34 protein-coding genes are annotated in these 42880 nt (G+C 65.3%); 13 read left to right on the plus strand and 21 right to left on the minus strand.

The window, feature by feature from the left end; translation table 11 throughout:
• Window positions 1-654 precede the first annotated feature (654 nt).
• Window positions 655-1413 (plus strand): TlyA family RNA methyltransferase, encoded by a 759-nt coding sequence (locus tag NH448_RS00800; protein WP_045993306.1) that lies wholly within the window; start codon window positions 655-657, stop codon window positions 1411-1413.
• A gap of 129 nt (window positions 1414-1542) precedes the next feature.
• Here the strand turns inward: NH448_RS00800 and mscK are convergent, their stop codons facing one another.
• Complete coding sequence (gene mscK / locus NH448_RS00805) at window positions 1543-4977, minus strand: mechanosensitive channel MscK (protein WP_253028339.1); 3435 nt, start codon at window positions 4975-4977, stop codon at window positions 1543-1545.
• A 151-nt stretch (window positions 4978-5128) separates the two neighbouring features.
• Between mscK and NH448_RS00810 the strand changes: the two genes are divergently transcribed.
• From NH448_RS00810 to NH448_RS00830, 5 genes are all read left to right on the plus strand, one after another.
• Window positions 5129-6253 (plus strand): phospholipase A, encoded by a 1125-nt coding sequence (locus NH448_RS00810; protein WP_045993308.1) that lies wholly within the window; start codon window positions 5129-5131, stop codon window positions 6251-6253.
• Window positions 6254-6389: 136 nt separating this feature from the next.
• The gene (locus tag NH448_RS00815) at window positions 6390-6779 is read left to right on the plus strand and encodes a YqjD family protein (protein ID WP_045993309.1); all 390 of its coding nucleotides are present in this window, start codon (window positions 6390-6392) and stop codon (window positions 6777-6779) included.
• A complete protein-coding gene (locus tag NH448_RS00820; RefSeq protein ID WP_045993310.1) occupies window positions 6779-7195 on the plus strand; it encodes a phage holin family protein in 417 nt (138 codons plus the stop codon). The genes NH448_RS00815 and NH448_RS00820 overlap by 1 nt, the downstream gene beginning before the upstream one ends.
• A gap of 38 nt (window positions 7196-7233) precedes the next feature.
• On the plus strand, window positions 7234-7533 hold the full coding sequence (locus NH448_RS00825; RefSeq protein ID WP_045993311.1) for a YqjK-like family protein: 300 nt from the start codon (window positions 7234-7236) through the stop codon (window positions 7531-7533).
• A 219-nt stretch (window positions 7534-7752) separates the two neighbouring features.
• Complete coding sequence (locus NH448_RS00830; RefSeq protein WP_045993312.1) at window positions 7753-8487, plus strand: ParA family protein; 735 nt, start codon at window positions 7753-7755, stop codon at window positions 8485-8487.
• Between the two features lie 62 nt (window positions 8488-8549).
• Here the strand turns inward: NH448_RS00830 and NH448_RS00835 are convergent, their stop codons facing one another.
• The 6 genes from NH448_RS00835 to NH448_RS00860 all read right to left on the minus strand — a co-directional run bounded on the left by NH448_RS00835 (window position 8550) and on the right by NH448_RS00860 (window position 17134).
• Entirely contained in the window at window positions 8550-9584 is a 1035-nt protein-coding gene (locus tag NH448_RS00835; protein WP_052704386.1) for a CHAD domain-containing protein, read from the minus strand.
• Between the two features lie 53 nt (window positions 9585-9637).
• On the minus strand, window positions 9638-11782 hold the full coding sequence (locus tag NH448_RS00840; RefSeq protein ID WP_045993313.1) for a VWA domain-containing protein: 2145 nt from the start codon (window positions 11780-11782) through the stop codon (window positions 9638-9640).
• On the minus strand, window positions 11779-12342 hold the full coding sequence (locus NH448_RS00845) for an RNA polymerase sigma factor (protein WP_197037111.1): 564 nt from the start codon (window positions 12340-12342) through the stop codon (window positions 11779-11781). Before NH448_RS00845 ends, NH448_RS00840 begins: the two co-directional genes overlap by 4 nt.
• A gap of 277 nt (window positions 12343-12619) precedes the next feature.
• On the minus strand, window positions 12620-14674 hold the full coding sequence (locus tag NH448_RS00850) for a TRAP transporter fused permease subunit (RefSeq protein WP_157033064.1): 2055 nt from the start codon (window positions 14672-14674) through the stop codon (window positions 12620-12622).
• A gap of 229 nt (window positions 14675-14903) precedes the next feature.
• Window positions 14904-15881 carry a TAXI family TRAP transporter solute-binding subunit gene (locus tag NH448_RS00855; RefSeq protein WP_045993315.1) on the minus strand — a complete coding sequence of 326 codons (978 nt, stop codon included), beginning with the start codon at window positions 15879-15881 and terminating at the stop codon, window positions 14904-14906.
• A 188-nt stretch (window positions 15882-16069) separates the two neighbouring features.
• Entirely contained in the window at window positions 16070-17134 is a 1065-nt protein-coding gene (locus tag NH448_RS00860) for a tartrate dehydrogenase (protein ID WP_045993316.1), read from the minus strand.
• A 124-nt stretch (window positions 17135-17258) separates the two neighbouring features.
• Here NH448_RS00860 and NH448_RS00865 point away from each other — a divergent pair, with 124 nt between their 5' ends.
• The gene (locus tag NH448_RS00865) at window positions 17259-18161 is read left to right on the plus strand and encodes a LysR family transcriptional regulator (RefSeq protein ID WP_045993317.1); all 903 of its coding nucleotides are present in this window, start codon (window positions 17259-17261) and stop codon (window positions 18159-18161) included.
• A gap of 19 nt (window positions 18162-18180) precedes the next feature.
• On the opposite strand, the gene NH448_RS00870 is transcribed toward NH448_RS00865, so the two are convergent.
• Window positions 18181-19356 carry an NAD(P)/FAD-dependent oxidoreductase gene (locus NH448_RS00870; RefSeq protein ID WP_045993318.1) on the minus strand — a complete coding sequence of 392 codons (1176 nt, stop codon included), beginning with the start codon at window positions 19354-19356 and terminating at the stop codon, window positions 18181-18183.
• Window positions 19357-19791: 435 nt separating this feature from the next.
• Between NH448_RS00870 and NH448_RS00875 the strand changes: the two genes are divergently transcribed.
• Both NH448_RS00875 and NH448_RS00880 read left to right on the plus strand, forming a co-directional pair.
• Window positions 19792-20916 (plus strand): efflux RND transporter periplasmic adaptor subunit, encoded by a 1125-nt coding sequence (locus tag NH448_RS00875; protein ID WP_045993319.1) that lies wholly within the window; start codon window positions 19792-19794, stop codon window positions 20914-20916.
• Entirely contained in the window at window positions 20916-24029 is a 3114-nt protein-coding gene (locus NH448_RS00880; protein ID WP_045993320.1) for an efflux RND transporter permease subunit, read from the plus strand. Before NH448_RS00875 ends, NH448_RS00880 begins: the two co-directional genes overlap by 1 nt.
• A 24-nt stretch (window positions 24030-24053) precedes the next feature.
• Here NH448_RS00880 and NH448_RS00885 read toward each other — a convergent pair whose 3' ends face one another.
• The 5 genes from NH448_RS00885 to NH448_RS00905 form a co-directional block, all read right to left on the minus strand.
• Complete coding sequence (locus tag NH448_RS00885; protein WP_045993321.1) at window positions 24054-25061, minus strand: ArsA family ATPase; 1008 nt, start codon at window positions 25059-25061, stop codon at window positions 24054-24056.
• Window positions 25062-25226: 165 nt separating this feature from the next.
• Complete coding sequence (locus NH448_RS00890) at window positions 25227-25493, minus strand: cory-CC-star protein (RefSeq protein WP_045993347.1); 267 nt, start codon at window positions 25491-25493, stop codon at window positions 25227-25229.
• A gap of 17 nt (window positions 25494-25510) precedes the next feature.
• Entirely contained in the window at window positions 25511-27184 is a 1674-nt protein-coding gene (locus NH448_RS00895) for a carbon starvation protein A (RefSeq protein ID WP_045993322.1), read from the minus strand.
• A gap of 173 nt (window positions 27185-27357) precedes the next feature.
• Window positions 27358-27849 (minus strand): VOC family protein, encoded by a 492-nt coding sequence (locus NH448_RS00900; protein ID WP_045993323.1) that lies wholly within the window; start codon window positions 27847-27849, stop codon window positions 27358-27360.
• A gap of 338 nt (window positions 27850-28187) precedes the next feature.
• Window positions 28188-28718 (minus strand): hypothetical protein, encoded by a 531-nt coding sequence (locus NH448_RS00905; RefSeq protein WP_204248959.1) that lies wholly within the window; start codon window positions 28716-28718, stop codon window positions 28188-28190.
• Between the two features lie 281 nt (window positions 28719-28999).
• Between NH448_RS00905 and NH448_RS00910 the strand changes: the two genes are divergently transcribed.
• Entirely contained in the window at window positions 29000-29431 is a 432-nt protein-coding gene (locus tag NH448_RS00910; protein WP_045993324.1) for an STAS/SEC14 domain-containing protein, read from the plus strand.
• A 21-nt stretch (window positions 29432-29452) separates the two neighbouring features.
• On the opposite strand, the gene NH448_RS00915 is transcribed toward NH448_RS00910, so the two are convergent.
• The 7 genes from NH448_RS00915 to NH448_RS00945 form a co-directional block, all read right to left on the minus strand.
• A complete protein-coding gene (locus tag NH448_RS00915; protein WP_045993325.1) occupies window positions 29453-30691 on the minus strand; it encodes an alpha-hydroxy acid oxidase in 1239 nt (412 codons plus the stop codon).
• Window positions 30688-31710, minus strand: coding sequence for a D-glycerate dehydrogenase (locus NH448_RS00920; RefSeq protein ID WP_045993326.1), 1023 nt, complete (start codon window positions 31708-31710; stop codon window positions 30688-30690). Before NH448_RS00920 ends, NH448_RS00915 begins: the two co-directional genes overlap by 4 nt.
• Window positions 31703-32644 (minus strand): dihydrodipicolinate synthase family protein, encoded by a 942-nt coding sequence (locus NH448_RS00925; protein WP_045993327.1) that lies wholly within the window; start codon window positions 32642-32644, stop codon window positions 31703-31705. Before NH448_RS00925 ends, NH448_RS00920 begins: the two co-directional genes overlap by 8 nt.
• A 76-nt stretch (window positions 32645-32720) precedes the next feature.
• Entirely contained in the window at window positions 32721-33842 is a 1122-nt protein-coding gene (locus NH448_RS00930) for a mandelate racemase/muconate lactonizing enzyme family protein (protein ID WP_045993328.1), read from the minus strand.
• Between the two features lie 99 nt (window positions 33843-33941).
• Window positions 33942-35450: a tripartite tricarboxylate transporter permease gene (locus NH448_RS00935; RefSeq protein ID WP_045993329.1), complete on the minus strand. Its 1509-nt coding sequence runs from the start codon at window positions 35448-35450 to the stop codon at window positions 33942-33944.
• Between the two features lie 79 nt (window positions 35451-35529).
• Window positions 35530-36039, minus strand: coding sequence for a tripartite tricarboxylate transporter TctB family protein (locus NH448_RS00940; RefSeq protein WP_045993330.1), 510 nt, complete (start codon window positions 36037-36039; stop codon window positions 35530-35532).
• Window positions 36040-36096: 57 nt separating this feature from the next.
• Entirely contained in the window at window positions 36097-37068 is a 972-nt protein-coding gene (locus tag NH448_RS00945; protein ID WP_045993331.1) for a tripartite tricarboxylate transporter substrate binding protein, read from the minus strand.
• 331 nt (window positions 37069-37399) lie between these two features.
• On the opposite strand from NH448_RS00945, the gene NH448_RS00950 reads away from it, so the two are divergent.
• Both NH448_RS00950 and NH448_RS00955 read left to right on the plus strand, forming a co-directional pair.
• A complete protein-coding gene (locus tag NH448_RS00950; RefSeq protein WP_045993332.1) occupies window positions 37400-39154 on the plus strand; it encodes an IlvD/Edd family dehydratase in 1755 nt (584 codons plus the stop codon).
• A 107-nt stretch (window positions 39155-39261) separates the two neighbouring features.
• Window positions 39262-39954 carry a GntR family transcriptional regulator gene (locus tag NH448_RS00955; protein WP_083970460.1) on the plus strand — a complete coding sequence of 231 codons (693 nt, stop codon included), beginning with the start codon at window positions 39262-39264 and terminating at the stop codon, window positions 39952-39954.
• A gap of 122 nt (window positions 39955-40076) precedes the next feature.
• Here the strand turns inward: NH448_RS00955 and NH448_RS00960 are convergent, their stop codons facing one another.
• Entirely contained in the window at window positions 40077-40754 is a 678-nt protein-coding gene (locus tag NH448_RS00960; RefSeq protein WP_045993333.1) for an FCD domain-containing protein, read from the minus strand.
• Between the two features lie 257 nt (window positions 40755-41011).
• Here NH448_RS00960 and NH448_RS00965 point away from each other — a divergent pair, with 257 nt between their 5' ends.
• Window positions 41012-42466, plus strand: a complete 1455-nt coding sequence (locus NH448_RS00965) for a Na+/H+ antiporter NhaC family protein (RefSeq protein WP_045993334.1) — start codon at window positions 41012-41014, stop codon at window positions 42464-42466.
• The last annotated feature ends 414 nt before the right edge of the window (window positions 42467-42880 follow it).

Below are 42880 nucleotides of genomic sequence, written 5' to 3' on the forward strand. Positions count from 1 at the left end.
CCCCACAGGGCAATCAGTCGTTGTAAATCAGGTGGCGGAGAGATAGCGGTGGAAAGCGGCGAGACAAACCGTTCGGGCACCCTACCGGGAGGACATGCCACCCGTGCAAGTCCCTTCCCTGAACATCACGGTGGCGACGTCATCGCTCTCTGGCGGGGAAATATTACAAGTTGGGTAGGCTGGGACTGGGTGCTGCGCGTGGTGTGACATGACGTATTAGCAGCCAAGGTTGTGGCTTTGGCTTGTCACCTGATTCCGTCGTTCGATCAGCATTCCCTCGCCGTACTGCTTGTCACGCCGCCACTTGTCGCAACTCCGCACAGAACCTGACGCCTTGTGCAATCCTAAGTAAGCTTGTTGGTTTTTAGCATAGCCTGCGATCCTGGCCATTTCGACCGGAAGGTGGCGCTAAAACTGGATAGTCTCCCTACGGTGTGAGAGCCCAGGCGATGTTGAAAGGGGACGAGCGCTTACCATCGGCAAACGACAGGTTAGCGAGTAGTAACTGACGGGATGTGATGAAGGGTGGTGATAGCCGGCTCAAAGCGGTGGAGGCTGGTGTGCGCCCCCACAGGGGCCTCGCCGTGGCATAATGCGCCGGCATTTTCTGCTTGAACTCCAGACGGCCCGACCAAGGCGCCACAGGAACACCCCATGCCACGTCTCGACCAACTCCTCGTCAGCCAGGGCCTGGTTCGCTCTCGCACCCGCGCCCAGCGGTTGATCCGCCACGGCCGCGTCTCCCGCCGGGATGACGGCAAGGTTTTGACACGCCCCGGGGAGAAGTGCCCCGACGACCTCGCTCTGGTGGTCGCCGAGGACCCGGAGGAGCGTTACATTTCCCGCGCCGGACTCAAGCTGGAAGCAGTGCTCTCGGCGCTGGAACTGTCACTGGACGGCCGCCTGGTGCTGGACGTGGGCCAATCCACCGGGGGCTTTACCGACTGCGCCCTGGCCGGCGGTGCGCGCCACGTCATCGGCATCGAGGTAGGCCACGGACAGCTCGACGATAGCCTGCGGGGCGACGCCCGCGTCAGTTGTCTGGAGGGGCTCAACGCCCGCCACCTTAGCGAAAGCCGCGAACTGGCGACGCTGATGGAGAAAATCGGTCGGCCGGAGGTGGCGGTGATGGACGTGTCCTTTATCTCGCAGACGCTGATCCTGCCGGAGCTGGCGACGCTGCTGGCACGGGACGCCCTGCTGCTGTCTCTGGTGAAGCCCCAGTTTGAGCTGGGGCCTGGTGCGGTGGATCAGCGAGGCGTGGTCAGCGACCCACGCCGCTACGCCGAGGTCGAGCAGCGCATCCGCGACTGCTGCGCCTCGGTCGGCTTCGAGATCCTGCACTGGCAGGAAAGTCCGATCCTTGGTGGCGACGGCAATCGCGAGTTTCTGCTACAGGCCCGCCGGCGCTAGCGATAGGCTGTGCGACGTGTCATGCGACGGGCTATGCGACATGCCATGCAACGGGCTGTGCGACATGCCATGCAGCAGGCCTTACAGCAGACCATGTAGCCTTTCGCCAGCGACCGCGGTCGGTCGCCCTCAGCGCCCGCCGGCGTCTCCGCCCCCATCGCTGCCGCCGCCATCCCCGATACCGACGTCACCCGGGTCACCCTTGGCCCCGGGGGGCGGATGGCCTTCCTGAGGGTCGCCCTTGACCCGATGCACGCCCTTCCACACGTCGCGCTGCCCCGAGCGTCGAATGTGTACATCGAGCTGGTCGAAGGCGATACGGATGCCATGCTCGGAGAACATGTCGCCGATGCGGCCGTTGAGCTCGTCGGTGGCCAGCAGTCGATCCCCCAGGGCATTCACGTAGATGCGCAGTTCGTACTCCATGGTGCTGGCGGTGTAGGCCATGAAGTAGATCTCGGGGGGCGGGTCGGACAGCACCCGCTCGTTCTCCTCGGCGGCCTGCTCGAGCAGGCGATGCACCAGGCTGCGATCGGCGTCGTGGCTGACCCCATACTTCAACGTCACCCGCGTCACACTGTCCGACAGTGACCAGTTGATCAGCTGGTCGGTGACGAAGGTCTTGTTGGGGATGATGATCTCCTTGCGATCGAAGTCGGTGACCGTGGTCGCGCGGATACGAATCCGGCTCACCGTACCGGTAAGGTTGCCCAGGGTAATGGTGTCGCCGATGCGTACAGGCCGCTCGAACAGGATGATCAGACCCGAGATGAAGTTGGCAAAGATCTCCTGAAGACCGAAACCGAGACCCACACCAAGAGCCGCTACCAGCCACTGCAACTTGGCCCATGACACCCCGAGTGCGCCCAGGGTCATCACCGTACCGGTGCCGACGATGGTGTAGGACAACAGCGAACTGATGGCGTAGGCGCTGCCCTGCTTGAGCTCCAGGCGCGACAGCACCATCACCTCGAGCAGACCCGGCAGGTTGCGCGCCAGCATCATGGTCACCCCGGCGATGAACAAGGCCACCAGCACGTCGCCGACACTCAGGTTGTCCTCCAGCGCCTCGCCACCCTCTCCGGTGGCGCCTTCCACCAGGGTGACGTTGTCGAGGTAGCCGATGACCCCGAGGAAATCGGTCCAGACCAGATACAGCAAGGCGGCGAAGCCGATGGTCAGCAGCAGCTTGGACAGCCTCAGCGACTGCTGGTTGACCTGCTCCATATCCAGCGGCGGCTCTTCGACGATATCGAGGCCACGGTCGTTGTCGTCCTGGGCCAGGGCTCGCCGGCGAGCCAGCGCACGACGATAGGCCAGGCGTCGGGCAGCCACCGCCAATCCGCGGACCACCGCTGCCTCGACCAGGATCCACACGCCCAGCAGGTACAACGAGATCACGAAGCGGCTGACCAGACTCAACGCCGAGTAGACGTAGCCATAAAGCACGGCACCACCCAGCACCACCGGCACCATCGCCAGCGCCAGCCCCAGCACCAGACGAAAGAGCTTCACCCCGAAGAAGGGGGTGTGGGCCATGATCAGCTTGCTGAGCGCCACGCTCATCCCAATCAGCCCCAGCAGCAACAGTCCGAGCCCCAGCGGGCGCTGGTTGAAGGTCACCGCAGCGTCCCTGGCAAGCGGCGCGATCAGCAGCACCGGCGCCATGCTGACGCCAAGCCACAAGAGCCACCAGCGCAGTTTGCCCACGTACTTGACCGGCCAGTGGAAATGACGTGTCGCCACGCCGTCGCTGACCAGCAGGCGACGCGACCAGGCGACCACGCCCCAGGCCAGTGAAAGCTGCAGTACCGAGTAGCCGACATCCGCTGCCACCTCGGAGCCACCGAGGGTCAACAGCAGGCCGAAGGCCACCAGGCACAGCGGTCCCGGTGCGGCCACCAGGGCGTTCAATGCCACCGCCTTGGGCGTATGCAGCTGAGAATCGTAGCGAAGTCGACCGATCTGGTCGTGCAGGGTGACCAGGCGACGCATGATCGCGCGCCTGAGCGCCAGCAGCAGCAACACCACCAGCAGTACCGGGACCGCTACCCAGGCACCAGGCCCCGGCCAGCGCCAGTTGTGAGGCAGGATCTGGCGCCACTCGCCTTCCCGCCACTCCATCATCAGGTTCTGGGGGATCTTCATCAGCCAGCCGAGATCGATGGGCCTGGCGTTAGCCACCCAGAACAGCTGTTCGTCGATGCTGGTGCGCAACTGCGCACTGATGTCGAGCAACTGCTGCTGGTTGAGCTGCATATCGATGGCAGCCGTGAGGATCTGACCGTAGGTGGGCTCTAGCTGGCTGATCAGCTCACGCCGAGAATTGAACAGCTGCACCAGCGGCTCCACCAGGGGCTCGGGCTCGTCCACCTCGGCCTGCGCCAACACCTCCCTTGCCAGTGCCTCCGGGGAGCGCAAGGCGTCGCGTTCGCTGTCGAGTTCGAACTGCGCCAGGCGTACATCGGCGATCTCGTCACGCAGGCCCGGCCGTGGCTGCACTTCGGGCAGCGATCCTCGCTGCTCACGCAGGATGCGCGACAACAGTACACTGCCGCGCACCGCCTCGATGTTCTGGGTCAGCCCCTGCTGCAGGCGACGCACCCGTTCGAGCTGGCGACGCACTTCGAGTCCGTCACGCACCAGATCGTTGGCTCGCGAGGTGGCGTTGAGCAAGTCCTTGGAGAGCTGACGGTTGGTGGTCTGGGCCGCCTGAATCACCGGATGCCGTGAGATGGCCTCTGGCTCATCGCGTACTGCCTCGGCGATGGCCCGCTCGGTCTGCTCGCGGCGCAGTCGATCGAGCCGACCCTGCAGCGCGGAGACCCAGGCCTCCTCGCTTGCCGCCTCCAGTTTCAACAGCGCGAGGCGCTGCTGCAGCACCTCACGCATACGTGTATTGGTATTGAGCTGACGCTGGTGCAGCTCGAGCTGAGCCTCGGCCAGAGCCTGGCGCGCCCGCGCCGCCACCCGCAAGGGGGCATCTTCCGGCACGTCACGACGATTGAGGTCTTCGAGCTTGACCCTCGCCTCATCCATCTCCCGATTGGCCTCGGTGATGGCCTGTTGCGCCCGCTCCGGCAGCGTCTGGGCCCCCAGCAACTGGCTCTGCACACTGGTCAGGGTATCCTGGGTCGACTGCAGCACTCGGGTGGCGTCGCTCAGGCGCTGCTCGACGGCCGGCATCTTCAGCCCCTCGAGCTCAGCTAGATTGTGCGACTCGCCTTCTTCACTCTGGCGCAGCGCTTCCTCAAGCGCCGCCAGCCGTTCGGGTGCCCCCTCGATACGCCGCTCTAGACTCTCCAGGTCACGCTCGACCTCGGCCAATTTCTCCACCGCATCGATCGCCTCTGACAGCGCATCGATCTCTTCCTGCGCCGTGGCGCTTGGCGGATCGCTGGCATTGGCGACGCGCTCGTCAAGGCGCGACTGCAGCTCTTGCTTGTCCGGCAGCCTCTTCTCGGGCGCTTCCTGGGCCACCACCGCAGATACCGACAGCAGAGACAGCAGCAACACCAGCAAGAGGGGGAGTATTCGGAACAACGAAGAAGGCGAGCTGGGCATCTTAAGAGAACTTCCTGTCGCAGCGTGGAGGAGGCGAGATTCTCAACCCAGTGTGTCAGTATGGCAATCCAGTGCAAGATTCTTCCACGAAGTTGACTCGCTGCGCCGCCATGGTAGAACAACGCCTCCACCTGTCGAATGGATTCACCCTATGACCCGCCCCGCCGTCCGTTCCTCCCTGTTCCCTTCCCTGCTGGCGCTTGCCATCAGTGGACAGGCCGTCGCCGACGGCGGCCTGACCGACGCCGAGCGCGCGGCCAAGGAGGCGCGTATCGAGGCCCTGAAGGCTGAGCTCGCCAAGCTGGAAAATGAACTCGACGATGACGAGGCCCAGCGCGAGGGTGCACAGGCCGTGGCCGTCAGTAGCGCCGGCACTTCATCGACGGTCAACGCCGAAGCCCCCGACACCACCGGTCTGCCCGCCTCCGAGGAGATCGTTGCACGTGCCTCGGGCAAGCCCATCGAGGAGACCGTCGAGGAGCGTCGTCAGCTGGAGCAGGAGTCCGAGAGCAACCCGTTCTCGATCACCACCCACCGGCGCAACTACATCCTGCCGATCAGCTACAACACCAACCCGAATTCCGGCGCCTTTCGTGCCGGTGAAGACGATGCTGACATGGACAACACCGAACTCAAGTTTCAGTTCAGTGCCAAGTTCAACATCGCCGAGGACGTGCTATTCGACAACGCAGACCTCTACTTCGCCTACACCCAGAAGAGCTGGTGGCAGGCCTACAACAGCGACGAGTCCTCGCCGTTTCGCGAGACCAACTACGAGCCTGAGTTCTTCATCGACTTCCAGAACGACACCAACCTGTGGGGCTGGACCAACGTCAACAACCGCATCTCGCTCAATCACCAGTCCAACGGCCGCTCGGACCCGCTGTCTCGCAGCTGGAACCGGGTCATCGGCACCACTTCCTGGATCAACGACGAGTGGGCGCTGGCAGTCTCGCCGTTCTGGCGCATCCCGGAAGACGATAGTGATGACGACAACCCCGACATCGAGGACTACGTGGGTTATGCCGACGTCACCGTGGCCCGGCAGATGTTCGACACCCACGAAGCCAGCCTGCTGATGCGCGGCAACCCCGACGAAGGCAACTACGGCACCCAACTCGACTACTCCTGGCCGCTGTTCGGCAAGGTGCGTGGCCACGTGCAGTACTACTATGGCTACGGCGAGAGCCTTATCGACTACGACGAGCGCGTCAATCGCCTGGGTATCGGCTTCAGCATGAACCCGCTGTTCTCGGCGGGCGGCTTCAATCCGTGATGCCGGCGGCGGCCAATTGTGCTTCTTTGCACGGTCGGCCGCCGGCCATTGCCGTGACTGCTATTCTGATGCGAGCATGAACGGGTAAAGATTCATTTTTGGTACCGTTAATCCACCTGCGTCAAAGGAAGACACGATGGCTACACGAAGCTCCAGCACCACCGCCAGCAAGTCCAACGCCAAGAGCGCGGCAAGCGACGCGGACACCAGCAGCTCCAGCGCCTCCACCGAGCAACTCAGGGACGACCTCAAGCAGCTGTCGAGCACCCTCGAAGACCTGCTGAGCGCCACCGCCGACGACTCCAGCGAGACCGTCAAGGAATGGCGCAGCAAGGCAGAGGCACGACTGAAGGATACCCGTGCTCGCCTCGAAGCCACTGGAGAGCGCGTCTACCGTCAGACCCGCGACAGCGTCACCGACCAGGTCGATGCCTGTGATCGCTACGTCCACGACAACCCCTGGAAGAGCATCGGCATCGGTGCTGCCGTCGGCTGCATCGTCGGTATGCTGATCGGGCGGCGCTGATGGCAGACAGCCAAGGACCGGCACAACGGCTATTCGGGGCGGGCAAGCGGGTCCTCTCGACCCTGATCGCCACCGGCGAGACGCGCCTGCGTCTCGCCGTTCTGGAACTCGAGGAAGAACGCGCTCGACTGGTAACCCTGGCCCTGTTGCTGGGGCTGAGCATGGTGCTGCTGATGCTCGGCATCGCCACCCTGACGGCCTTCGTCGTGGTGCTGTTCTGGAACTCCTTCCGGCTTACCGCCATCGCCGTATGCGCGGCGGTACTTCTGGCAGGAGGCGTGGGGCTGGCCCTGGCGGCGATGCGCCTGGCACGTCGTCGCACGCTGCTGGTCAGCACCTTGAAGCACCTGGCCCTGGATCGAGAGCTTGCCGAAGAATCGATGCGGCCGGACGTCGATGAGCCACATCGTCGATGAGCCGCCATCTTTCTGCCGACACGTCAGGGAGCAATGCCATGAGCCGCGATGACCGCCGTGCGAGCCCCTCTCGCGCCGAGCGCAAGGCCGAACTCGAGGCCACCATCGAACAGCAGCGGCTGGACATCCTGCTGGCCTCGCGCCGTTTCCATCTTGCCGGAGAGCGCATCGACGCCGGCTGGCAGGCCCTCAGTCGCTATCGCACGCCGGCCCTGCTTGCCGCCGGCACGGCGCTGATTCCCGTGCTGCGCCACCCCGGCCGACTGGCTCGCTGGGGTCGCAAGCTGGTGGTGACCGGTCTCGCCATCCAGCGCGTCAGGCGCCTGGTCAAGCGCTGACAGGACACCGCCCCCTCACTATCCGGCCCTACAGCACCCAGCCCCTCTGCGCCCAACCTTCAGCGCCCAGAACTTCAATCAAGAAAGGTTGTTGTTGCAGCGACTACCAAGACCGTATACAAAACAACGTCAATATCCCCTGGCGAACAACGCCATTCACTGCACAAAGCTGTGCTAAAGTCGTTGTTCTAGTTCATCAAATTCACGGGGCGAATTGCGATGCGGATGTTGTCGCTTTACAGCATCAAGGGGGGCGTGGGCAAGACGGCGTCGGCGGTCAATCTAGCCTGCGAAGCCGCCGCCTGTGGCCACAGGGTGCTGCTGTGGGACCTGGATCCCCAGGCGGCAACGACGTTCTATCTGAAGATCAAGCCCAAGATCCGCGGTGGCGTCGAGAAGCTGGTGAAAGGCAAGGCGGCCTTCAACAAGGTCATCCGCTCGACCAACGTGGATGGCCTTGATGTGCTGCCGGCCTCGCTGGACTCCCGCGAGATGGACCAGCTGCTCGAGCATCATGGCTCCAGTCATCTGCGTCAGATCCTCGGCAAGGTACGCGACGAGTACGATCTGGTCATCCTGGACTGCCCACCGACGCTGTCCCACATGTCCGAGAACATGTTCACCAGCGTCGACGCCCTGCTGGTGCCGGTGGTGCCTTCCACCCTTTCGCTACGCACCCTGGAGCAACTCGAGACCTTCCTCGACGACCAGGATCTGGTCTGCCCGCTGTGGCCCTTCATCACCCTGGCCGATCGGCGCCGCACCATGCATCGCGAGGTGATGGAAAGCTTCGGCAAGCGCTGGCCGCTGCGGCTGTCCAGCGTCATCCCGGCGGCCAGTGCGGTCGAGCGCATGGGGCTTGAGCGCGCCCCAGTACGCCACTTTGCCCCCTATACCCCAGCGTGCCGCGCCTACACCAGCCTGTGGAAGGAGATCGAACAGCGCCTGGCCTGATTGAACGGCCCGAGGCTTGTTCTCGGGCGCGCCCTCAGGGCCGCCCTGGGTCTTTTTCAGCGCTATTGCGGAGCCTTCATCAGTGTCACGGCCTCATTGATCCTGGCCTCGAGACGCTCCAGGCGCGGCTTGCGACATAGCGCCTGCACCCGTTTGAGGTTCTGCTCTGTCTGCGCCTCGTGATGCGCATGCAGCAGCATGAAACCGCGCAGGTGGCGAGGCGCGGTGGCCCTGGGTGAGGCCTGCTCGAGTGCTGCCTCCAGACGATCCAGGGTTTCTTCTTCGGTGTGCAAGAGCGCCGCCGTGGTCAGCACGTCGCCCCTCACCAGGTCGTCGTGGAGATCGCCAAAGGCATCCTGAAAGGTCTTCAGCTCTTCCTCGAGCTCGGCGAAGACCTCGCCCTGTTCCCGCCAGGGACGCAGCAGATAGCGCAGTCGCTTGCCGGTGATACGCGGCCGGTGCAGCGTCTCTTCTTCCTCGCGCCCTTTTACCGCTGCGAGCTCCTCAAGCCAGCCCTCACCAAGCCGGGCCAGCACCTGGGCCGAGGCGTCACCAAACCGAGGCTCCTTGCCGGCCTTGTTGCTGCCTTTTTTCTTGTCCTTGTTCTTGTCCTTCTTCTTGCTGTCCTTGTCTTTGCCCTTGTCCTTGAGAGCGGCCTTGCCGGCAGCCTCGCGCAGGCGGGTGTCGAGCAGCGGAAACCCCGCCACACTGGCGTCGATGGAGGCGTACTCCTGTTCCACCTGAGCCGCCAGGCGTTCCCGCCACCAGCCGATGGCACCCCGCTCCGGCGCTCCCGTCGACTCGGCCACGCTATCGAGCCAGGCCAGCATCACCTCACCGTCGCGAGCGTCGTTGGTGGCTCGCGCCAGCGCCGTCAACTGGCGCAACAGCGCCTTGTCGATCGCAAACCCCGGCTGATCGCCAAACTCCTTGATGGTGCTGCGCAGGCGCCTCAAGGCCACCCGAAAGTCGTGCAGCCCTTCGCTGTCCTCGGGGTCCTGGATGCGCGGATAGGCCTGACGAGCGTCATCGAGCATCTCAAGGATGACGGCTTCAAGCACCGTCCCCAGCCGCCGTTGTCCCAGCGCCTTGGCCATACACTCTCTCCTGAACAAGAAATAGATGATGCATTCAAGCGTAGCGCAGAAACTCAGCGATCCGACAGTCCGCCGGCCAGGCGCATCAGGCGTACCGCCTCGGCGCGATAGCCGTAGCGGTCCTTGCCCTTGCTGGCCTCTGCCAGCGCGATAGCCTCATCCCAACCCCAGTCGCCCAGGTAGCGATCGTCACCCAGCAGCTGGCCGAAGCCTGCGATGACGGCGGCGAAGGACGCCTCGCTGTCGGCTGTCGTCACGCCTGGCGAGATCGGCGTCTCGATCAGGCGGCTTTGCGACTCCCCCGGCACCTTGTAGCGCAGCGCCACATGCCCCAGCTCGTCATGCTGGCCCCCCGTCACTTGCTGTCCCTGCTGATAGCGAGATGGCCGGGTCAGGGCAGCGCTCGAGCCCACCGGAGCAATCTCGTAGAGCGCCGTCACCTGATGACCCGCGCCGATATCGCCGGCATCGACGCGGTCGTTGCGGAAGTCTTCTCGCCTGAGCGCGCGGGTCTCGTAGCCGATCAAGCGGTACTCCTGCACCCGCGCCGGATTGAATTCGACCTGCACCTTGACGTCGTTGGCGATGGGCTCGAGCGACGCCGCCAGTTGGTCCACCAGCACCTTCTGCGCCTCGGCCAGACTGTCGATATAGGCGGCCTGACCATTGCCATGCTGGGCCAGCGACTGCATCACGGCGTCGTCGAGATTACCTCGGCCAAAGCCCAGCACCGACAGATACACGCCGCCCTCACGCCGGCCGGCGATAAATCGCTCTAGCGCCTCGGGATCACTCAGGCCAAGATTGAAATCGCCGTCGGTGGCCAGCAGCACCCGGGTCGTCTCGTCCTCGCCGTTCATCTGCCCCGCCAGCCGATAGGCCTGGCTCAGGCCGGCTTCGCCGGCGGTACCACCGCTGGGCGCCAGGCTCTCGAGCGCTTGCATGATCTCCTCTGTGTTCGATGCCGCAGTCGGTGCCAGTGCCACCCCGGCGCTGCCGGCGTAGGTGACGATGGCGACCTCGTCGTCGTCATTCAGCTCACCCAGCAACAGCGACATGGAGCGCTTGAGCAAGGGCAGCTTGTCTGGCGAGCGCATCGAGCCGGAGGTGTCGATCAGCAGCACCAGGTTGACCGGCGAGCGGGGCCCAGGCGTGGCCGCCCTGCCCTGCAGCGCCACCCGCACCAGCTGACGCTCGGGATTCCACGGCGAGGCAAAGACGTCGACCATCGGGCGAAACGCCTCGGCGTCCGGCTGGGGGTAGTCGTAGCCGAAGTAGTTGATCATCTCCTCGATGCGCACCGCCTGGGGCGGCGGCAACTGCCCCTGCATCAGCGAAGAACGCACCACCGCGTAGCTTGCCGTGTCCACGTCCACCGAGAAGGTCGACACCGGCGTCTCGGCGGTCACCCTGACACTCGAGGCGTCGAACTCGGGATAGGCTTCCGAGGAGGCGGTGGGCATCTGGACCGAAGGTTCCGGGCTCGGCAAGGGCGCTATCCGTGCGACCTCCTGACTCGGCATCAGGCCGCGCATCTCCATCGATGTCGAAGGAGAGAGCGACGTCGATGGTGAAGAAGAGAGCGCGGGAGATCGCGACACAGAGAGCCTGGGAGCCTCGGCCAACTGAGTGACCTGCCCAGCAGACTTGCTTTCCGTCTCGACAGCCGTCACGACGGCCGTATCAAGGGGCATGTCACCGGCCATCTGGTCTGCCACCGGTCCTGTCTTGCTCGCCACAATCGCCAGACGTTCGCTCTCATTCGCTTCAGGGGCAGACTCGGGCTTGCCGGCAGTTCGAGGTGGCGAGACGGCCATCTCGGCATCCTGGCTCGGCTCGGGCCCTGTCATGGCGTCGAAGTCCTGGCCCTGGGGCCACAGCAGGTAAAGCCCCAGTGACAGCGCCGCCAGCGAGGCGGCGGCAGCCACTGATGGTCGACGATGCAATGGGCGACGGTGTGACGGGCTGTGGCTAAGCGATCGGTTCATGCTGGCATCCCTCCGGGGTGAACGCGGCCGCGACCTGATGTCATCGCGACCTTCCCCCGAGAGACGTGGCTCGGCGTTGGACTCTTGGTCGGCGGCCTGACGTTGATCGAACCGGTCAAGCGCCGCCTTTAGATGCCCGGACTTCACCTCCGCCTCCGGCGCGGGTGCCGATGACAAGGCCCGTTCGAGGCGCTTCAGCTCATCACTCATCTTTCCTCCTCCGCCTGGGCCAGCGCGCTCAATTGTCGTTTCACCTCGCTCATGCGCCAGGCCACGGTACCTTCTGAAACCTCCAGCACCTCGGCCACCTGCGCCTGGGTCATGCCTTCGCCCAGGGACAGCGCCACGGTGTCACGCAGGTCAGTCGATAGCGTCGCCATCGCCCTGGCGAGCCAGCGCTGTTCATCGTCGCGCTGTCGATTGCGCTGGTGTCGGCCACGCTCCCAGGCCTCCCAGCCCTCGGCAGCCTTGCGCCGCGTGGCTTGCTGCCGGCGACGATCGTGGGCGGCGTTGACCGCGACCCGATAGAGCCAGGTGGTAAAGGCGGCGCGCCCATCGAAGCGGATTAGCTTGTCGGGCAACGCAAGACAGATGTCCTGGGTCAGATCCTCGGCCTCGGCGCGGCTGCCAGTCAGCCGCCAGGCCAGCGCATAAAGCCGGTCGTAGTGGCGAGACAGCAGGCACGCAAAGGCCTCACGCTCGCCTCCGGCGGCGCCCTTCACCAGTTCTACATCCGTTGGCGCCCGGGTTTCGGGCTCTTGAATCGACAAGTGGCCGCTCCTCGCGGTCGGGCTCTCGGAAATACACATCAGCCCACAGGGGGGCATCTACATGTAAAGACGTCGCTGGTAGCCGATTCCTTGGGCGGCTGAGAAAAAAAGTGGCGAACAGGCATCGCTTGAACAGGAAGCCTCCACGTCTGCAAACGGTAGTAGCACAAAAAGAGGCGGCCCGTAGGCCGCCTCCCCCGCGATTTACCACCTGGGCTTGCGCTCAGGTCCAGGACGCCAGGTACCGCGGCGTCCTGGCTTTGCTGCCTTGCGCTCCTCAGGAGGGCAGCGTACCGGCGCTCTTGTGGCGCCAGCGTTGCACGCCCCAGATCGCCGCGCCCAGTCCCAGGCCGATCAAGTCGGTGACGAGGCCACCGGAGATCATCGCCAGGGCGGCTGCCCCAAGCACCACACGCTGGAGCAGATTCGCCGGAGCCGCCAGGAAATAGCCCTGAAGCGCCGCCGCCAGCAGATAGATGCCGATACCGGCGGTGATCGCCACCCTCAGGATCGCCCACCAGGTCCCCTGCATCAGAAGCTCGGGGCTGTAGAAGAACATGAAGGGCACGATGAACGCCGCCAGGCCGAACTTGAACGAAGTGGCCGCGGTCTTCAGCGCATTGGTGTTGGAGATCGCCGCCGCCGCGTAGCCGGCCAGCGCCACTGGTGGCGTGATCGCGGACAGAACCGCGTAGTAGAACACGAAGAAGTGTGACACCAGCGGCGAGATACCGATCTGCTGAAGCCCCGGCGCCACCACCGACGCCGCCACCGCGTAGGCCGCCGTGGTCGGCATGCCCATGCCAAGCAGAATCGAGATGCACATGGCGAAGAACAGCGCCAGGAAGTGGCTGGTGTCGGCCAGCCCCAGCAGCATGGAGGCAAAGCGCGCACCGACGCCGGTCAGCGAGATCACGCCGACGATGATGCCGGCACAGGCGCACACTGCGATCAAGGGCACCGACATTCGGGCCCCCAGTTCCAGCGCCCGCAGCAAGGCCTTGGGCCCCATCCAGTGCGGCGTCAGCCAGGACACCACGGCGGCGCTGGCCATCGCCAGGGTACCGGCACGGATCACCGAATAGCCCATGAACAGGGTGGTGATCAGGATGATGATCGGCAGGAACAGATAGACCCGCTTGAGCATCTCGGTGACCAGCGGCAACTGGTCCTTGGGCAGACCCTGCATGCCGTCGCGTCGGGCTTCCAGGTCCACCATCAGATAGATGGCGAGGAAGTACAGCGCCGCCGGAATCAGCGCGGCGAAGGCGATCTCGGTATAGGGGATGCCGGTGATCTCGGCCATGATAAAGGCGCCGGCGCCCATGATCGGTGGCACGATCTGGCCACCGGTGGAGGCTGCCGCTTCGATGCCGCCCGCGCTGAGCGGATGGTAGCCCACCCGCTTCATCAACGGGATGGTCAGCGAGCCGGTGGCCACCACATTGCCCGCCGAGGTGCCGTTGATCATGCCCATCAGCCCCGAGGCGAATACCGCCACCTTGGCCGGGCCACCGCGCGAACGCCCGGCCACGGCGAAGGCGAAGTTGACGAAGTAGTCCCCGACCTTGGAGGCCTGCAGAAAGGCGGCGAAGGTGATGAACAGGATGATGTAGGTGGACGACACCGCGGTGGTCGGCCCCAGCACCCCGCTGTCGGTGTACAGGTAGGTGAAGAAGCGCTTGGCCGTGTAGCCGTCATGTTCGAGGATGCCCGGCAGGTAGGGCCCGGCAAAGGCGTAGAGCAGGAAGACACTGGTGATGGCGATCAGCGCCAGACCGGCGATACGCCGGGTCAGCTCCATGATCAACAGCACCCCACTGGCCGAGACCAGCAGCTCAGGCGTGCCCACCAGCGGAGTGCCCGCCGCCATGCGCCAGCGTCCCAGTACGAAGATCAGAAAGGCCGCCACCACCAGCGCCGATACCATCAGCGCCAGATCCGGCCAGTGAATGCGATCACCACGACTGGGAAAGCACCAGCTCGATACCACCCCCGCCACGCTGGCGATCGCCAGCGCCACCGCCAGATGCAGCGGCAGCCAGTTGGTCACCGCCACACCAGGGCCTTCACTCAGCCCCCACAGGGCCAGCGCGCAGGCACCCGCGTAGCCACTGGCGAGTGCCGTGATCAGCGCAGCGAGACGTTCGAGTCCTGCTGGCCTTGAGCCCTTGCCGGCCCCGCCTTCAGGGTCCACCGACATCGCTGCGGTGATGGCGAAGCCGACCATCAGTCCACCGGCGATGTGCAGAATGCGAAAGGTCCAGGTCTCGATCGGCGCGATATTCAGCGCGTAGAGGTGCATCGCGGTAAACAGCACGCAGCCGAGCATCACTGTCCTGCCGACCAGCCCGCCGAGGACGCGCTCGTTGTGGGCACGGGGCAGCTCGTCGGCGCCATCCGCCACCACCGTCTGAAGCGGAGCCACCTCGTCGGCGGGCTCCGGTTGTCTTGTCGTTGTCATCTCGCTGTACCTCAGGTCACGAGGGCCGAGGCCCTGGCGGACCCCGGCTCACGAGCTTCAAGGGCCGACCGTCTCAGACGGCCGGCGCCATAGCACTTCAGCCTTCCAGATCGTCCGGGATGTCGTAGCCGTTCTCCTCGAACCAGCGCACGGCGCCCGGATGCCAGGGCATGAAGCTGTTCTGGGAGAAGTTTTCCGGCAGCGTCTCCTTGGCCGAGCCATGGACCTTGAGCATGCGCTCATGCTCTTCCATCACGGCCTTGGTGACCTCGTAGACCAGTCCCTCCGGCATGTCCTTGTGGGTGATGGCGAAGTTCCAGATCGACACCGCCGGTGTCGGCTCGTCCAGCGACTGATAGGCGCTGGCCGGGATCGACGAGGCGCTGAGTGCCGGGAAGTCCTCGAGGAACTGCTCACTCTCCTCCGGCGAGAACGAGAAGATGTTGACGTCGGCCTGGGCTTCCAGCTGACTGAACGCCGATACCGGAATCCCCGAGGCGAAGGCGAACGCATCGAGCAGGCCATCCTGGACCTGACCGGCCTGGTCGGCAGCGCCGCCGTTGCGGGTATCTGCCTCGATCCCGAGCTTGTCGAAGATCTGCGGGAAATACAGATCGCCGGTACCACCGGCCGGCCCGATACCGACGGTCTTGCCGTCGAGGTCATCGATGGAGTCGATGCCCGAGTCCTCGAGCGCGATCACCTGCAGCGCCGTCTGGTACATCGGGAAGACTGCGCGCACGTCGGTGTGCTCGACCCCCGGAGCCAGCTTGCTGTTGCCCTGCCAGGCCTGGTAGGCCGGTCCCATGGTGACCATGCCGAACTCGTGCTCGCCCATCTGCACCATGGTGACGTTCTGTACCGGGCCACCGGTGACCTCGGCGCCGAACGAGATGCCGGTGCGCTCACCGACCAGGTTGCCCCAGCCGCTGCCGTAGATGTAGTAGGTAGCGCCCTGGCTACCGGTGCCGATGGTGACACTCTGGGGCCAGTCACTCTGGTCGTCGGCGGCCATGCTCGGACTCGCCGCCACCGCGGCGATCACTGCACTGAAAAGAAGGGTTTGGGATTTCATGGCGTTGCTCCTTGGCGTTGTGATTGTTACTGCCAAGCCTCTCGATGGGCTCGTGGAGCGGGGAGTCTCTGCTCGAAAGCCGAGCCTCCCCGAATCCCGCGTCGGTGTTTCGGCATCGATGCCATCCGACGGGGACAAGGTCATCGCCTCCTGCCCGCAGGGGGCAGGAAACGACGGGGATCTCAGACTCAGCCCTGGGCCTCGATGTCGGCGCAGATGGCCGCCGTCACGTCGCGGGTCATGGCGTCGCCGCCCAGGTCCTTGGTCTGCATGCCGGACTCGGTCAGGCGCTCGATGGCTGCCATCAGGCGCTCGGCGGCGGTGTTCTCGCCGAGGTATTCGAGCATCATCGCCGCGGTCCAGAACGAGCCCACCGGATTGGCGATCCCCTGGCCCGCGATATCGAAGGCAGAGCCATGGATCGGCTCGAACATGGAGGGGAAGCTGCGCTCGGGGTTGAGGTTGGCGGTAGGCGCAATACCCAGGCTGCCGGAAAGCGCTGCCGCAAGATCCGAGAGGATGTCGGCGTGCAGGTTGGTGGCGACCACCACATCCAGGGTCTCGGGCTTGAGCACCATGCGGGTGGTCACCGCATCGACCAGCTCACGATCGATCTCGACCTCGGGGAAGTCCTTGGCCACCTCGAAGAACACCTCGTCCCACAGCACCATGCCGTGACGCTGGGCATTGGACTTGGTCACCAGGGTCAGCTTCTTGCGCGGGCGGCTCTGGGCCATCTCGAAGGCAAAGCGATGGATCCGCTCGATGCCCTTGCGCGAGAAGATGGAAAGCTCGGTGCCGATCTCGTCGGGCAGCCCCTGGTGCACGCGCCCGCCGTTGCCGGAGTACTCACCCTCGCTGTTCTCGCGGATGATCACCCAGTCGATCTTGTCGGCGCCCTCGAGACGACTCTTCACGCCCGGCAGCACCCGCGCCGGGCGCACATTGGCGTACTGATCGAAGCCCTGGCAGATGGCCAGGCGCAGATCCCACAGCGACACGTGGTCGGGCACGTCCTGGCTGCCCACGGCGCCAAAGTAGATGGCGTCGAACTTCGCGAGCTTCGCGAGGCCACCCTCGGGGATGTACTCGCCCTGTTCCAGATAGCGCTTCGAGCTCCAGTCGAAGTCCTCGAATTCGAAGTTGAAGTCGCCGCTCTTCTTGGCCAGCGCCTCGATGACCTGCTTGCCTGCCTCGATGACCTCAAGGCCGATACCGTCACCGGGAATCACCGCCACCTTATGCGTTCTCATCTGCTGTCACCTCACTGAAGATTCTGTAAACCGGAGGTCTTGCCGGGTTCACGAAGGCTAGGTGACAGGGACAATTGGCGGCAATAGACTGGCGGTTGAAGCTACCATGACGCCTGGGTTAACCATGAAATCGCTTGCCGACCTCGAATTCTTTGTCATCCTGTGTGAAGCGGGCAGCCTGTCGCGCACCGCAAAGGATCTCGACATCACCCCGGCTGCTGCCAGCAAGCGCTTGGCAAATCTGGAAAAATCCCTGGACACCCAGCTTTTTTACCGCACCCCGAGAGCCATGAGTCTGACCCCGGACGGGGTCGTCATGTTGCGCTACGCGAAGCGCATGCTGGCCGACATGGAAGCGCTTCACCATGCACTAAAGGTGAACGCCGACGAAGCCTCGGGACAGATAAGAATCAACGCCCCCTTCGGATTCGGTCGACGTCATATTGCTCCTTTCGTCGCATCTTTCGTCGAACAATTCCCCGATATCGACTGTCAGCTTCACCTCTCGGATCACCCGCTTAATCTGGTGGCAAATGCCTTCGATATCGGTATCCGATTCGGCACCCTTCCCGACTCGGGACTGCATGCCAGAAAGATCGCCTCCCACCGACGTCTGCTTTGTGCATCACCCGAATATCTGAAGAACCACGGGCATCCCGACACCCCGGAAGCATTGAGCGAACACAACTGCATCGTGCTCAGACAGAACGAGGACACCTACGGCAACTGGCGCTTCACCCGGGGAGAGCGTCACCATCAGGTCAAGGTCCGTGGCAACCTGTCGGCCAACGACGGCGAGAGCGTGCTGACCTGGGCCATTCGCGGCCACGGCATCGCCGTGCGCGCCGAGTGGGACGTGCACGAACATCTGGAGCAGGGACGCCTGGTACGGGTGCTGCCGGACTACCAGCTACCCAACGCCGACATCTACGCGGTCTACCCCTACGCCGATCACCTGCCGATCCGCATCCGCCGCTTTATCGACCATCTGGTCAGCGAGATGGAGGCCTTGCCGTCGCACGAGTAGGCAGGGGGGGACGAAGCGTCTACACCGACTGGCCGCAGGCCACGGCCGACGCCCAGGCCCACTGGAAGTTGTAGCCGCCGAGTTCGCCGGTGACATCGAGCACCTCGCCGATAAAGCGAAGCTGGGGCAGGCCCTGGACTTCGAAGGTCTTCGACGAGATGGCGTCGACGCAGACGCCGCCCATGGTCACCTCGGCGGTGCGCCAGCCTTCGGTGCCGGAGGGCTTGATGCGAAAGCGGTTGAGGAAGTCCGCCCAGGCCGCAAGGCTTGCGTTGGAGCGCTCGGCGAGTACGCCGTCATCGCCCTGCCACTCCACCAGGGACTGCGCCACGCGCTTGGGGTAGTGCTCGGACAGCCAGGTGGACAGGCGACGCTTGGGGGTATCGCGGCGGGCCTGACACAGCGCCTCGAAGGCGTCCTTGCCGGGCATCAGGTCGATCTCGAGGTCGTCGCCGGGCTGCCAGTAGCTGGAGATCTGCAGCATGGCGGGACCGGACAGCCCACGGTGGGTAAACAGCAAGGGTTCACGATACTCGCCCCCGCGACAGCGGGCGACGACGTCGGTGGACACCCCGGCAAGCGCCGCCGCCCGCTCCTTCCACTGCGAAGTGAGGGTAAAGGGCACTAGCGCCGCCCGGGTATCGGTGACCTCCAGGCCGAACTGACGGGCGATATCGTAGCCAAAGCCGGTGGCGCCCATGCTGGGGATCGACAGCCCACCGGTGGCGACGACCACTGCACCGGCATCGATGCGCCCGGCGGAGGTGGCCAGGCGCATGCCCTCGCCCTGGCGTTCGATGCGCTCGACACTGGTCTTCAGGCGTAGCTCGACGCCGGCCCAGTCGCATTCGGTCAGCAGCACCTGGAGCAGGTCCTTGGCGGAGTCGGCGCAGAACAACTGTCCCGGCGCCTTCTCGACGTACTCGAGGCCGTGGCGTTCGACCAGCTCGACGAAGTGCTCCGGGCGATAGCGCTTGAGCGCCGAGATGCAGAAGTGGGGATTGGCGGAGAAGAAGTTGGCCGGGGTCGTCGCCATATTGGTGAAGTTGCAGCGCCCGCCGCCGGACATCAGGATCTTCTTGCCCGGCTTGTTGGCGTGATCGATCACCAGCACCGAGCGTCCGGCGTAGCCCGCCGTCAGCGCACACATCAGACCGGCGGCTCCGGCACCAATCACTACCACGTCAACCTTCATGGATCATTCCCCTCACCGCCCGTTGTTCGCATCACGCCCTGGCGCCCTCGTCGGCCGCGCCTCACCCTGGGCTGGTCGCCATGTGCAAGCGCGCTGCCGAAACCCTTGGCGCAACAAAAGCCCGCCATACTAGCAGAGCCGTCCACTCGATTCGCCCTGAAACACCGTGGCATGCAACGGCCTGTTGTTACTCGGCGAACGACTTGCGAAAAGATTGTGCAACCCGCACCTTGCTCAAGCCAGCGAGGCCATGTCTCAGGCATGCTGTCGCTATCCTCGGACACTTGTGTACGACCATCGTATCCGATCGTTTACGCTGTGCGTCGGCCACGCCTCGAGCGCCGTCCACCGTAGAATGCCCAACGCAGGAAGCTTGCCATGCCGTCAGTTCGTTGCCCCAGGACCCTATCGCATCGCACGTCGAGACCAGGGAGGATGGGGGTTCGCCTGGCCCTGGCTCTGGTGTTGGCCCCGGTGCTGGCGGGTGTGGTGTCGCCCAGCCTGGCGCAGCAGCGCGGTGCCGGCACCCAGGGGCCTCCCCCCACCCCGGTGATCGCCGCCGAGGTGACCCAGGAGGCCTGGTCCGATCCGCTGGAGTCGCTGGGGACGCTGTCGGCCAACGAGAGCGTGACCCTGTCGGCCACGGTGACCGACACCGTCTCGGCGCTCAACTTCGAGGGCGGGGAAGAGGTCAGCCAAGGCGATGTGCTGGTGGAGCTGTCCGACATCGAGGAACGCGCCGCCCTGCGCGAGGCCCAGGCACTGCGCACCGAGCGACAAAACGCGGTCAATCGCTTCGCCCAACTCGAAAGCCGCAATCTGGCGCCCCGCGCCGACGTCGAGGACAGTCGTGCCCAGCTTCAGCAGGTGGACGCGACCATCGCCGGGCTCGAGGCGATGCTCGAGAACTACCGGGTCAAGGCGCCCTTCGACGGCGTGGTCGGGGTACGCGATATCAGCGTCGGCACCCTGGTCACCCCGGGCACCGAGCTGACCACCCTGGACGACGTCTCCCACATGAAGCTCGACTTCGACGTGCCGGAGGTCCAGCTCGGTTCGCTGTCACGGGGGCTCACGCTTACCGCCACCACCGCGGCCTACCCGGACCGGGTGTTCGAGGGCGAGATCGCCACCATCGACTCGCGCATCGACCCGATCAGCCGCAGCATCTCGGTGCGTGCCCTGCTCGACAACGAAGAAAGGCTGCTGCGTCCCGGCATGCTGATGCGGGTGACCATCGCCAGAAGCCCGCGTCAGGCGCTGGTGATTCCCGAGTCCGCGCTGGTCCCGGAAGGCCAGCGCCAGCGGGTCTGGGTACTGACCACGCGTGAGCCGACGTCGACCGAGGCCGGAGAGGTGGTCCGCCGGGATATCGAGGTGGGCTCGCGGCGCGAAGGCGACGTGGAAGTCGTCAAGGGGCTCGAGGCCGGCGAGCTGGTGGTCACCCACGGCAATGACCGCCTGCATGAAGCCTCCCGGATCACGCTGATCGGCATCGAGGACGAGACCACCAGCGTCAGCGACATCCTGCTCGAGCAGCGCCAGGGAGACGACACCTGATGCGCCTGTCCGACGTTTCCGTCCAGCGCCCGGTGCTGGCCACCGTGCTCGCCGCCCTGATCGTCGCCTTCGGCCTGCTGGCGCTGACCCGTCTGCCGCTGCAGGAATACCCGACCATAGATCCGCCCATCGTCAGCATCCGCACCGCTTACCCCGGGGCGTCCGCCGACGTGGTCGAGACCCGTATCACCCAGGTACTCGAAGAGCGCATCGCCGGCATCGCCGGCATCGAGGTGATCTCCTCCACCTCCACCGACGGCAGCTCCAATATCAACGTCGAGTTCAGCCTGTCCACCGACATCGACGCCGCCGCCAATGACATGCGCGACCGTATTTCCGGCGCCGCCGACAATCTGCCGGACGAAGCCGACCCGCCGGAGGTGCGCAAGGAGGACACCAGCTCCGAGGTGGTGATGTGGCTGATGCTGTCCGGTGAGGGCTATACCACGGCGGAGCTGACCGACTACGCCGAGCGCTACCTGGTGGACAGCTTCTCGGTGCAGGAAGGCGTTTCCGGGGTGTTCGTCGGCGGCGCCAAGGAATACGCCATGCGGGTGTGGCTCGACAATGACGCCCTGGCCGCCCGTGGGCTGACCGTCAGCGACGTGGAGTCCGCGCTCAGGGCTGAAAACGTCGAGCTACCCGGCGGCGCGGTGGAGTCACAGGATCGTCAGTTCATGGTGCGCCTGCCACGAAGCTTCTCGACCCCGGAGGACTTCCGCGCCCTGGTGCTCGATCGCGGCGACGGCGGCTATCTGGTGCGGCTGGCCGACGTGGCCCGGGTGGAACTCGGCACCGTGGAGGAGCGCTCGCTGTTTCGCGGCAACGGCCAGACGGTGGTGGGCCTTGGCATGGTCAAGCAGTCCACCGCCAACGTCATGGCGCTGTCCAAGGCGGTGCGCGCCGAAATGCAACGGCTGTCCCCTCGCCTGCCGGACGGCATGAGCCTGTCACTCAACTACGACGCCTCCACCTTCGTCTCCGGCGCCATTCGCGAGGTGGTCAGCACCCTGTTGATCGCCATCGGCCTGGTGGTGGTGGCGATCTTCGTGTTCCTCGGTAACCTGCGCACCACCCTGGTGCCGGCGGTCACCGTGCCGGTCACCCTGATCGGCACCTTCGCCGCCCTGGCGGCCATGGGCTTCACCATCAACCTGCTGACCCTGCTGGCGCTGGTGCTGGCCATCGGCCTGGTGGTGGACGACGCCATCGTGGTGCTAGAAAACATCCATCGACGCATGCACCTGTACGGCGAGACGCCGCTGGTGGCGGCCTTCCGCGGTGCCCGCCAGCTGGCCTTTGCGGTTATCGCCACCAGCCTTGTGCTGATCGCGGTGTTCGTGCCCCTGAGCTTTATCCAGGGCGACGTCGGCAAGCTGTTCACCGAGTTTGCCCTGACCCTGTCGGCGGCGGTGGCCATCTCCACCCTGCTGGCGCTGACCCTGACCCCGATGATGGCCTCCAAGATCCTGTCGCCAAGCCTTCACGAGGGGCGCCTGGCCCACTGGGTCGACGAGGGGCTGAACTGGGCCCAGGGGGTCTACCGGGCTTGCCTGGAGGTCGTGCTCAAGGCGCGCTGGCTGGTGGTAGCCTGCTTTGTGGCGATGCTGGCCGGGATCGCCTGGCTGTATCCTCAACTGCCGGCCGAGTACACCCCGCGGGAAGACCGCGGCACCTTCTTCGTCATCATCAGCGGCCCGCCCGGCGCCACCTTCTCCTATATGGAGGACTACATGGACGAGGTCGAGGCGCGGCTGTTGCCCCTGCGCGAGACCGGCGAGGTCGAACGGGTGCTGATCATCGCGCCCCAGGGGCGCGGCAACACCGAGAACTTCAACTCCGGTTTCGCCATCGTCGGCCTGTCGGACTGGGCCGAGCGCCGGCCCGCCTGGCCGATCATGAACGAGGTGCGCCAGTCACTGGCCGACCTGCCCGGCATCCGTGCCTTCCCGGTGATGCGCCAGGGCTTCGGCGGCGGCACCGAACAGGGCGTGCAGTTCGTGCTTGGCGGGGGCAGCTACGAGCAGCTGGTGACCTGGCGCGACGCCCTGATGGACCATATTCGCCAGACCAATCCGAGACTGTTGAACCTCGAGAGCGACTACGAGGAAAACCAGCCCCAGCTCAACGTCAATATCGACTACACCCGCGCCGCGGATCTCGGCGTCACCGTCAGCGAGATCGGCCGCACCCTGGAGACACTGCTGGGTGGCCGCACCGTGACCCGCTTCACCGACCAGGGCGAAGAATACGACGTCATCCTCGAAGGCGAGCGCGGCTCCACCCCCACGCCGAGTTCCCTGGACAACGTGCGGGTGCGCTCGGACCGCACCGGTGAGCTGATCCCGCTGTCTAGCCTGGTCACCGTCGAGGCCTTCGCCGGTCCCAGCCAGCTCAACCGCTACAACCGCCTGCGCGCGATCACCCTGCAGGCCGACCTTGCCGACGGCTACTCCATGGGCGAAGCGCTGGACTACCTCGAGAACGCCGTCAGTGAGGTGCTGCCGGCGGGCGTGCAGACCGACGTCAAGGGCGCGGCCCGGGACTATCGCGAGTCCACCGGCGCCACCACCTTCCTGCTGGTACTCGGCACCCTGGTGGTCTTCCTGGTGCTGGCGGCCCAGTTCGAGAGCTTCGTCCATCCGCTGGTGATCATGCTGACGGTACCCCTGGCCATCGGCGGGGCCCTGCTCGGCCTGTGGCTGACCGGTCAGTCGCTGAATATCTATAGCCAGGTGGGCCTGGTCATGCTGGTGGGGCTCGCCGCCAAGAACGGCATTCTGATCGTCGAGTTCGCCAACCAGCTCAGGGACGAAGGCACCGAGTTCCGCGAGGCGCTGATGCGTGCAGCCATGACCCGCCTGCGTCCCATCGTGATGACCTCGGTCACCACCATCGCCGGCAGCGTGCCCTTGATCCTGTCCAGCGGCGCCGGCGCCGAGACGCGCATCGTCATCGGCACCGTGATCTTCACCGGCGTCGCCGCCGCCACCTTCTTTACGCTGTTCGTGGTACCGGTGGCCTACGATCTGATGGCCCGGCGCACCGGCTCGCCCGGCGACGTGGCGCGCAAGCTGGAGCGAGAGATGGAACAGTCGCCGGACGCCCACTGAACCGTTGTCCTGGAAACCAGCGTTCTAAAAACCTGCGTTCTCCAGGCAGTCGGCCAGGGTCTCCAGCGCCGGGACACCCTGGACGTCGGTGGCGAGCCAGGGCACCCGCGGACGCGGCAGGTGGGCGAAGGTCGCATCGATACGCGCAAGGTAGGTCTCTTCCTGCACGCGACGGGCGGCAAGAAAGTCGCCGTCCGCCTCTACCGGCAGTACGCGGTTGACCAGGGTGGCGGCAACGGGAACCCCCGCCTCCTCCAGCGACGCCACGGCACGGGCGGTCTCGAGGATCGGCAGGCGCTCCGGCGTCAGCACGAATAGGAAGCCATTGTGACTTGCGTCCTGGATGCGCCGGCGGGCCTGGTGAAACAGCCGCCGTCGCGCCAGCAGGGTCTCGGCGATATCCCGGATGCGCGGGTCCTGATCCCGGGACGCTGCCTCGTCGTCCGACTCGAACGGCGAGGCCACGTCGCGCCGAGAGCCAGGCGTCAGATGGGCCAGCACCTTGCCCAGATGCTCGGACTTGCGGCTGTGGGCGAGCAAGCCGTCGGTCCAGGCGGCCATGGCCTCGGGCAGGCTCAACAAGCGCAGCGTATGACCGGTGGGCGCGGTGTCGAACAGCACCAGATCGTAGGGCAGGCTGTCGTCGGTCATCAGCCGCGACAGCCGCTCCAGCAGCGCCGCCTCCTGGGTCCCCGGCGACTGCCGCGACAGGCGCATCTGACGTTCCAGCTCATCCATCATGGCAGGCGCCGCATAGCGCCGCATCTGGGCGGTCACCCGCGCCAGATGCGCCTCGACCTCGCGATCAGGATCGATCTCCATGGCGTCCAGCCCGGGTAATAGCCGCCGCGGGGTATCCCCGAGTTCACTGGCAAAGACGTCGCCCAGGCTATGGGCGGGGTCGGTGGAGGCCACCAGCACGCGCTTGCCTCGGCGTGCCGCCAGCACGCCCAGCGCCGCCGACATCGAGGTCTTGCCGACGCCGCCCTTGCCACCGACCCACAGCCGGCGACGATCCAGCAGTTCCTTCATGGTCTTCCCTTGTCCATTCTGGCCCCTTGTCAGCCCTGCCCTTGTCAACCCAACCCTTGTCAGCCCTGCCCTTGTCAGCCCGGCACAGCGTTACCTCTTGTCCTGGGCACACACTGTCCCGGCGATTGTTGCTAAAGGGTGTCGTGATGGTCCTCCGCCGCCGGTTCAGCAGCAGCGGAAGTCGTCCAGCGGTGAGCGCTCCATGCCCATGCGCTGATGCCAGTCGTGGAACCGTTCCATCAACAGCGGCTGCAGCTCCAGGGTGTAGTAGCCCACCGGGTTGGGCATGCCCATCAGCTCCGAGAACACCAGCAGCATGAACAGGTCATCCTCGTCGCGCCGGGCGCGGGCGATGGCACCGCGATACGGCGCCGAGTAGGACTCCTCGGCGAAGTGGCGCGCCGACGACAACCAGCGACGCCACTTGGCCAGACCCTCGTCGTGATCGCTCACGGCGCCTCCCCGCGCACTTCATGACGCAGCCGCTTGAGCGCCGAGGCGCACTCCATCGCCACCAGCACCGAGGCGATCAGCACCACGATATCGAGCGCCAGCAGGAAGTAGTTGCCTGCGACGAAGAAGCTCTTGAGCTGGGCCAGCAGCGCCAGCACCGTGACGATCAGCAGGAACACCAGGGGAATCAGGGTGTAATAGACCGGGCGATGGTTGCGCATCAGCATCACCGTGACCACCAGCAGGGTCAGGCCGGCCAGCAGCTGGTTGGTGGTGCCGAACAGCGGCCAGATGATCAGGCCACCGGAACCGTCTGCCCCGGCGCCGAAGGCCAGCACCAGGCACGACAGCACCGCCAGCAGGGTCGCCACCGCCGGCTTCTTCATCCACGGCTGGTCGTAGATCTCACCCCACTCCTGGAAGATGTAGCGCTGCAGGCGCAGGCCGGTATCCATGGTGGTGCCGGCGAACAGTGCCGCCATCACCGTGAGCAGGGTCGCGGCGGTGGCCTGGGGCAGGCCGATGCCGTTGTGGATGATGAAGGCACCGCCCTCGACGAAGGCGTTGACCCCACCCTTGCCGAAGGCGTCGTACATGGCCTGCCAGTCGCCGAGGGTGGCGAAGCCTGCGGTGGCCGCCAGGATCGACCCCAGCGCCAGCATGCCCTCGCCCACCGCGCCGAAGTAGCCGACGAAGCGCACGTCGGTCTCGCGATCCAGCTGCTTGGAGGTGGTGCCGGAAGACACCAGACCATGGAAACCGGAAATCGCGCCGCAGGCGATGGTCACGAACAACAGCGGGAACAGCGACGGCGTGCCCTCGGGTACATCGCTGTTGAAGCCAGGCGCAACAATGTCCGGGTTCAACAGCGCCAGGGCGCCGTAAAGGATGATCAGGCCGATGAACAGCTGCAGGCCGTTGATGTAGTCGCGCGGCTGCAGCAGCATCCACACCGGCAGCAGCGAGGCGATGGCGGCATAGCCGAACAGCAGGAGGATCCAGACCGCCTGACCGGACAGCACGCCGACCTCGGTGGGCATCTGGATCGGCACCGTCGGCCCGATGCCGATCAGGGCGTAGAGCGCCACCACACCGATCACCGATACCAGGCCGAGGCCGATGATCCGGCGATAGATCAACTGACCGATGACCAGCGCCACCAGGATGGCGCCCCATACCGGGATGACCGCCGAGGGGAACTTCATCATCAGGCCGGCGATGACCACGGCAAAGACCGCGTTGACCATCAGCAGCAGCAGGAAGATCACGATCATGAAGATGCTGCGGGCGCGGGTGCCGACCACTTCCCCGGTGAGCGCGCCCACCGACTTGGCCTTGTTGCGCACGCTGGCCCAGATCGCGCCGGCGTCATGAACCCCGGCGAAGAAGATGGTGCCGAAGATGACCCACAAGAAGGCCGGTACCCAGCCCCAGATGACCGCGATGGCCGGGCCGACGATGGGTGCCGCTCCAGCCACCGAGGTGAAGTGGTGGCCCCACAGCACGTAGCGGTTGGTCGGCACGAAGTCGACGCCATCTTCGAACTCGTGGGCGGGGGTGACGAAGTCCCTGGACAGCTTCAAGATCTTCTCGGCGATGAACTTCGAGTAGATGAAGTACCCGAGGGCCATGGCGGCCAACCCCAGGACCAACACGATGACTGCACTCATGAGCGACTCCCTTGCGGCAGGTTATTGGTAACGGCCTTGCGTCGAGGATCCCTTCCTGAAAGCACAGCACCCGTAGCCACCAGGCTCTCCTCGACGTCCTACCCCCCTGCTTAACAGCTTTGTTTTTATTGGAAAAACAGCATCCTGGATATCCGCCAGAATGTGGACCGAGATCAACTATCGTTGCTGGATCTGTCGTTGCTGGGCCTGGCGCTGCTGGACCTGGCCTGGGGCTCGCCCGGCCCTGGCCAGAAGAAGGGATTGTGGGCCACCTCCCAGAGGTGCCCGTCTGGGTCGGCAAAGTAGCCTGAGTAGCCGCCCCAGAAGGCCTTCTGCCCCGGCTTGAGCAGGTTCCCGCCCGCTCGCCTGGCCTGGATCAGCACCGCATCCACCTCATCGGGGTCCTCGGCCATGTAGGCCAGGGTCACGCCACGAAAGCCCTCGCCTCCGGCGTTGACCATCAGGTCATCGGCCAGATCGTGCCAGCCATACAAGGCAAGCCAGGTCCCCTGCAGCGAGAAAAAAGCGATCCTGGGGGCGCTGTCCTCCAGACGCGGCCAGCCAAGTCCCTGTTGATAGAAGTCGATGGCCCGTTCGAGCGAGTGAACACCGAGGGTGATCATTCCGATACGCGGCTTGGGCGCGCGGGGTTCGACCTTTGCCATCTGGCCCTCCTGACGCTTTGGCGTACGACAGCTATTGCTGAGAGCCTAGACGGGAAAACTCTGATGCTGGAGATACAAAAAACCCGCCGTGTCGAAACGACACAGCGGGTATCAAGGTGGTTAAGCTTTTTCGTCGGATGCGTAGGCGATCGTCAGGTGTCGCGATCCTGTGGGTCTGAGGCACGCGCGCACTGACCGGGGTCTAGTCTAGCCTGGCTAGAATTGACCTGGCCTCGCCTCGCACCCGCCGTCGACAATCGCAGGCACCTTTCAGACAAGCCTCGGGCTTTCTTCGGAAGGTCGGCGAGCACCGGCACTTTTCGCGCAAGCCTTCCGCTTTATCCTTGGCCTTCGACAACCAGCTTATAGTCCAGGGTCGGATTCAGCGGGCAGGAGTAGACGTATTCACCGGGTTCCAGGCTGACGGCGAAATCCCCGGTCTGGCCGGTGCCGAGGCCACCGCCGGATACGCTGGGTAGCCGAGCGCGGTTGAGCAGGCCGTCGCCACGCAGCCAGAAACCCAGGTCATAGGGCACGCCCTCGTTCTTGACCCGGAACACATAGTCTCCGGCGGGCACTTTCAGCACCCTGGCCTCTGCCAGCCGCGCCTCACCGGTGTCGTCGTTGAAGGCCTCGCAGTCAGCCTTGCTCTGCGGGTGAATGCCGTGATCGGTGCCGTTCTCGCTTTCCAGGAACTGACAGCCGACCTGGGTCAACTCGATGACGGTTGCCTGACCGGAGGACGTGTCGGCTGCCTGGGCTTGCTGTGAATGGGCCGGCGCGACCCAGCCCAGTGCCCCCACCAGGCCGAAGGCCAGGGCCCAGCTCGCCCACCCCACCGTCTGGCCTTTCTCTCCATCCGCTTGCATGTTCGCCACCCTCCTTTGCATGATGATGCCTGGTCTGGTCATGGCGCCGACATTGCTGTGTTCACACCTGTATCTATCGCTACGTTAGAAGCAAGGTCGGGGCCTACCTGTCGTTGTCGCTATCGTTACGTCAGGCCTTACGACCGAGTGCAAGGACGGCAAAGCGTTGGCGTCGAACACGGAAGATCGGCCGCCATGGATGCCACAGCGACTATGCTGAGAAAATCCCGTCACGCTGCATCGCGACGTGAGTCCCGCCGTCCCCGACAAGGAGATTCAAGATGCTCGAGCAGATTCCCCACCCGGCCGAACACGTGGTCGCCATCCGCGCCGGCGGTACCGTGACCGCGCAGGAACTCCAGCAAGCCATCGATCTGATCGAAATGACCAAGAAGCGCTGCCCCAAGGTCAGCCTGGTGGCGGAACTCGATAACCTGCGATGGATGACCCTGACCGCGCTGCTACGTGACCTGGGCTATGGCCTGACCCAGATCGGCGAGCTTGACCACTACCATCGCGCCGCGGTGATCACCGACAAGGAGTGGATCAAGCACATCGCCCATCTCGAGGACAAGCTGGTCAGGAAGATCGAGATCCGCACCTTCTCCCACAAGGAGCACAGCGCGGCCATGGAGTGGGTGGCCGAACTGCCCGAAGCAGCCACCGATGACGCCGATGAAGAGCCCGAGCAAAAGGGCTACCACGGGGCCTGACGCACATCAGGCGCGAGCGGCTCAGTCGGATGCCTTGTCGCCGGTCTCGACGCCTGCCCCGACACCCGTATCGGCGGCTGTCGTGGCACCCGCCGTGCCACCTTCCCTGCGGCGCAGCAGGTGGGGGCCGAGCTGGTCGATGGCGGTTACCCCGAGCAGCGCCATGTTGCGCTCGATCTCCTCGCTCATCAGACGAATGGCGTGGGCGACCCCTGCCCCTCCGGCGACGCTCGCCGCATAGTTGAAGGGCCGGCCGACAAACACGAAGTCGGCCCCCAGCGCCAGCGCCTTGAGCACCTGGCCGCCGCGGCGAAAGCCCCCATCGATCATCACCGGAACCTTGCCCTCCACCGCCTTCACCACCTCGGGCAGCATGGTCATAGGCGCCACCGTAGCGTCGAGCTGGCGGCCGCCGTGGTTGGACACGATAAGACCGTCGGCGCCCGCCTGGCAGGCCCGGCGCGCGTCGTCGGGATGCAGGATCCCCTTGACCACCAGCTGGCCGGGAAAGCGCGAGCGCACGTGCTCGAGGGTCGACCAGTCCAGGTGACGCCGGCCGGCGAAGTCGCGGGCGGCATGCTTCGCCAGCACCGGCACCCCGCGCGTCGCCGCGTTGTTCTCGAAGTGGGGAACGCCATGACGCAGCAGGGTGCGCAGGAAGGTACCGGTGAGCCAGCGCGGACGTGTCAGTCCATCCCAGGCCAGCCGCGCGCTCGGCTTCAAGGGGCTCGAAAAGCCCGAGCGACGATGGTTTTCCGGGTTGGGCGGCACCGGGTAGTCGACGGTGATGACCAGACGCTTGTAGCCGGCCTGGATGACCCGCTCAAGCAGGGCGTCGATGCCCTCCAGGGTGCCGGGCAGGTAGGCCTGGAACCAGTCCGCGCCGGTGGCCTCGGCGAGTTCTTCCATGGGTATCAACGAGGATGCGCTGACGATCATCGGGATCTCGGCACGCTGGGCCTGTTCGGCCAGCACCATGTCGCCCCGGTAGGCGGTCAGCGCGCTGATACCCATGGGAGCGATACCGAAGGGCTGCGAGAACCGCTGCCCCAGCAGCTCCACCTCGGTGGAAATCGACGACACATTGACCAGCGCCCTGGGCAGCCAGTGCACTTCATTGAAGGCCTCGCGACCAGCCCTTGCCGTCTCGCCCTCCTCGGCCACGCTGGCGACATAGCCGAACAGGGGCCGCGGCAGGTGGCGACGCGCCGCCCGCTCGAAGTCGTCCAGACTCAGGATGCGCTCGAGACGTCGCTTCATGATGCCCTCCCTGCTCGCCAGGACGCCTCGTTGACGGCGTTGACCGGGCCTTCGCCGACCAGCGCGCCAATCAGGTTGTCCACCGCGCGCCGTGCCATGGCAGCACGGGTCTCGTGGGTGGCCGAACCGATATGCGGCAGCACCACCACATTGTCCATGCGCGCGAGCGGCGAGTCGGCGTCCAGCGGCTCCTGGGTGAAGACGTCGAGCCCGGCGGCGCGGATGGTGCCCTGTTCCAGCGCCTCGATCAGCGCCTTCTCGTCGACGACCTTGCCCCGGGCGATGTTGATCAGCGCGGCGGAGGGCTTCATCCGGGCAAGGGCGTCGGCGTCGATCAGGTGATGGGTGTCATCGCTGTAGGGCACCGCCAGACAGACGATGTCGGCACGCGCGAGCAGCTCGTCCAGGGTGCAGTGTTCGGCGCCGAGGTGTTGCTCGAGCTCAGGCTTCGGCGCCCGCGCGGTGTACAGCACCGACATGCCGAAGCCCAGCGCGCCGCGCCTGGCGATCGCCGCGCCGATACGCCCTGCGCCGACGATGCCCAGTGTCTTGCCGTGCACGTCGTGACCAAACTGGTCGGGCCCGACATGGGACGTCCAGCGTCCTTCACGCACCATGCAGGACAGCTCCACCAACCGCCGCTGGGTCGCCATGATCAGGGCAAAGGCGGTGTCTGCGGTGGTCTCGGTAAGCACGTCCGGGGTATTGCACAGCAGGATGCCCCGACGATTCATCGCCTCGAGCGGCAGTTGGTCGTAGCCTACCGAGATGGTCGACACCACCTCGAGATGAGGCGAGCGCTCGAGCATCGCCTCATCGAGTTCGAGCTTGCCGCCGATCAGACCGTGGGCGCTGGCCATCGCTGCCTCGAAGGCCTCGCGATTGCCCTCGTTCAGATCCTCGAAATAGTCCACCTGCCCCACCTCGTTCAAGGCCGCGAGTTCCTCCTCGCCCAGCCGCCTCAGGGCGACGATACGAGGCGCCTGCCCACGATCGCGGGCAGCGGGTGCTTTATCCATGTTGTTCCTCCTTGAGTCCCGGCATGGCGAAGTCTCGCTCTTCCAGCGCCGCGATCAGCTCCTGGCGACGCCCTGCGGCCAGTTCAATCAAGGGCGGGCGTAGCGTCGCCCAGGACGCCTGTCCCGAAAAATGTGCGGTAGCCGCCTTCATCGCCGGTATCAGCGGGTAGCGCTCGAATAGATCGCGCATGGCGTTCAGCCCTGCCTGGCGTTCATCGGCCTCGGCTGTCAGCCAGTCGGCGGCAAGCCCGGCGATGGCCGCCGGATTGACGTTGGCGGTGGCACTGATGCAGCCCGCTCCCCCGCCGCGCAGCGTATCCAGCAGAAAACGCTCGCTGCCGGCGTACACCGCAAAGCCGTCGGCGCCGAAGGCGTCGATCAGTGCCTGGGTGTTGGCGAAGTCGCCACCGCTGTCCTTGATCCCCGCGACCATCTCGGGGAAGGCCTCGCGCAGACGTGCGATCAGCTCGATCGACAGCGGCACCTGGGCCACCGGCGGAATATGGTAGAGATACAGCCGCAGGCGCGCATCGCCTACCCGCTCGATGACCTCGGAATAGTAGCGATAGAGGCCCTCGTCGCTGACGCCCTTGTAGTAGAACGGCGGCAGCATCAGCACTCCGGCCGCGCCCATGTCTACCGCGTCGCGGGTCAGCGTGACCGTATCGTCGATGGCGCAGTGGCCGGTGCCCGGCATCAGCCGTGAGGGATCGATGCCCGCCTGCCCCAGTTGTGAGAGCAGCTCGCGCTTCTCGCCAAGGGTCAAGGAGTTGGCCTCGGAGTTGGTGCCGAACACCGCGAGTCCGACCCCGTGGGAGTCAAGCCAGCGGCAGTGGGAAATGAAGCGCTCGGTATCGACGGCGAGATCCGACGTGAAGGGGGTGATCACCGGCGACCAGGCGTCGCCGGCATGGGCCAGGTTGGTGGCTGTCATGATGCGATTTCCTTGAATGGGGTGGAGCGCTCGATCGAGGTCGGGCCCCGCCCGACCAGCGTCCGACGACGACGGGTCACGACCATGGCTCGCTGGCGTAGCGCTCCAGCGCCTCGCTATCGAAGTTGAAGCCAAGGCCCGGGGCGCTCGGCAGCAGCAGGTTGCCGTCGGAGAACTGAAGCTGGGTGTCGATCAGCCGGCGGAAGTTGAGGACCTGGTCATCGGCGAAGAACTCCACCATGCGCGCGTTGGGCGCCGAGGCCACCAGGTGCACGTGCAGGTCGTGGAACCAGTGGGGATAGACCTCGACCCCGTAGCTCGCCGCCGTGGCGGTGATGCGGCGAAATTCGGTGATGCCACCGCACACCGCAGCGTCGGTCTGCAGGATCATCGCCGCCTCCTTGTCCAGCAGCTCCTTGAAGCGCCAGCGTCCGGCCTCGATCTCGCCGGTGGCGACCGGCACCGGGGTACGCTCGGCCAGACGGCGGTGGTTGTCGATGTCGTCGGGGCTGAACGGCTCCTCGATCCAGAACGGCGAGTACGCTTCGGCCATGCGCATGAACTCGAGCGCAGATGGCAGGTCGCGCCAGGCGTTGTTGGCATCCATCATCACCGCCACATGGGGGCCGACCGCCTCGCGCACCGCCGCCAGTCGCGCCTCCTCCCCGGCCAGGTCCTCGCGGCCCACCTTCAGCTTCACCGCCTTGAAGCCCTGCGCGACGTAGCCGGCCATTTCCTCGCCCAGCATCTCCGGCGTCTTGCCGTCGAGGTAGTAGCCGCCACTGGCGTAGGCCGGGACGCTGTCGCTGTCACTCGCCCCCAGGTACTTGTACAGCGGCAGCCCCGCCGCCCGGGCGTTGCGATCCCACAGGGCGGTGTCGAGAATGCTGATGGCCCGCATCACCGAGCCGCAGCGACCATGCAGCAGAGACTCCTGATACATGGCCTGCCACAGGCCTTCGGTGGCGTGGGCATCGGCCCCCAGCAGTACTGGCCTCAGCAGCTCACGAACCGCCTGTGATACCAGCAGACCGGCATTGTTGCCGCCGTAGCAGAAGCCGATCCCGACCACGCCGTCGTCGCCTTCGACCTCCACCAGGGCGTAGTCGCGCTTGAACACCTGACGATTGGAGAAGCTGGTGGGATGGTCCAGCGGAACACTGATGGTGCGGGCACGGACGTCGCTGATACGCGTCATGGTGGGCTCCTTTCAAGATATTGTTGTGGTTGTCGCTAGCATGGTTGCTGGCGTTGATGAAGCGCTGTCACCGCTATTGAAGCGGTGACAGCGCCTCGATCAGCCGGTGCGTGCCCCGCGCCGCAACGAGCTTCGCAGCCAGCGGAAGACCGGCGTGGCCTGGAGGATCGACAGCACCGCGATGCCGAGCAGCACCATGGCGATGGGGCTTTCGACGAAGATCATCGGGCTGTTCTGGCCGATCAGCATCGACTGCTGGAAGCTGGTTTCCATCACCGGCCCCAGGATCAAACCGATGACCATCGGCGCCGGTGAGATGCCGGCCTTGTTCATCCAGTAGCCGAACAGGCCGAAGCCGAGCATCAGCCCCACCTCGAACAGACTGTTGTTGATGGCGAAGGCGCCGATCACGCACAGGGTGATGATGGCGCAGGCGACGAAGCTGTCCGGCACCTTGGTCACCCCGACGCACAGCCGGGTGAACATCAGCCCCACCGCCAGCAGGCCGACATTGGCGAAGATCACCGCCCAGATCAGGGTGTAGGTGACATCGCCATAGTCGGTGAGCAGGTTGGGGCCTGGCAGGATGCCCTGGACCATCAGCGCTCCCAGCAGGATGGCGGTGGACGAGCTGCCGGGAATGCCGAGGGCGATGGTCGGAATCAGGGCGCCGCCGACCACCGCGTTGTTGGCGGCCTCGGGGGCGGCGACGCCGGCGATGTCGCCCTTGCCAAAGCGGCTCTTGTCCTTGGCAAAGCGCTTGGCTTCGTTGTAGGCAAACCAGCTCGCGGTGTCGCCGCCGGTGCCGGGGATCAGGCCGGTGACGATACCGATGCCGCCGGAGCGCAGGATGTTGGGCATCAGCGTGCGCAGCTCTTTCAGCCGCGGCACCAGCCGATCGGTGATCTTGCTGGCCACCTTGTCGCTGTCGTGGGCGTTTTCGATCAGGATCAACGCCTGGGGAATCGAGAACAGCCCGATCAGCGCCACCGTGAATTCGATGCCGGAAAACAGGTTGATGTTGCCGAAGGTCATGCGCGGTGTGCCGGTGATCAGGTCCATGCCCACGGTGCTGAGCAACAGCCCCATGATGCCGGACAGCAACCCGCTGACGATGGAGCCCTGGGACAGCGAGCCGATGATGGTGATGCCCAGCACGGCGATGGCGAACAGCTCCACCGGGCCGAACTTCAACACCAGCACCCCCAGCAACGGTGCGGCGGTCAGCAGGGCGATACCGCTCATCAGGCCGCCAAAGAAGGAGGCGAACAGCGACACCCCCAGCGCCTTGCCCGCCTGGCCCTGCTGGGACAGCGGAAAGCCGTCGAGCACCGTGGCCGCCGCCGAGGGCGTGCCTGGGGTCCGCAGCAGGATGGCGGCGATGGAGCCGCCGTAGGAGGCGCCGACGTACAGCGAGGCCAGCATGCTGAGCCCCGTCGCCGGGTCCATGGTAAAGGTCAGCGGCAACAGCAACGCCAGCGCCATGGTGGCGGACAGCCCCGGCATGGCGCCGACGAACAGCCCCAGCAGGGTGCCGCCGAGGATCAGCGCAATATTGGTGAAGGTGAGCACGTTGCTCAGCCCCACCATCACAAGCGAGTCGTTCATAGGGTCAGGCTCCAGGTTCGCGCGGGTGCAATGACGACCTCAGCGAAGCCGATCGGTGTGGCGAAGCGCACGACAGGACTTAAAACAGCGGTGGCAACAGCGGCACGGGCAGGCCCAGAAAGCCGATGAACACCAGGCAGACCACGGTGATCAGGCCGGCGATGCCGATCAGGCTGAAACGCAGTGACACATGGCGCACCAGCCACAGTGAAAGGCCCATGAAGGCCGCCGTGGCGACTACATAGCCGAGCCAGGAGATGCTGTAGATGTAGACGGCGGCGAATACGAACACCGCCATCGCCTTGAGCGGCCTGGCGGGCGGCGCGGGCGCGCTATCGCCTTCGGTGAGTTCGCCCTCGGCCAGCTGACTGCCCTCGAGGGTGGGCGCGGCGCTCGAAGAGGCCTGGGCCCGCGCGCGGGAATGCGCGGTCAACTCCTGCACGATCATGGCGATGGCGAACAGTCCCACCACCACCGCGTAGATCAGCGGCATCCGCGCCGCGGCGTCGGGATAGCCCAGCGAGGTGACCCCGAACAGCGTGGCCACCCCCAGGGCGAAAAGGCCAAACAGCAGGCGACTGAGTTTCATCAGTATGACTCCCTCGGTCGCTTGCCGACGGGCCAGGCCCGTCGGCAAGCGCACCGATCAACCGTTGATCTCGTCCTTCACGCTGGCCCAGATCTCCTCGAACTGGCCTTCCATGTCCTCGATCATCTGGCGATAGTCGTCGCCGGTCTGGATATCGAGGTTCATGGCCCGCTCCTCGGCGACCTTCTTGAACTCCTCGTTGGTCTTGAGTGCCTCGAAGGCGTCGATCAGCTGCTGGCGCGCCTCATCGGGGATGCCGGCCGGTGCGCTGTAGCCACGTGAGGAGCCGGCCACCACCTCGATGCCCTTCTCGCTCAGGGTCGGCACGTCGGGCAGCATCGACAGGCGCTCGCGGGCAAACACCGCCAGCGGCCTCAGGCTGCCGGACTGAATGTGCCCGTAGACGTTGCCCAGGTTGTTGAAGCTGGCGTCGATCTGCCCGCCCATGGCGGCGGTGGCCGAAGGTCCGTCACCCTGGAACGGCACCTTCTGGAAGCTGATCCCCGAGGCCTGCTCGATCAGGATGGTGGAGAAGAAGTCGTCACCGCCCACGCCGGAGTTGCCCACGGTGATGGTGCCCGGGTTCTCTTCGGCGGCGGCCAGGAACTCCTCCACCGTCTCGTAGGGGCTCTCCGCCGGGACCACGATGATGCCCGGGTCGGTCACCACATTGGCGATCGGGGTCAGCTCGTCCACCGAGTAGGTGATGGTGTCGTTCATGATGTAGTTGGTCATCAGCATCGGCGTATTGGTGATGCTGATGGTGGTGCCGTCGGCCTCGGTCTGCTTGGCCAGACGGGTCCAGGCGATGGCGCCGGTAGCCCCCGGCAGGTACTCGTTGACGAAGTCCACTCCCAGCGACTCGCGCAGGAACGGCTGGGTCAGCTGGGCCAGGGCGTCACTGCCCCCGCCGGCCTTGAATCCCTGCAGCACCTTGATCTCGTCGCCGGCGGAGTACTCCGCCATGGCGGCGCCGGGCAGAAGCAGGGTCGACAGAAGGATGGCGGCGTAAGCTCCACGATGTTTCATGGCTGCACCTCTTGTGCGGTTGTCGTTGTCTTTATCGTTGTCTTGCACTGGTACGTGCGACGGGCGCGGTCATCGCGCACCTGCTCAGGCGCTGTCTTCGAGCGCTGGGCCCTGTCTCAGGACGCTGGGGCGCTGTCTTGGGGCGCTGAGTCGGGGCGAAGGCGCCGGGCACGTCGTGACTGCCAGATTCAACGTAGACGGTCGCCAATAAAATTGTCAATAATCTTGTTAACCATCTTTTCTCGTCCTAACCTAGCTAGCGAACCACGACGCAACGCCCTCCTGCGAAGGGGCTGTTCGGCGCCAGCGCTAAAGATACGAGGACCGATCGATGAGCCAGGACTCAGACAACAACCACAACAACGCCACCCGGGGCATGTCCAACCGCCTGACCAACTACGGTGACGCCGACTTTTCGCTGTTTCTGCGCAAGGCGTTCATCAAGGGCATGGGCTATACCGACGATGCGCTGTCGCGGCCGGTGATCGGCATCGCCAACACCTACAGTGGCTACAACGCCTGTCACGGCAACGTGCCGGGGCTGGTCGAGAGCGTGAAACGAGGGGTGATGCTGGCCGGCGGGCTGCCGGTGGAGTTCCCCACCATCACCCTGCACGAGTCCTTCGCCCACCCCACCAGCATGTACCTGAGAAACCTGATGGCACTGGACACCGAGGAGATGATCCGTGCCCAGCCGATGGATGCGGTGGTGGTGATCGGCGGCTGTGACAAGACAGTGCCGGCCCAGCTGATGGCGGCGGCCAGCGCCGATATACCCACCGTCCAGCTGGTCACCGGGCCCATGCTGTCGGGCTCCCATCGCGGCACCCGGGTCGGCGCCTGTACCGACTGCCGTCGCTACTGGGCGGCCTACCGCGGCCAGGACATCGACGACGCCGAGATCAGCGAGGTCAACGACAAGCTGGTGCCTACCGTGGGTACCTGTTCGGTGATGGGCACCGCCAGCACCATGGCCTGCCTGGCCGAGACCCTGGGTATCATGCTGCCCAACAGCGCCACCGCGCCGGCGGTCTACGCCGACCGCCAGCGCATCGCCGAGCAGTCCGGGACCGAGGCGGTACGGCTGGCCCGTGACGGGGTCACGCCCTCCCAGATCCTGACCCCCAAGGCCTTTGAAAATGCCCTGCGGGTGCTGCTGTCACTGGGAGGGTCGACCAACGGTCTGATCCACCTGACCGCCATCGCCGGTCGGCTGGGCATCGACATCGACCTGGACGCCTTCGATCGCATGAGCCGCGAGACGCCGGTGCTGGTCGACCTCAAGCCCTCCGGCGAGGGCTACATGGAGGATCTGCATCGCGCCGGCGGCCTGCCGACGCTGCTGCGAGAGCTGAAGCCCCTGCTGCACCTGGACACCATGACGATCAATGGTCGCACCCTGGGCGAGAACATCGACGCGGCGGTGCATCTGGTCGAGCAGCCAGTGGTGCGCCCACGCTCCCGCCCTGTCTACGCACAAGGCGGTATCGCCGTGCTGCGCGGCAACCTGGCCCCGGCCGGCGCCATCATCAAGCAGTCGGCGGCGTCTGCGGAGCTGATGCAGCATCGCGGACGGGCGGTGGTCTTTCATTCGCTGGAGGATCTGGCGACGCGCATCGACGATCCGGACCTGGACGTCAACGCCGACGACGTCCTGGTGCTGGCCAACATCGGCCCCAAGGGTGCTCCGGGCATGCCCGAGGCCGGATACATTCCGATCCCGAAGAAGCTCGCCACCCAGGGCGTCAAGGACATGGTGCGCATCTCGGACGGACGCATGAGCGGCACCGCCGCCGGCACCATCGTGCTGCACGTATCGCCGGAGGCCGCCGAAGGAGGGACGCTGGGCCTGGTGCGCGACGGCGACATCATCGAACTCGACGTCTCTGCCAACCGTATTTCGCTGGAGGTGGACGAGCAGACCCTGGAGAGCCGCCGCCAGCAGACCACGGCCCCGCCGCGTGAGCAGCCACCGATGCTCGGCTATCGTCGGCTGTTCATGGAGCAGATCCTGCAGGCCGACCAGGGCTGTGACTTCAAGGTGTGCCGCCCCGAGTCCCACTGTCGCGTGCCGACCCAGGAGTGAGGAAAGTCATTCGAGCCGATGAAGGCGGTGAGCGCTATTGATAGACTGGAGTCGGCGACGGGACCGTCTCGTCGCCGCTTCACCATCGTGATCGCAGAGGATGCGAGATGAGCCAGGTCAGCGTGCAGGACCCTTCCAACAGCACCCGTCGTCCCAGCGCCACCAGAGTGGCGGAGGACATCGTCGGCAGTGTCGAGGAGGACATCGTGCTGGGGCGTCTGCACCCCAGGGAGCGGCTGGTCGAGGAGGACCTGATCGAGCGCTTCGACTGCAAGCGCCACGTGGTGCGTCAGGCGCTGTTCCAGCTCGAGAGCATCGGCCTGGTCGAACGCATCAGGAACCGCGGCGCCTTCGTCAAGGCCTACACGCCCGAAGAGGTCGAGCAGCTCTACGCCATGCGTGAGATCCTCGAACTCGCCGGTGTCGACGCCCTGCCACTACCGGCGCCGGAGCCGTGGCTGAGCGAACTGGAGGACATCCATCAGCGCTACAGCGCTGCCGTGGACGCCCATGATCTGCGACGGGTATTCCACCTCAATATCGCCTTTCACCGCACCCTGTTCGCGGCGACCGGCAATCCCTACCTCTACGAAACCATCAACGAGTTCGCCCAGAAGGCCCACGGCATTCGTTTTATCGCCATCGCCGACAGCCACAGCCTGTCCCGCGCGCGCCACGAGCATCAGGCGATGATCGAGGCGATCCGCCAACAGGACCGCCACGCACTGCGCGAGCTATGCCGGCAGCACCTGCTGCCCTCCAAGAATCGCTACCTCGAGCTGCATCCTTCCAATCGCTAGGCGCTAACATCCGTCGCAGGCATCCCTTGAAGGCGCCCCTGGCAGGCGCCCCTGGCGACCTCCGGGAACTGACGCGCCATTCGCCTCTTCCAGCGCTTCCTGGGCGAGCCATCAGCGAGCCATCAGCCTTGCTCGCAGGCGCCCTTGGCGACCTCCCAGGACTGACGGATATGATCTTCGAGAAGGTAGCGGGCATCGTGGATACGCCGGTCCAGCGCCAGCTCGACCAGCTCGCCGTGCTGGGCATCGAGGCGGTCACGAATCTCCGGGTTGCCCGGTGCCAGACGACGATAGCGATCGAACTGATCGTGCAACTGCTCGATGAAGCGCAACAGCCAGTGTGAACCACAGGGCGCCAGCAGGGTGCGGTGAAAACGCTGGTGGGCCTGCTCCCACTGTTCGATCTCGCCCTGGGCCTTGTTGGCCCGCGACAGACGATGGCTGGCGGCCAGCAACTGCGACTCCCACTCGGCGTCACCCTCCTGGAAGGCCTGGGTCAGCGCCATGCACTCCAGCTGCATACGTAGCCGAGAGATATCCTCGAGTTCTTCCGCCGACAGCGGCGGCACCCGGAAGCCGCGCTGATTGTGCTGCTCCAGCAGGCCGTAGGCGGCCAACCGGTTGAGCGCCTCCCGCAGCGGGCTCAGCCCCACCTCGTAGCGCTCTTTCAGCGCGCTGATGGCGAGCTTCTCCCCCGCCGCGAAACGCCCACGGATCAGGTCCTGCTTCAGCGCACTGAACACCTGGCTCGCCGCCGTTTCGCCGCTCGCCGCCACCTCGGCTGGTTGGGAATTGATCATGACAACACTCGCAAATAACAGGCTTGCAGAGTACGTCGGCAATTGACGTTCGCCAAGCGCTGGGCCATAGTTTTTCCAAAATATCGATATTAACTACAGTAGACGATATTTCTTACAACGATCGAGATATTTCTTCCACAAGGGTCGATATCTCTGACAAAACAGGCCCTGACACAGAATGCCCCGACACAGAAAGCCCTGACCCAACAGGGCGGAGCCTGTCCCCTTCACCACAACAACAGCAACGGAACACGCCCATGTCCCAAGACGCTTCCCCTTCGACAGCGCCCGCTGTCTCGCTGTCTGGCCCTCGCCATCTGATTCTGCTCATCGCCGCCATCGGCAGTCTGCTGGTCGGCATCATGGGTCTTGGCATTCCCACCGCGGTGGCGCTGATCGTTGCCGGCGCCATCGCCATGACGCTATGCCTTGCCTGGGGGATCGCCTGGTCCCGCCTTGAAAGTGATCTGCTCAAGGGCATCCAGGCCATGCTGGTGCCCATTCTGATCCTGATGAGCGTCGGCATGATGGTGGGGGTATGGATGCTTTCCGGCACCATTCCTGCCATGGTCACCCTGGGCCTCGAGTCGCTGACGCCGGGGCTCTTTCTGGTCGTGGCCTGCCTGTCATGCTCGCTGATGTCGGTCATGGCCGGGACCTCCTGGGGCACCCTCAGCACCATCGGCGTGGCACTGATGGGGGTCGCGCTGGGACTCGGCATTCCCCCGGCCTACGCCGCCGGTGCCATCGTCACCGGCACCTTCTTCGGCGACAAGCTGTCGCCGCTGTCGGATACCACGGTGATGGCCTCGGCGGTATGCGAGGTCAATATCATCACCCACATCCGCCATATGCTGTATTCGACCCTGCCGGCCTACCTGATCGCCCTGGTGGTCTACGCCTGGCTCGGCAGCGACGTCGCCACCTCCGGGGCGACCCTCGCCGGTGACGGCATGTCGACCCAGACCCAGGCGATCATCGACACCCTGGCCGCCACCTTCAGCGACAATCTGCTGACCCTGTTGCCGCCCCTGGTGGTGTTCGGCTGCATCCTGGCCAAGAAGCCGGTGCTGCCCGCCTTCATGCTCGGCATCGTCAGCGCGGCGCTGATCGCGGTGGTGCTCCAGGGCGCGAGCCTTTCCGAGATCGGTTCTGCCATGAACGCAGGCTTCGTCGCCGATACCGGGGTCGCCATGGTCGACAAGATGCTGTCCCGGGGTGGCCTGCAGGGCATGATGTCCACCGTGGCGGTGCTGATCGCCGCCGCCGTATTGGGGGCCCCGTTCAAGAGTGCCGGCACCCTGGACGCCGCCATCGCCTACCTGGCCCGACGCCACGCCGGACGGCGCCAGGTGCTCGGTGGCTCCATGGCGCTGCATAGCCTGGCCTTTCTGCTGACCGGCAGCTACTACGTGACCTTCTCGCTGCTTGGTCCGCTGCTGCGCCCGCTGGTCGCCAGCAGTGGCAGCCCGACCAGGAACCTCTCACGTATCCTCGAGGACACCGGCACAACCCTGTCGCCGCTGGTGCCCTGGGGCGTCACCGGCGCCTTCACCGCCGCCACCCTGGGGGTCGCCACCGCCGACTTCTTCGTCTACGCCATCCTCTGCTACGGCGCCATCGCCTTCTCGTTGCTCTATGTACTCACCGGCCTGACCCTGGGTCATGGCAGCGACGAGCGCCAGCCGGCCGGCTCCGCCTCCGGGGCCTGATATTCCGCCAGGGCCTGCGTCACTGCTGGATCGCGGCCACGATGAACATCACACCCGCCATCATACTCGGGGCCCGCCTTGCCGGGCCCCGAACCGTTGGATCGCTCTTCAGGGGATTGACGGCCTTTCGAGGGCGCGGCATAGTCGGGTCATAAAATCGATTTTTAACACCAATAACGATTGATCCGATCCAGCTTGGATCAGCGACCTCGAGTCAGCCACCTTGAAGAGAGACGCCATGTCTTCCCAGCGCGCGAACCCCAGCTCCCTGTCCACTCCCTACCCCGATGCCACGCCCTACCCGTCCCGGCGCAGCCCGACCTATTCTCGCGATGGCATGGTGGCGGCGTCCCAGCCCCAGGCCGCGCAGATCGGCCGCGATATGCTCGCCCGCGGCGGCAACGCGGTGGACGC

It is taken from the genome of Halomonas sp. OfavH-34-E (assembly GCF_024124525.1).
Taxonomy (GTDB): Bacteria; Pseudomonadota; Gammaproteobacteria; order Pseudomonadales; family Halomonadaceae; genus Halomonas; species Halomonas litopenaei.

Excerpts from the sequence above, each read along its gene's own strand:
- NH448_RS00800 (WP_045993306.1), top strand. The coding sequence starts at position 655 with ATGCCACGTCTCGACCAACTCCTCGTCAGCCAGGGCCTGGTTCGCTCT.
- mscK (WP_253028339.1), bottom strand. The coding sequence starts at position 4,977 with ATGCCCAGCTCGCCTTCTTCGTTGTTCCGAATACTCCCCCTCTTGCTG.
- NH448_RS00810 (WP_045993308.1), top strand. The coding sequence starts at position 5,129 with ATGACCCGCCCCGCCGTCCGTTCCTCCCTGTTCCCTTCCCTGCTGGCG.
- NH448_RS00815 (WP_045993309.1), top strand. The coding sequence starts at position 6,390 with ATGGCTACACGAAGCTCCAGCACCACCGCCAGCAAGTCCAACGCCAAG.
- NH448_RS00820 (WP_045993310.1), top strand. The coding sequence starts at position 6,779 with ATGGCAGACAGCCAAGGACCGGCACAACGGCTATTCGGGGCGGGCAAG.
- NH448_RS00825 (WP_045993311.1), top strand. The coding sequence starts at position 7,234 with ATGAGCCGCGATGACCGCCGTGCGAGCCCCTCTCGCGCCGAGCGCAAG.
- NH448_RS00830 (WP_045993312.1), top strand. The coding sequence starts at position 7,753 with ATGCGGATGTTGTCGCTTTACAGCATCAAGGGGGGCGTGGGCAAGACG.
- NH448_RS00835 (WP_052704386.1), bottom strand. The coding sequence starts at position 9,584 with ATGGCCAAGGCGCTGGGACAACGGCGGCTGGGGACGGTGCTTGAAGCC.
- NH448_RS00840 (WP_045993313.1), bottom strand. The coding sequence starts at position 11,782 with ATGAGTGATGAGCTGAAGCGCCTCGAACGGGCCTTGTCATCGGCACCC.
- NH448_RS00850 (WP_157033064.1), bottom strand. The coding sequence starts at position 14,674 with ATGCTCGGCTGCGTGCTGTTTACCGCGATGCACCTCTACGCGCTGAAT.
- NH448_RS00855 (WP_045993315.1), bottom strand. The coding sequence starts at position 15,881 with ATGAAATCCCAAACCCTTCTTTTCAGTGCAGTGATCGCCGCGGTGGCG.
- NH448_RS00860 (WP_045993316.1), bottom strand. The coding sequence starts at position 17,134 with ATGAGAACGCATAAGGTGGCGGTGATTCCCGGTGACGGTATCGGCCTT.
- NH448_RS00865 (WP_045993317.1), top strand. The coding sequence starts at position 17,259 with ATGAAATCGCTTGCCGACCTCGAATTCTTTGTCATCCTGTGTGAAGCG.
- NH448_RS00870 (WP_045993318.1), bottom strand. The coding sequence starts at position 19,356 with ATGAAGGTTGACGTGGTAGTGATTGGTGCCGGAGCCGCCGGTCTGATG.
- NH448_RS00875 (WP_045993319.1), top strand. The coding sequence starts at position 19,792 with ATGGGGGTTCGCCTGGCCCTGGCTCTGGTGTTGGCCCCGGTGCTGGCG.
- NH448_RS00880 (WP_045993320.1), top strand. The coding sequence starts at position 20,916 with ATGCGCCTGTCCGACGTTTCCGTCCAGCGCCCGGTGCTGGCCACCGTG.
- NH448_RS00885 (WP_045993321.1), bottom strand. The coding sequence starts at position 25,061 with ATGAAGGAACTGCTGGATCGTCGCCGGCTGTGGGTCGGTGGCAAGGGC.
- NH448_RS00895 (WP_045993322.1), bottom strand. The coding sequence starts at position 27,184 with ATGAGTGCAGTCATCGTGTTGGTCCTGGGGTTGGCCGCCATGGCCCTC.
- NH448_RS00900 (WP_045993323.1), bottom strand. The coding sequence starts at position 27,849 with ATGGCAAAGGTCGAACCCCGCGCGCCCAAGCCGCGTATCGGAATGATC.
- NH448_RS00905 (WP_204248959.1), bottom strand. The coding sequence starts at position 28,718 with ATGCAAGCGGATGGAGAGAAAGGCCAGACGGTGGGGTGGGCGAGCTGG.
- NH448_RS00910 (WP_045993324.1), top strand. The coding sequence starts at position 29,000 with ATGCTCGAGCAGATTCCCCACCCGGCCGAACACGTGGTCGCCATCCGC.
- NH448_RS00915 (WP_045993325.1), bottom strand. The coding sequence starts at position 30,691 with ATGAAGCGACGTCTCGAGCGCATCCTGAGTCTGGACGACTTCGAGCGG.
- NH448_RS00920 (WP_045993326.1), bottom strand. The coding sequence starts at position 31,710 with ATGGATAAAGCACCCGCTGCCCGCGATCGTGGGCAGGCGCCTCGTATC.
- NH448_RS00925 (WP_045993327.1), bottom strand. The coding sequence starts at position 32,644 with ATGACAGCCACCAACCTGGCCCATGCCGGCGACGCCTGGTCGCCGGTG.
- NH448_RS00930 (WP_045993328.1), bottom strand. The coding sequence starts at position 33,842 with ATGACGCGTATCAGCGACGTCCGTGCCCGCACCATCAGTGTTCCGCTG.
- NH448_RS00935 (WP_045993329.1), bottom strand. The coding sequence starts at position 35,450 with ATGAACGACTCGCTTGTGATGGTGGGGCTGAGCAACGTGCTCACCTTC.
- NH448_RS00940 (WP_045993330.1), bottom strand. The coding sequence starts at position 36,039 with ATGAAACTCAGTCGCCTGCTGTTTGGCCTTTTCGCCCTGGGGGTGGCC.
- NH448_RS00945 (WP_045993331.1), bottom strand. The coding sequence starts at position 37,068 with ATGAAACATCGTGGAGCTTACGCCGCCATCCTTCTGTCGACCCTGCTT.
- NH448_RS00950 (WP_045993332.1), top strand. The coding sequence starts at position 37,400 with ATGAGCCAGGACTCAGACAACAACCACAACAACGCCACCCGGGGCATG.
- NH448_RS00955 (WP_083970460.1), top strand. The coding sequence starts at position 39,262 with ATGAGCCAGGTCAGCGTGCAGGACCCTTCCAACAGCACCCGTCGTCCC.
- NH448_RS00960 (WP_045993333.1), bottom strand. The coding sequence starts at position 40,754 with ATGATCAATTCCCAACCAGCCGAGGTGGCGGCGAGCGGCGAAACGGCG.
- NH448_RS00965 (WP_045993334.1), top strand. The coding sequence starts at position 41,012 with ATGTCCCAAGACGCTTCCCCTTCGACAGCGCCCGCTGTCTCGCTGTCT.